A 48376-nucleotide genomic window follows, 5' to 3' on the forward strand; every position below is an offset into this window, starting at 1 on the left:
ATAGGCTTTGGCTTCGCCGCCGAACTTCTGCGACAGCACGGTCGTGATCGCTGCCGTCAGGGTCGTCTTGCCGTGGTCCACGTGGCCGATGGTGCCCACGTTGACGTGCGGCTTGGTCCGCTCGAATTTGCCTTTTGCCATTTTTTTCGACTCCGAAAAAAGTAACGATCACTACCCAAAAAACTGGTGGTGCAGTCACAGAAAACGCACCACGAACCGTGGTGCCCTTGGCGGGAATCGGACCCGCGACCTCTCCCTTACCAAGGGAGTGCTCTACCACTGAGCCACAAGGGCGAATTCTTGTCGCCGTTCGCAGTCGATGCCGTTCGTGGAGCGGGAGACGGGAATCGAACCCGCGTCATTAGCTTGGAAGGCTAAGGTTCTACCATTGAACTACTCCCGCGTCGGGGTGGCTCAACGGCCTTTTCGGCCTCCGACCCGGGCGCCCGTCAGGAACGCCTTGCTGCCACTTACTCATCAACTGCCATTCGCCGAGCTTCCCGACATGGGAAGCCTGGTGGAGGAGGCTGGATTCGAACCAGCGTAGGCGTAAGCCAACAGATTTACAGTCTGCCCCCTTTAGCCACTCGGGCACCCCTCCGGCGAGGAACCTCGGACTATAGCACGGTTCGTACGGCCCACCGGCCTGCCCGCCTACAGGACGGCCCCCAGGCCTGAGGGGACGCTGACGGCTCCAGCTCGGCTGACACACGGCGGGCCATGGATGTTGCTAGCGTGGGGCCATGCGTACTCTCAATCTCGCGCTCCAGGGCGGCGGCTCCCACGGCGCCTTCACCTGGGGCGTGCTCGACGCCCTGCTGGCCGACGGCCACGTGGATATCGAAGGCGTCAGCGGCACCAGCGCCGGCGCCCTCAATGCGGTCGCGCTCGCCAGCGGCTGGGCCAATGCCGAGGCGGCCGGCCGCGACCCGCGCGAAGGCGCCCGCGAGCGGCTGGCGGCCGTCTGGAACCGGGTTTCGGCCTGGGGCAGCCTGGGCACCCTGCCGCAGCAGTTCATGAAGATGATGCTCGGTGGCGCCGTGCTCTCGCCTTACCAGAGCAATCCGCTCGGGATCAACCCGCTGCGCGACCTGCTGGATGCGGAGATCGACTTCGTTGCCATCGCGGAACACCCGCGGCTGAAGGTGTTCGTATCCGCAACACATGTGAACACCGGCCGGGCCGTGGTCTTCAGCGGCCGCAAGCTGGACGCGCGGGCGGTGCTCGCCTCCGCCTGCCTGCCCCAGGTGTTCCACGCGGTGGAGATCGACGGCGAGCCCTACTGGGACGGCGGCTACTCCGTCAACCCGGCGCTGTCGCCGCTGCTCACGGAATGCCGCTGCGCCGACCTGCTGCTGGTGCAGATCAACCCGCTGCGCCGGGAGGAGACGCCGCGCAGCACGGCGGAGATCCAGGACCGCGTCAGCGAGCTCACCTTCAATGCCAGCCTGCTCACGCAGATGCGGGCGATCGACTTCATCAACCGGCTGGTGGCGGAAGGCGCGGTGTCGCATCCGCGCTGCCGGGCCGTGCGGGTGCACCGGGTGGACGGCGGCTCGGCGCTGGAGGCCTACCCGGGGTCTTCGCGCGGATCGCCGGACGCGGTGATGATCCAGCGCCTGTGCGAGGCGGGGCGGGCGGCCGCGCACGACTGGCTGCGCCGGCATTTCGCGGCGATCGGGCAGCACAGCACGGTGGACATCGCGCGGGATTACCTCGACGACACGCGGATGGATTTGCCCTTGCAGCCGGCGCGGCTGCATTTGCGGGCACCGTCGTTCCGGCCCTGGCTGGCGCGGCTGCTGCGCGGCTCTTGATTTCGTAGGCCGGGCTGCCGCAGGCACCCCAGCTTTGCGGCTCCCCAGGCAACCGCCGCGGCCGGTGTGCCTTCGGCATCCCAGGCTACGAGAACACCCCGGTGACCCCGCGCTCCGCCAGCCACTCCCGCGCCTGCCGGAAACACCCGCTGCCCAGGAACGGCACCGGCGGACGGCTCGCCGACAGCGGCGACGGATGGTTCGTCTGCAGCACCAGCACCTCGCGCGCGTATTGCGCCGCATGCTCGCGGATCAGGTCGGCCTTCGCCTGCGCGTGCGCACCCCACAGCAGGTAGACGCAAGGCGAGGCGGTCGCGGCGACCAGCCCGAGCAGCCGGTCGGTCAGCGCCTCCCAGCCCTTCTTCGCGTGGCTGGCCGGCTGGCCCTCCTCCACCGTCAGGCAGGCATTGAGCAGCAGCACGCCGGAGCGGGCCCAGCGCAGGAGCGAGCCGCTGGGCGGCGTCTCGCCCAGCTCCTTGAAGATGTTGCGCAGCGACGGCGGATGCTTCACGCCTTCGGCCACCGAGAACGCCAGCCCCTCGGCCTGCCCCGGCCCGTGGTACGGGTCCTGCCCGAGCACCACCGCGTGCACGCCTGCCAAAGGCGTGAGTTCCAGCGCGCGCAGCGGATGGGGCGGGTAGATCACCGCGCCCGCGGCCAGCCGCTCGCGGATGAACTCCGCCAGGCGCCGTCCCTCCGGGCTGGCGAGGAACTCGTCGACCGCGGGCCGCCAGCCTTCCGCCAGCGGCCACGCCTGCGGCGTCCAGGCCTGCAGCCGCGGCGGCTGCGCGGCGGGCTCCAGGTCGGCCCAGGGCAGTTCGGGCGCGGAAGCCTTGCGCGGGGCCACGTCAGTGGAACAGCGCGGCCAGCGCCTCGCCCGGGTCCGCGGCGCGCATGAACGCCTCGCCGACCAGGAAGGCATGCACGCCGGCGGCACGCATCTTCTGCACGTCCTCGCGCTGCAGGATGCCCGATTCCGTCACCAGCAGCTTGTCGGCGGGGACGTCCTTGAGCATGCCCAGCGTGGTGTCCAGGCTCACCTCGAAGGTGCGCAGGTTGCGGTTGTTCACGCCCACCAGCGGCGTCCTGAGCTTCAGTGCGCGCTGCAGTTCGGCCGCATCGTGCACCTCCACCAGCACCGCCATGTCGAGGCCGCGTGCCACGGCCTCCAGTTCCGCCATCTGCGCATCCGACAGGCAGGCCACGATCAGCAGGATGCAGTCGGCGCCCATCGCCCGCGCCTCGTACACCTGGTAGGCGTCGATCATGAAGTCCTTGCGCAGCACCGGCAGGTCGCAGGAGGCGCGGGCCTGCTTGAGGTAGTCCGGCTGGCCCTGGAAGAACTGGCGGTCCGTCAGCACCGACAGGCAGGCCGCACCGTGTTCGGCATAGCTCTGGGCGATGTCCGCGGGGATGAACTCCTCGCGCAGCACGCCCTTGCTGGGGCTGGCCTTCTTGATCTCCGCGATCACCGCCGCCTGGCCGGCGGCGATCTTGCGCCGCAGCGCGCCCTCGAAATCGCGCGTCAGCACGCGGCCGAGCGCGTCCTCGCGCACCGCCTCCAGCGACTTCTTCTTCCTCGCCGCCGCGACCTCCTCGCGCTTGACCGCGACGATCTTCTCCAGGATGTCGCTCATACGTGCCCCCACGCTCTGCACTTCGTGTCATCGCTGCCCCCCGAGGGGGCGTTCGCGTCTTCGGGCGGCCGTGCGACGCTCATGTGCCCCCACGCTCTGCACTTCGTGTCATCGCTGCCCCCCGAGGGGGCGTTCGCGTCTTCGGGCGGCCGTGCGACGCTCATCTCAGGCACCCAGCGCCTTGGAAACGCGCACCAGTTCCTCCAGCTTGGAGCGCGCCGCGCCGTTTTCGAGGACCGTGCGGGCCTTGGCGATGCCCTCGCGGATGCTGGAGACGACGTCGGCCGCGTACAGTGCGGCGCCCGAGTTGAGCACCACCACGTCGCGCGCGGGGCCGGCCTTGTTGTCCAGCACCTCGCGCATCATCGCCAGCGATTGCTGGGGCGTCTCCACCTTGAACGCGCGGTTGCTCGCCATCGGCACGCCGAAGTCCTCGGGGTGGATCTCGTACTCGCTGATCTCCCCGTTCTTCAGTTCGCCCACCATGGTGGCTGCGCCCAGGCTCACTTCGTCCATGCCGTCGCGGCCGTAGACCACCAGCGCATGCTCGGCGCCCAGCCGCTGCAGGGCGCGCACCTGGATGCCGACGAGGTCGGGGTGGAACACGCCCATCAGGATGTTGGGCGCGCTGGCCGGATTCGTCAGCGGGCCGAGGATGTTGAAGATGGTGCGCACCCCCATCTCCTTGCGCACGGGCGCCACGTTCTTCATCGCCGGATGGTGGTTGGGCGCGAACATGAAGCCGATGCCCGTCTCGGCAATGCACTTGGCGATCGCTTCGGGCGAGAGGTTGATGTTCAGGCCCAGCGCCTCCAGCACGTCGGCGCTGCCGCTCTTGCTCGAGACGCTGCGGCCGCCGTGCTTGCTCACCTTCGCGCCCGCGGCCGCCGCCACGAACATCGAGCAGGTGGAGATGTTGAAGGTGTGCGAGCCGTCGCCACCGGTGCCCACGATGTCGACCAGGTGCGTCTTGTCGGCCACGTGCACCTTGGTGGAGAACTCGCGCATCACCTGCGCCGCCGCCGTGATCTCGCCGATCGTCTCCTTCTTCACCCGCAGGCCCGTGACGAGCGCGGCCGTCATCACCGGCGACAGCTCGCCGCTCATGATCATGCGCATCACCTTGAGCATCTCGTCGTGGAAGATCTCGCGGTGCTCGATCGTGCGCTGCAGCGCTTCCTGGGGGGTGATCATGCGGTGCTCCTGTCTCTCAATGGGTTGGATTCTCGGCCAGGGCCAGCTTCAGCCCGAAGCCCATGAACATGAGGCCGGCCACGCGGTCCAACCACTGCAGGCTGCGCTGCACGGCGTGGGTGCGCGCGATCCAGGCGGCGGCCAGCGCCCAGCCGGCGTTGATGGCGACGCTGTCGACATTGAACAGGGTGCCGAGCGCGAGGAAGGCCAGCGCCTTGTGCTCCGTGTCCGGCGCGATGAACTGCGGCACGAAGGCGAGGAAGAAGATCGCGACCTTGGGATTGAGCGCGTTGGTGAGGAAGCCGCCGCGGAAGATGGCTCCCAGGCGCGCGGGTTGTTCGTAGGCTGGCGGTGAAGCGCCAGCGAAACCCCAGCGCTGCGGCGCCCCCTTCCCCACCAGCAAGCTCACCCCCACGTACAGGAGATAAGCCGCCCCCACCCACTTCAACACCGTGAACGCCGTCGCCGACGCGGCCAGCAAGGCGCTCACCCCCACCGCCGCCGCGAAGATGTGCACGAAGCACCCCGCATTGATCCCCAGCGCCGCCACGACGCCCGCCCTTGCGCCTCGCCGCATCGCGTTGCTCACGATATAGAGCACGTCGGGCCCGGGCGTGAGATTGAGCAGCAGGCCGGCGGCCACGAACAGCAGCAGGTGCGGTGCGTCCGGCATCGCGCTGGTCCTTCAGGCGCGGAAGAACGAGCGGATCGCCGCCACGGCGCGATCGACCCCGGCCTCGTCGACGTCGAGGTGCGTCACGAAGCGCATGCGGTACAGGCCCGTGGCCAGCACGCCCTGTTCCTTCAGGTGCTGCAGCAACTGGGCGGAGCGCTCGCGCGCCGGCCCGACCAGGTCGACGAACAGGATGTTCGTCTGCGGCACCTCGAACGACAGGCCTTCGATCCCCTGAAGCCCTTCGGCCAGGCGGCGGGCATTCGCGTGGTCCTGCGCGAGGCGCTCCACGTGGTGGTCGAGCGCATAGCTCGCCGCGGCGGCGATCAGCCCCGCCTGGCGCATCGCGCCGCCGGCCATCTTGCGGATGCGCCGCGCCTTCGCGATCAGTTCCCGCGATCCGCACAACGCCGAGCCCGCCGGCGTGCCGAGTCCCTTGCTGAAACACACGGAGACGCTGTCGAACAGGGAGGCGATGCGATGCGCCTCGGCGCGCACGTCGGTGCCGTTCTCCTTGGCCTGCGCCACTGCCGCATTGAACAGGCGCGCGCCATCGAGATGCGCCGCCAGTCCGCGCGCGTGCGCCAGCTTCGTCGCCTTCTCGAGATAGGCCTGCGGCAGCACCTGTCCGCCCAGCGTGTTTTCCAGCGCCAGCAGCCGGCTGCGGGCGAAATGGGGGTCGTCGGGCTTGATCGCCGCCTCGATGTCGGCCAGGGCGAGCGAGCCGTCGGGCTGGTGGTCCAGGGGCTGCGGCTGCACGCTGCCGAACACGGCGGCGCCGCCGCCTTCCCAGCGGTAGCAGTGCTGCATCTGGCCGACGATGTACTCGTCGCCACGCTGGCAGTGCGACAGCACGCCGCACAGGTTGCTCTGCGTGCCCGTGGGCACGAACAGGGCCGCCTCGAACCCGAGCAGAGCGGCGATCTTCTCCTGCAGCGCGTTGACGCTGGGGTCGTCGCCGAACACGTCGTCGCCCAGCGGCGCCGCGAACATGGCGGCGCGCATGCCTTCGGTGGGCTGGGTGACGGTATCGCTGCGCAGGTCGACGGGCTTCACTTGGCTTGCTCCAGGAAGTTCTTCAGCATCGCGTGGCCATGTTCCGTCAGGATGGATTCCGGGTGGAACTGCACGCCTTCGATCGGAAGGGTCTTGTGCCGCACCCCCATGATCTCGCCATCCTCGGTCCAGGCCGTCACCTTCAGGTCCGGGGGGCAGCTTTCGCGCTCGATGGCGAGCGAATGGTAGCGATTGACCGTGAACTTCTCCGGCAGGCCGGCGAAGACGCCTTCCTGCGTGGTCGTGATCTCGCTGGTCTTGCCGTGCATCAGTTGCTGCGCCCGGATGATCCTGCCCCCGAGCGCGGCGCCGATGGCCTGGTGCCCGAGGCAGACGCCGAGGATGGGCAGCCTGCCGGCGAAATGCTGGATGGCTGCCACCGAAATCCCCGCTTCCGCGGGCGAGCAGGGGCCCGGCGAAACGACCAGCCAATCGGGCTTCTTCGCCTCGATCTCCTGCAGCGTGATCTCGTCATTGCGATGCACTTCCACCTCCGCGCCCAGCTCACCGAAGTACTGGACGAGGTTGTAGGTGAAGCTGTCGTAGTTGTCGATCATCAGGAGTTTCATGACCGGCTCCCGGGAAAACAAGATACCGAACGCAGAGGGCGCAGAGGGAACGCAGAGGACGCAGAGGAAGAAAAGAGAAAGGTCCTCATAGCTTGTTCACCAGTCGGTGGATGCCCTTGACGACGGGAAAGGAGTGGAAGTTGATCAACAGTCCGAGCTTGTGCCCGGAGACTTTCAGGTAGGAGAGCAGCTGGGCGCGGTGGATGTCGGTCGCGGCGTCGATCGCCTTGAGTTCGACGATGACCGTGTTCTCGACCAGAAAGTCGGCCCGGTAGAGCACGCCGAGGTCTCGTCCCTTGTACTGCCCGGTGATCGGAACCTCCCGGTCGAACTGCAAGCCGCGTTCCGCCAGTTCGATGGCGAAGGCAGCCGAATAGGCACTCTCCAGCAGGCCGGGGCCCAGCAGCCGCTGCACCTCCACGGCGGCCCCGATGATTGCGTGCGAGCAATCATTCTCGATTCTTGGCTGCTCCTTCTGCGTCCTCTGCGCACTCTCTGCGCCCTCTGCGTTCGGTATCTGGTTTTGGAGGCTCATTCCAGCCCCTCTTCCACCAGCTCGCTCGCCCGCAGCAGCGCCCGCGCCTTTGCCTCCGTCTCCCTCCACTCGAGCTCCGGCACCGAATCCGCCACCACCCCCGCCGCGGCCTGCACGTACAGCGTCTGGTCCTTGATGATGCCGGTGCGGATCGCGATGGCCACGTCCATGTCGCCTGCGTAACTGAGATAGCCGCAGGCGCCGCCATAGATGCCGCGCTTGTTCGGCTCCAGCCGGTCGATCAGTTCCATCGCGTGCACCTTCGGCGCCCCCGTCAGCGTGCCCGCGGGGAAGGTCGCCTTGAGCACGTCCATGTTGGTCATGCCTTCGTCCAGGATGCCCTCCACGTTGCTCACGATGTGCATCACGTGGCTGTAACGCTCCACCACGAACGCCTCCGTCACCTTGACCGACCCGGTCTTCGCGATCCGGCCGATGTCGTTGCGCGCCAGGTCGATCAGCATCACGTGCTCGGCCCGCTCCTTCGCGTCGCCGAGCAACTCCTTCTCCACCGCCTTGTCGACCTCCGGCGTGGCGCCGCGCGGGCGCGTGCCCGCCAGCGGGCGGATGGTGATCTTCTCGCCCTCGGGCGTGTGTTCGTGCCGCACCAGGATCTCCGGCGAGGCGCCCACCACGTGGAAGTCCCCGCCCTTGTCGTCCGCACCGGTGAAGTTGTAGTAGTACATGTACGGGCTGGGATTGAGCGAACGCAGTGCGCGGTACAGCGACAGCGGCGACTCCGTGTAGCGCTTCTTGATGCGCTGCCCCACCTGCACCTGCATGAAGTCGCCGGCGGCGATCAGCTCCTTGGCGCGGTCCACGGCCTGGAGGTAATCGGCCTTGGCGAATTCGCGCTCCGCCGGAAAGGTTTCGGTCTGCTTGATGACCGGTGCGCTCACCGAGTACTTCAGCTGGTCCTTCAGTTCGCGCAGGCGCCGCTTGCCGGCGCCATAGGCCTCCGGCTTGCCCGGGTCGACATAGACGATCAGGTACAGCTTGCCCGAGAGGTTGTCGATGACCGCCAGCTCCTCGCATTGCAGCAGCAGGATGTCCGGGCAGTGCAGCGTGTCCGGCGGGCAGCTGCGCTCCAGCTTCTTCTCGATGTAGCGCACCGTGTCGTAGCCGAAGTAGCCGGCCAGCCCGCCGCAGAACCGCGGCAGCCCCGGCCGCAGCGCCACCTTGAAGCGCTTCTGGTAGGCGTCGATGAAGTCCAGCGGGTTGCCGCGCGCCGTCTCGACGACCTGGCCGTCGGTCACCACTTCGGTCTTCGCCTCGGGCCCGAAGCCGCTCGCGCGCAGCAGCGTGCGCGCCGGCAGGCCGATGAAGCTGTAGCGCCCGAACCGCTCTCCGCCCACCACCGACTCCAGCAGGAAACTGAGCTTGCCGCCGCCGCGCGCGTGCGCCAGCTTCAGGTACAGCGACAGCGGGGTCTCGAGGTCGGCGAAGGCCTCCGCAATCAGCGGAATGCGGTTGTAGCCCTGCAGCGCAAGGCTCTTGAATTCGAGTTCGGTGATCAAGGGTGAGCCTCCACAAGCTCGGCGGCGTGGGCGACGGCCGCGGGATCCGGACGATGCCTTCCCGACGGAAGGCGCGGGGGCACGGGCTGCCCCGTGCGAATCAGGTGCGCACTTGGACAGGCGGGCGCCAGGGCCAGGCTCCCCGGTCGCTGCAACCTGTGATGATGGTGCGGTGGATGAACATGCGAAGGCAGTGTAGCAAACGCTTGCGCGCTGCCGTCAACGGGTCGCTACCCCGCGCAGCAGGGCCGCGACCTCGGCCAGGGAGTCGACGAAGCCGTCCGCGTCCACCTGGCGCACCGGCTCGCCGTGGTTGTAGCCGTAGGTCACCAGCACGACCGGGCAGCCCGCCGCGCGCGCCGCCGCGGCGTCGTTGGCCGAGTCGCCGATCATCAGCGTGGCACCGGGCGCGGTCCCCAGCGCCTCGCAGGCCTTGCGCAGCGGCAGCGGGTCGGGCTTCTTGCGCTCGAAGGCGTCACCGCCGAACACCAGGTCGAAGGCCGGCGCCAGGCCCTTGGCCTGCAGGAGCCCGCGCGCGAACTCGCCGGGCTTGTTGGTCAGGCAGGCCAGGCGCAGCCCGGCGGCGCGCAGGGCGGCGATGCCTTCCTCCACGCCCGGATAGACCCTGGACCAATCGCCGTTGAGCGTCCGGTAGGCGTCGAAGTAGCGGTCCCAGGCCTGCTGGTACAGCTCGGCCGGCGCGCCGACGTGGGCCAGCGTGCTGCGCAGCAGGTGCTCGGTGCCCTTGCCGATGAAGCCGGCGATCGCCTCGGCCGGGACGCCAGGCAGGCTCAGTTCGCGCAGCATCTGGTTCAGCGCGGCATGGAAGTCGCCGAGCGTGTCGACCATCGTTCCGTCGAGGTCGATGATGGCGGCGCGCAGCGGCGTGGAGGCGGAAAGAGGCATGGCGCGAGGATACCGGGCGCGGAAACCGAACGGGAGCCCCAGTGCGATGCCGGTGCTTGCTGCACACGGGCGGCCAGGCACCGATGCGGTGGCGTGCCGATCAGCCGCCGGCAGCGCCACGTCCGGGCTTGCGCAGTGCCTTCGCCCACCGCTGTATGGCTGCGCGCAGCCTGCGCTGCTCGTTGACGTCCACGGGCATCGTCGGCAGCAATTCCAGGACCTGTGCCAGCATCACATGGCCGTGTTCGAGCAGTGCCATGCAGAACTCCCGGTCCTTCTCGCGCCCGGCGGCCGCTTTGGACAGGAAGAGATCAACCACGTCCAGGCAGTAGCCGACCCGGTCGTTCGTGTTGGCGTTCTGCACCCTGTGCACGCGGCTTTGCCAGTCGGCGGGAAGGACCGCCGTTTCGGGACCTACGCCTTGTGCGTAGTAGCCATGGGTCTCGTGAAACTGCGAGCCTTCCCCGATGGCCCCGTCGATCTTTTCGGCCAGTTCGGGCGCGTCTTTCGGGTAGATGTCGGCTTCCATCGACACCGTGAACACCGCATCGGGACGCGGAACGGGCCCGAGGATCGACTGGCTGCCGATGATGATGAACTCGTACTGGTCGGTGATCTCCGCGCTGGCGCGGATGATGTGTTCGAGCTCCTCGCGCGTCATGATTCCGGGCCGGAAGAAGGATCATCCTGCGGCTGGTGCGATTCTCCACCGAGCGCGACCCCATTCCGGAGGCTGCTGACCTGTGCCAGGATGGCTTGGCGGACATCTTCGGGCAGCACGGTGACCAGTGGCGACGCTTGTCGAAGTTGCTGGGCGTGGCGGGTGCGGCCAAGGACCTTTCGCCAGGCGCCGGCGTCGAGGATCTGGAGCCACTCGCGCCAGAGGCCGGCTGATCGCGGATCCCCGGTGTCGAGCCAGCGCTGCGCAACGGTCCTGGCCTTCAGGAGCAGTGCGGGGTCGGTCTTGATCCGGCGCAGGGCTTCCTCGTGGAGCGTCAGGCTCTGCAGGTCCTGCAGGCGATGTCGGCCTGACTCCGCAGACACCTGCACGTGGACGATGGGGGGCGGATGACGAGATCTGGCGCCGGCAGAGTCAGCTGGCGGCGGCAACAAGGTATCCCCGGCGAGAAGCGCCAGCTCGCCGCTGACGCCAAGAACCGACATCACCCGCAGGTATGTGCCGATGGCGGTGGCCGGGTCCCCGGCCTCGACATTTCGCAGAGTCGCCCGGTTGATCCCGACACGTTCCGCCATCTCGACCGTGCCCAGTCCCTGTGCTTTGCGGAGCCTTCTCAAGCGGTCCCCGAGCTGCAACAGGAGCTGACGGTCCAGGACAGAGCTGAGTTCCGGGCGAATCATTTGGCCACTATAGCAAGCAAAACCTGATGATTTGGCTAACATAGTGACCAGACTTTTCCCAACCCCCGGGCCCGGTCCAGGGTCAGTTCACGTACTGGCGCCTCGGCAAAACAAAAGCCAGGGCAATGGCCCTGGCTCGGCGGGATCAAGGCGCGTTCAGCGCCAGCGGCCGCTGCTGCTGCCCTCGAAGTTGGGCGATTCGACATCCGGCTGGACGCGCATCCAGCCCCGTTGCGGGGCCTTGGCCGGGGCGGCAGCACGTGGCGCCGCCGTCGTCTGGATGGAGGTCGGGCGCACATAGCCCACGACTTCGCCCTGCCGCTCCGGATCCGCTGACGCGAAGCCGCGGCCCGAACTCCAGTACGGGCGGGCGGTGGGTTGGGTGCTGGACGGCATGCGGGACTCCCTGTCGTGAAACGGCCGGCAGCTCGCCAGCCAGCACGCCATTGGGCCGCCATGGCCTCGATGACACAGTCAGTCCATCCGACATCACGCCGTGGGATTTGTCCTACGCGACCCCGGCGTGAGCGCCCGCCCTCAGGCGGGCACCAGCTCGACCAGCGCGCGGGACCAATGCCGGTGCTTGCCGATCGCGGCAATGAAGTCCTGGCCCAGCTGCTGGCGCGTCGTCGGCTCGTTGGTCCCGAGGATCACGCCGGCGGGGGCGGGAGCGTCGGCCTGCGGGACGCCCGCGGCCCGCAGGAGTTCCACCGACTCCCCGATCAGGCACAGCGGCTTGCAGTGCTTGTACGCCTCCAGCACGAAGTGGACCGCGTCGCCATCCTGCATCAGCGCCTGCGCGGCCGCGGCGCCGCCGGGCACCAGCACGGCGTCGAACATCACCGAAGGCGCGTTGAGGAAGGTGTGGTCGATCGGCACCTGCTGCCCCGAGGACGAGGCGATGAAGCCCAGGTGGGCGGCGACCACCTTGATGGTGGCCCCGGCATCGACGAGCGCCTGCTGGATGACCTTGAAGGCACCGAGTTCGACGCCCGCCGCCATCAGGACGGCGACCTTGCGGGTGGCGATGCTCCCGCCGCTCGTCTCCATGCTGAGCGACGGCGCCATTTCCAGCATCTGCTTGGCGCGCGGCTCGCGATACCCGGCGCGGCCCGCGGCCGCCCGCGCGTCCGGCGGCCCGATGCCCAGCGGCTCGGCCACCTTGCGCGCCAGCCGTGCATCGACGTGCGCCAGGTTGTCCACCACGCGCTGGCGGATCGCCGGCGTGTCGACGCGCGAGAGCTCGAACTGGAAGGCCGCGATGAGGTGCTCCTTCTCCGCCGCGCTCTGGCTGTTCCAGAACAGGGTGGCCTGGCTGAAGTGATCGTCGAAGCTGGGGCTGCGCCGGCGGATCTTCGGCGATTCCATCGCCTCGGCCATGCTCTGGAAGCCCTGCTCGCCGCCGTCGACACGGAACTCGGAGCCGTTGGCCAGCGTGTTCGGTTCGTACGACACGCGCCCGCGCTGAATGGTCATGCGGTGCATGCCGCCGCGCTGCAGGTTGTGCATGGGACACACGCCGCGGTTGATCGGCAGCTCGTGGAAGTTGGGCCCGCCCAGGCGCGACAGCTGCGTGTCGAGGTACGAGAACAGGCGGCCCTGCAGCAGGGGGTCGTTGGTGAAGTCGATCCCCGGCACCACGTGCCCGGGGTGGAAGGCCACCTGCTCCGTCTCGGCGAAGAAGTTCTCGGGGTTGCGGTTCAGGACCATCCTGCCGATCACGGTGACCGGCACGATTTCCTCCGGCACCAGCTTGGTCGGATCGAGCAGGTCGAAGCCCAGCTTGTCGGCGCGGTCCTCCGCGATCAGCTGCACCCCCAGTTCCCACTCGGGGAAGTCGCCGCGGTCGATCGCCTCCCACAGGTCGCGGCGGTGGAAGTCGGGGTCCTTGCCGGCGAGCTTCTGGGCCTCGTCCCAGGCCAGCGCGTGCTTGCCCAGCTTGGGGCGCCAGTGGAACTTGACGAAGTGCGAGGCGCCGCGGGCGTTGACGAAGCGGAAGGTGTGGACGCCGAAGCCTTCCATCATCCGGTAGCTGCGCGGAATGGCCCGGTCCGACATCAGCCACATCAGCATGTGCGAGCTCTCGGGCATCAGCGACACGAAATCCCAGAAGGTGTCGTGCGCGCTCGAGGCCTGGGGCATCTCGTGGTGCGGCTCCGGCTTGATCGCGTGCACCAGGTCGGGAAACTTCATCGCGTCCTGGATGAAGAACACCGGCATGTTGTTGCCCACCAGGTCGTAGTTGCCTTCGCGGGTGTAGAACTTGACGGCGAAGCCGCGCACGTCGCGCACCGTGTCCGCCGAACCCCGCGATCCCACGACGGTGGAAAAGCGCACGAACACCGGCGTGCGGCTGCCGTGCTCCTGCAGGAAGTCCGCCTTGGTGTATTCCACCAGCGGCCTGGTCAGCTCGAAGTACCCGTGCGCCGCGGCGCCGCGAGCATGCACCACGCGCTCGGGGATGCGCTCATGGTCGAAGTGGGTGATCTTCTCCCGCAGGATGAAGTCTTCCAGCAGGCTCGGTCCGCGCAGGCCCGCCTTGAGCGAGTTGTGGTTGTCGGGCAGCACCACGCCGTGGTTGGTCGTGAGCTGGTTTTCGGGCCCCTGCGTGAAGGCTTCGAGCTGCTTCTGGCGATTGGCGACGGGGTCGCCGGCTTTGGATTTGCGCGAGCCCTCCGAGCGGGAAGAGGCCATGTATCACTCCTGTCGGGCCGGGAGAGGAATCGGGACGGCAGGCGCGGCTGGGGCGCCTGCAACGGGGAAGAGCGCCGTCAGTCCGCTTCGAGGTCGAACACGGCTTCGAACATGCGCGCGACGGCTGCAATCGCCAGCACGCCGATGGCGCCGGCGGCAGCCCAGGTGAGCCAGAGGGGCACGACAGGTCCGATCTCCATCCGCTTCTCCCATCTTGCATTGCATTGTTCGGTTCCGCATTGGAGCAAGCCTCAGCTGCTGGGACCGTAGCCCTTCAGCGGGCGAGTTTGTGGGTCGGCATCGCCATGGTCCGTAGGAGCGGTCCGACACGCGCACGCGGGTCCGGCTGGCTCCGCCGCGCAGCGCGCGGCGCCGTCCTACCGGCCGCTGCCGAGCCGCGCGCCACCATGAAAGCCATTCAGGGAGATGCCATGAGCCGCAAGGACGAAGGCCGCGAGCCGGCCGGACGGACGCAGACCGAGGACCGCCAGGAAGCCACGCCGCCGGCACGCGGCGACACCGTCACCGCCCAGGGCGAGAAGCAGCAGCCCAAGGCGCAGCTGCCGCACGAGCGCGACGAGTCCGCCAGCAGCCAGGCGACGGAAAACGCGAGCGCACGGCGCATGGGCGAACTCGCCCACGACGGCGTGATGGAGGGCCAGCAGGACACCAGCAAGTCGCAGGAGATGGACGCGACCTACCACGCGGTGCGCCAGGGCAGCGACCCGGCGCCCGTGGACAAGCCGAACCGCAAGGGGCGGGCCAGCTAGCCCTTCAACTCGGAGCGCATCGCGGCTATCACGCCGCGGTAATCCGGCTTGCCGAAGATCGCGCTGCCGGCCACGAAGGTGTCGGCGCCGGCCGCGGCGGCGCGCGCGATGTTGTCGGTCTTCACCCCGCCATCCACCTCCAGCCGGATGTCGCGGCCGCTCGCATCGATGCGCGCGCGGGCCTGCTCGATCTTGCGCAGCGCCGAGTCGATGAAGCCCTGGCCGCCGAAGCCCGGGTTGACGCTCATGATCAGCACCAGGTCGATCTCCTCGATCACCCAGTCCAGCACGTCCAGCGGCGCCGCCGGATTGAACACGAGTCCCGCCTTGCAGCCCGCCGCCTTGATCGCCTGCACGCTGCGATGCACGTGCGTGGAGGCATCCGGGTGGAAGCTGATGTAGTCGGCGCCCGCCTCGGCGAAGGCCTGTGCCAGCGCATCGACCGGCTGCACCATCAGGTGGACGTCGATCGGCACCGGCGCGCCGGACGGCGTCTTCGCGTGCGGCTTGAGGGCCGAACAGATCATCGGGCCGAAGGTGAGGTTCGGCACGTAGTGATTGTCCATCACGTCGAAGTGGATCCAGTCGGCGCCGGCGGCGATCACGGCGCGGACCTCCTCGCCCAGGCGGGCGAAGTCGGCCGACAGGATCGACGGGGCGATGCGGAAGGTGCGCTTGCTCATGCCCCTATTCTCGCGCAGCGCCCCGGCCGGGCCGGCCGGGGTTTAGCATTGGCCCCCATGCCTCGCTACGCCTTCCGGGTCGACGTCCAGCCCCGCTTCCTGCCGGACCAGTCCGCGCCGGACCAGCACGTGTGGACCTTCGCGTACACCATCACCATCACCAACACCGGCGAAGTGCCCGCGCAGCTCATCTCGCGGCACTGGACCATCACCAACGAGCTCGGCGAGATCGAGGAGGTCAAGGGCCTCGGCGTCGTCGGCCAGCAGCCGCTGCTCAAGCCCGGCGAATCCTTCGAGTACACCAGCGGCTGCCGGCTGCGCACCGCCAGCGGCACCATGCAGGGCAGCTACTTCTGCGTGGCGGAGGACGGCGAGCGCTTCGACGTCGAGATCCCGGCCTTCATGCTGGACGACGGCGACAGCCGGCGCGTGCTGCACTGAGAAGGCCTCCATGGACCAGGTGATGGCCATCTGGGCCGAGTGGATGAAGCCTTCGGCGGGACTGCCCACCGTGCAGTGGTCGCTGCTGCTCGCCATCGCCGCCGCCGCGGGCCACCTGCTGCAACGCTACTCGGGCCTGCCCAAGGTGGTGGGCTACTCGATCGTCGGCACGCTGGCGGGCCTGGCCGGCTTCTCCGGCGCGGCCTGGCCGCTGCAGGGCGTGGCGCTGTTCCTGCTGGAACTGGGTGTGTCGCTCGTGCTGTTCGAGTCGGGCGGACGCATCGCGCTGCGCTGGTTCCGCCACAACCCCATGGTGCTGGTGCAAAGCCTGGCCGAGTCGACGCTCACGGCGATCGCCGTCTACCACGTGCTGCGCTGGCTGGAGGTGCGCGCCAGCGTCGCCGAGGGGCTGGCCCTGATCTCCATGGCGGCCTCGCCCGCGGTGCTCACGCGCATCGTGCTGGATACGCGGGCGGCGGGCGCCGTGACCGAGCGGGCGCTGGCGCTGTCGACCCTGAGCACCTTCTATGCGCTCACGCTGGTGAGCGCGCGCGCCGGCACGCTGCACCGCGAGGAGGCGATGCTGACCGCGACGCTGTACCCGGTGCTCGTGGTGCTGGGCGTGTCCTTCGTCGTCGGCGCCCTGCTGGCGCTGGCGCTGCGGTCCGCGCTGCGCTTCATGAGCCCCACCAGCGAGAACACGTCGATCCTGCTGATCTCGCTGATCGCCGCCGGCACGGCGCTGGCGGCGCACTTCGGCGGCTCGGCGCCGCTGGCCGCGCTGATCGGCGGGCTGATGCTCAAGCAGCTGCACCCGCGGCCCTGGACCTGGACGCGCCAGCTCGGCACCGCCGCCTCGCTGCTCACGATGATGATGTTCGTGCTGGTGTCGGTGGTGGCCGCCAAGGCCGACTGGAACCCCGCCGTCGCGGGGCTGGTCGCCGCCGTCGTCTTCACGCGCTTCTTCGCCAAGGTGGCGGGCGTGACGCTCGCCAACCCGGGCAGCGGCACGACGTGGCGGCAGGCGGTGTGGACCGGCTGCGCGATGGGGCCGATGTCGTCCATCGCGCTGCTGCTCGTGTCGCAGTTCATGTCCACGTCGATGACGCTGGGCTCGCGCATCGCCAGCATCGCCCTGCCGGTGATCCTGATGATGGAGATCCTGGGCGCGATCATCGCCACCTTCGCCATCTACCGCGCGGGCGAAAGCCTCAAGCCCTGGGACCCGCGCGGCGCGCTGGCGGGCGTCGGGGAGCTGCGTGGGTAGGCCGACCGAGCCCGGGCTCGCCGCGCCGGCGCCCACCTTCGCACCGGCACCGGAGCTGGAGCCGTTCCGCGAATCGGCGCCGCTGTCGCTGGGCGTGGAACTCGAGCTGCAGCTCGTGAACACGCACGACTACGACCTGGCGCCCTACTCCGCCGAGATGCTGCGGCTGATCGAGAAGATGCCGCTGCCCGGCTCGGTGGTGCCGGAGATGACGTCCAGCATGATCGAGTGCTCCACCGGCGTGTGCCACTCGGCCAGCGAGGTGCTGGGCGAGCTCACGATCCTGCGCGACGCGCTGGTGCGCTGCGCCGACAAGCTGAACATCGCCTGCGTGGGCGGCGGCACGCACCCGTTCCAGCAGTGGCACGAGCAGCGCATCTACGACCGGCCGCGCTTTCGCCAGCTGTCGGAGCTGTACGGGTACCTGTCCAAGCAGTTCACGATCTTCGGGCAGCACGTGCACGTCGGCTGCCCGGACGCGGACAGCGCGCTGCTGATGCTGCACCGCATGTCGCGCTACATCCCGCACTTCATCGCGCTGTCGGCCAGCTCGCCCTTCGTGCAGGGGCAGGACACGCAGTTCGATTCGGCCCGCCTCAATTCGGTCTTCGCGTTCCCGATGTCGGGCCGCGCGCCCTACACGCTGCACTGGGAGGAGTTCGCGAAGTTCTTCGCCAAGACCACGCGCACCGGCGTGATCAAGAGCATGAAGGACTTCTACTGGGACATCCGGCCGAAGCCGGAGTACGGCACGATCGAGATCCGCGTGTTCGACACGCCGCTGACCATCGAGCGCGCCGCCGCGCTCGCCGGCTTCGTGCAGTCGCTGGCGGGCTGGTTCCTGCACGAGCAGCCCTTCGTGCCGCAGGAGGACGACTACATGGTCTACACGTACAACCGCTTCCAGGCCTGCCGCTTCGGCCTCGACGCGGTGTATGTCGACCCGCCCACGGGCGAGCACCAGCCGCTGCGCGAGCACATCCTGCAGACCCTGCGGCAGGTAGCGCCGCACGCGCAGGCGCTGGGCGCCGGTGCGGCCATCGAGATGCTGGCCGAGTCCGCCGAGCGCGGCACCAACGACGCGCGCTGGCTGCGCGAGACGCACGCGCGCGAGCGCCTGCTGGCGGAGATGGTGCGGCAGGCGGCCGAGCGTTTTCGCGGCCGCGCCTGACGCGCGGCGCGGGCTGCATGCCGCGGCGACGCAGCGGTTAAGCTCTCCGCATGGGTGAGTTCGAGCTGATCGCGCGTTTCTTCGACCGGCCCGTGAGGCGCAGCCCCCTCGGCGTGGGCGACGACTGCGCGCTGCTGCAGCCCGCTGCGGGCATGCAGCTGGCCGTCTCCACCGACCTGCTGGTGGAAGGCCGGCATTTCCTGTCCACCGTGGATCCGCGCCGTCTCGGGCACAAGGCACTGGCCGTGAACCTGAGCGACCTGGCGGCCTGCGGCGCGCAGCCGCTCGCCTTCACGCTGGCCATCGCGCTGCCCCGGGTGGACGAGGCGTGGCTGGCCGCCTTCGCGCAGGGGATGTTCGCGCTGGCCGACGCGCACGGCTGCGAACTGGTGGGCGGCGACACCACGCGTGGGCCGCTGGCCATCGACATCACCGTGTTCGGCGAAGTGCCCGCCGGCCAGGCGCTGCTGCGTTCGGGCGCGCGCGCGGGCGACGAGCTGTGGGTCAGCGGCACGCTCGGCGACGCGCGGCTGGCGCTGGAAGCGTTCCGCGGCAAGGTCTCGCTGCCGCAGGAGGTGTTCGAGGCGGCGAGGCGGCGGCTGGAGTTGCCGCAGCCGCGCGTGGCACTGGGCTGCGCGCTGCGCGGCATCGCCAGCTCCGCGATCGACATCAGCGACGGGCTGGCGGGCGACCTCGGCCACGTGCTGCGCCGCTCGGGCGTGGGCGCGTCGGTCGCGCTCGCGCAGGCGCCGCAACTTCTCGCCGCCGCGCGCGCCGGGCTGAAGCTCGACGCCCGGCTGGTGGAAGACCTCGTCTTTGCCGGCGGCGACGACTACGAGCTCGCCTTCACGGCCCCCGCTTCGCGGCGCGATGCGGTGGAGGCTGCGGCGCAGCGCGCGGCGACGCCCGTCACGCGCATCGGCAGCATCGAGGCCGCGCCCGGCCTGCGGCTGCTGGACGGGGCCGGCCATGTCGCGAGCCGCGACTTCGGCGGCTTCGACCACTTCGGCGACAGTCCGGCGCTCAGCGCGGGCTAACCCGCCCCGGGCTTCCCCGGGGCTCACCCGTTTGGGCGATGGCGCACCGGCGCTTTCTGAACAGACTTGCCCACAACACACAACAACAACGACGCAGGGAATGGCACACAGTGCAGTCACGAACACTGCTGTTCGCGCCTTCGCAGCGGCCCCTTCAGGCCGCTCGACCGCCGTCGTCGCGCGTCCCTCGAGGGCGCCACGACGCGATGCCTGACCGCAACCTCTCCGCCCCGACGGATCCGACGCTGCTGGACGTCATCCACAGCATCCATGCGGCCGCGCGCGATCCCAGCCTGTGGCCGGGCGTGCTGGGCAAGGTGCTCGCAATCGTCGGCAAGTACGCCTGCCGCCCCTCGCCCGAGGTACCCGACGCCCATCTCCTCGTCGAGGCGGTCGAGTGGCGCCTGCAGGAACTGCACGCCGTCACGCACGCGGCGCTGCAGGCGCTGGAACGCCTGAACTACGGCGTGCTCCTGCTCGGGCCGGATGGCGAGCTGCGCCACGCCAACCGCCGCGCCCAGGACATCTCGCGCCGCACGCGCGCCTATTCCGTCAGCGCCACCGGCCGGCTGCAGGCTTCCGCCTCCGCGCTCTCCACCCGGCTGCACAAGGCGGTGCAGGGCGCGGCGCAGGGCAGCGGCACGCGCGACATGGCAGGCACGCCGCTGCGGCTGCGCGGGGTGAGCGGGGCCGACGTGCATGCCTTCGTGGTGCCGGTGCCCGCCGGCACGCAGCACCTGGAGAAGGCGGTGGTGGCGATGATGTTCGTGGCCGACCCGGAATCGACCTTGCCGAACTTCCCGGAGAAGCTCAGGCAGATCTACCACCTGAGCCCGACCGAGGCGCAGCTCGCCGAAGCGCTGGTGAACGGCCGCTCGCTCAAGCAGTTCGCGGTGGAGCGCGGCACCAGCCTCAATACCGTGCGCACGCAGCTGCGCTCGCTGGCGGCCAAGGTGGGCGCCAAGCGCCAGCTCGACGTGGTGCGCTGCATCCTCACCGGCCCCGCGGTGCTGGACCTGTGAGGGCGCTCGTCCTGCTGCTCGCGACGGCGCTGTACGCGGGCGGCGCGCTGGCCGGCCCCGGCTTCCACGGCGTGGTCACGCACGTCACCGACGGCGACACCCTGTGGGTACGCCCGCGCGAAGGCGGCGAGGCGGTGCAGGTGCGGCTGCTGCACCTCGACGCGCCGGAAGGCTGCCAGTCCTTCGGGCCGCAAGCGAAGCAGGCGCTGCGCGAACGCGTCCTGCACCGGCCGGTGCGGGTGCGGCCCGAGGGGGTGGACGACTACGGCCGGCAGCTCGCGCGCGTGCGCCATGGGCGCGAGGACGTCGGCGCCTGGCTCGTGCGCAACGGCTACGCATGGTCCATGACCTTCCGCGGCAAGCGCGGCCCGTACGCGCCGCTGGAGGAGCAGGCGCGCGGCGAGCGCCGCGGACTCTGGGCGCTGCCGGGCGCGCTCGACCCGCGCAGCTTCCGCCAGCGCTTCGGCCGCTGCCCCTAGTGTCCTGTCCCGTAAATATCCAGGCTCTCGCTGCCCCGTATCGGGCCGCAGGCAAGGCGCGGGCCCGTTTCCCCTGCCGCCCTGCGGCTACCATCCGCGGGTGATGCCGCCCGCCACCTGCGCCGCCGACGATCCGCTGCCGCCCCGGCGGCCCGACGCCGCCTTCATGCTGTCGCACCCCGCGCACCTCGTTGCGCTCGGTTTCGGTGCGGGTCTGGCGCCGTTCGCACCGGGCACGTGCGGCACCGTGGGGGCCTGGATCGCCTTCCTGGTGCTGCAGCACTGGCTGGACGCGGGGCAGATCGGCGAGCTGGTCGTGCTGTCGCTGCCGCTGGGCTGGTGGGCCTGCAGCGTGACGGCGCGCAACCTGCGCTCGCCCGACCCGTCGGCCATCGTCTGGGACGAGATCGCCTGCTTCTGGATCGTGCTGTGGGTGCTGATGCCGGCCGGCTGGCTGGCGCAGCTCGCGGCCTTCCTGCTGTTCCGCCTGTTCGACATGGCCAAGCCCGGGCCGATGGGCTGGGCCGACCGGCGCTTCAAGGGCGTCGGCTGGCGGGGCGGCTTCGGCATCATGGTCGACGACCTCGTCGCGGCCTTCTGCACCCTGCTGGTCCTGGCCCTGTGGAGGACGCTCTGGTGAACGAGCCTTCGACGCTGGTGCTGTGCGAGCGGCTCGCGCAGGCGCTGCTGGCCCGCGGCTGGATGCTGGCCAGCGCCGAGAGCTGCACCGGCGGGATGATCGCCGCGGCCTGCACCGACCTGGCGGGATCGAGCCAGTGGTTCGAACGCGGCTTCGTGACCTACTCGAACGAGGCCAAGCAGGAGATGCTGGGGGTGGAGGCGGCGCTCATCGCGCAGCACGGGGCCGTCAGCGAAGCGGTCGCGCGCGCCATGGCCTCCGGCGCGGTGCGCCATTCCCGCGCCCGGGTGGGGGTGGCGGTGACGGGGATTGCGGGGCCGACTGGGGGAAATCCCCAAAAACCGGTGGGGACTGTGTGGTTCGGATTCCAGGTGGACGGGCGCCTGACCAGCGAAATGCGGCGCTTCGACGGCGACCGGGCCGCGATCCGTGCAGCCACGGTGCGGCACGCGCTGGAGCGGCTGCTGGAACGGGTGGGCTGAGGCGCCCGCTCAGCTGGGCGAACCGGCCCGGACCGCCGCTCGGTGGTTGGTGCGCACGCGGCGCTGCTTGACCAGGCGCGGCAGCAGGACGCTGCGGCGCAGGCCCTCGGCGGCACTGGCCGTCGTGGACTTCATGTCGTGCCCGAGGTTGGCGAGTTCCTCGTCGATTTCCTCGATCCGGTCGCTCCACCGCCCCGTCTGCATCTGGTCCATGGCCAGGACCATGCGCAGCGCGAGGAGGTTGCGCACCAGCCGGGCGTTGCGTTCTTCGTTGGAGGGGGGGTTTGCGGGCGTCACGTTGTTACTCTCTGGGGTACTACTAGCATGACACGTGCCCGCATCGGGGACTGTCGGAACGAAGCGGTTGCGACATGGGCCTGGGCCTACCGGTGGCGTAGTACTCAGTCCCTGGGCAAAGCCAGCCGGCCGCTTCCGCAGCACTGGAGGCAGGACAGGTACAGCAGGCCCGGGCCCGGATCGAGCGCCGGCTCGTAGCGGTACCAGCCGCCGGTGCCCATGCATTCCTCGCAGGAAGGCTGCGCCGCCGCGGCAGCGGCCGCCGCCTCGGCCCGGGTGTCGGCATAAGGGGAGAAGGTGGTCAGCTCGGTCATGGTGGTCGCCTGGGTTGGTCGCTCGGGTTGTGCCTTGTACTGCGCGCAAGTTACCCATTGATGAAGGCGGGCGCCGTGGCCCGGAACCGAACCCGGGCGTAGGAAACATGCGCTACCTCCGGTTACTGCGCGAACCGGGCAGCGGCCTTCACCTGGAGGCGTTCGAGGCGCTTCCTCATCCGCAGGACCTCGCGGTCCTTGGACAGGAGCGTGCAGCGGTGCGCCACGGCCAGGTCGATGAACTTCTGGTCGTCGGGGTCGCCGCAGGTGACGCCGGCCCGGGGCGGCACCTCCACCACGTTCGCATGGCGGTCGAAGTCGGCGAGCACGGCGTGCTCCGTGCCGCGGTGGAAGGCCACGCGCTCGGCGAGCTTGGGGTAGCGCAGCACGCGCGCCAGTTCCTCGCGCATCGCGGCGGTCGCGAGCCAGCGCAGCTCGCCGGCGGCAAGGGCCGCGGACAAGGGCTGCGCGTGCGGGTCGCCGAAGACCAGCAGGTCCAGCACGATGTTGGTGTCAAGAACCAGCTGCATCGCGCGTGCGGGCGGACCCCGCGACCATGTCGAAGCGGAACAGGCGGCATTCGATCGGCCCGTTCCACATCGGGATGCGGCGCGTTTCCTTCAGGCGCATGCGCCCGGGCAGCCTGGCGTCCGGCGACAGCACCCAGGCCGTCCAGCCGGCGTAGTTGCGCTTCCAGTGCGTGGCCAGCTGCGCGAAGAAATCGCCGGCCTGCTCCATCTGCGCCTGCTCGCGGCCGCCGCGGCCGGGGCCCGCGATGCCGCCGGCTTCGATGCGCTCGCCGTAGGGAGGATTGAGCAGCAGGATGCCGGGCGTCTCGCTCGGGGGCATGCGCTGCAGGGCGTCGCCGCCGCGCAGCTGCACGACGTCCGCCACGCCCGCGCGCTGCGCGTTGCGCTGCGCGAAATCGACCATGCGGAACGCGACGTCGCTGCCGAAGATCGGCGCCGCCGGCGCGCGCCGCGCGGCCTGCGCCTGCGCCTTCAGCGCGGCCCATTCGCCGGCGGCATGCGTGCGCAGCCGCTCGAAGCCGAAGCGCCGCAGCAGGCCGGGCGCGATATTGCAGGCGAGCTGCGCCGCCTCGATCACGATGGTGCCGCTGCCGCAGCAGGGGTCGTACAGCGGCACCGTCGCGTCCCAGCCGCTGGCGGCGAGCATCGCCGCCGCGAGGGTTTCCTTCAGCGGCGCCTCGCCCTTGTCCTCGCGCCAGCCGCGCTTGAACAGCGGCTCGCCGGAGGTGTCGATGTACAGCGTGAAGGCCTCGGCCGCGAGGTGGCCGAAGATGCGCACCGCCGGCCGCTGCGTGTCGACGTCGGGCCGCACGCCGCCGCGGTTGCGGAAGCGGTCGGCCACGGCGTCCTTGATGCGCAGCGCCGCGAAGTTCAGGCTCTTGAGCGGGCTGTGCTGCGAGGTCAGTTCGATCTTGAAGCTCTCGCGCGGGGTGAACCAGTCTTCCCAGGGGATGGCGGAAGCGGCCTCGTAGAGGTCCTGCTCGGCGCGGTAGGGCAGGTGGGCGAGCTGCACCAGCACGCGCTGGGTGAGGCGGCTGTGCAGGTTCAGGCGCATCACGTCGGGCCAGGCGGCGGTCACCTGGATGCCGCCGCGGGAGACGCGCAGGTCGGAGCGCCCCCACCCCTGCCCTCCCTCGGAGGGGGAGGGAGGAATGCCCAGGATGCGCGCCACTTCTTCGGCCAGCCAGGTTTCGACTCCGGCCGCGCAGGGCAGGAACAGCGAGAAGGTATCGGTCACAGGGCCTTGCGCAGGTTGGCGGGCGCGATGCGCAGCGCCTCGCGGTACTTGGCCACCGTGCGGCGGGCGCACTCGATGCCCTGCTCCTTGAGCATCTCGGAGATCTGGCTGTCCGACAGCGGCTTCTTCGTGCTCTCCGCCGCCACGAACTGCTTGATCAGCGCGCGCACCGCGGTGCTCGAGGCATTGCCGCCGGTCTCGGTGCCGAGCGCCGAGCCGAAGAAGTACTTCAGCTCGAAGGTGCCGAAGGGCGTGGACATGTACTTGGCCGTGGTCACGCGCGAGATGGTGGATTCGTGCAGGCCCAGTTCGTCCGCGATCTCGCGCAGCACCAGCGGCCGCATGGCGAGCTCGCCGTGGATGAAGAAATTGCGCTGGCGCTCCACGATGGCGGTGGACACGCGCAGGATCGTGTCGAAGCGCTGCTGGATGTTCTTGATGAACCAGCGCGCCTCCTGCAGCCGCTGCTGCAGCGCCTGGTGGCCCTCGCCCTTGTGCGCCTTGAGCGCGCCGGCATACACGTCGTGCACGCGCAGGCGCGGCATCACGTCGGGATTGAGCTGCACCCGGAAGTTGGCGCGCGAGCCCTTGCCGATCTGGGTGACGAGCACGTCCGGGATGACGATGTTGCGCTCGACGTCGATGAAGCGCCGGCCCGGCTTGGGCTCCAGCCGCGTGATGAGGCCGATGGCCGAACGCACGTTGGCTTCCGACTCGCCGCACATCTGCGCCAGCCGCTTGATGTCGCGCTTGGCCAGCAGGTCGATCGACTGCTGGCAGATCTTGATGGCGGCGGCGCAGGCCGCGATGTCGTCGTCTTCCTCGTTCTGCTGCATCGCCTTGAGCTGCAGCGTGAGGCATTCGGCGAGGTTGCGCGCACCCACGCCCGCCGGGTCGAGCGTCTGCAGCAGGCGCAGCGCCACCGTGAAGCGGTGCACCAGTTCTTCCTGCTGCTCCAGGTCGTCGGGCGCCAGCCCCGCGGCCAGTTCCTCCAGCGGCTCCTCGAGGTAGCCGTCGTCGTTGAGCGATTCGATCAGGAAGCGCAGCGCCATGCGGTCTTCCTCGCCCAGGCGCAGCGACAGCGCCTGCCGGTGCAGCCAGGACTGCAGCGATTCGACGCCGCGCGCCAGGTCGGTGGCGTCGACTTCGTCGTCCTCGCCGCCGTTGTTGCGCTTGGCCGCCGGCGCCTCGCCGCCCCATTCGCCGTCGTCCGGCACGGTTTCGGTGCTGCCGTCGCCTTCCCAGTTCGGCTCGCTTTCGGCGCCGGCGAACTCGGCGGCCTCCGGCTCCGCCTCCGAGGCGGTGGAAGTCGACGAAGTGGTCGCGATCTCCTGCGGCCCGACATTGCCCTCGAAGCCGGTCTCGGGTTCGTCCGCCGCCGGCCGCTGGTCGGCCGCGGCAATGCCGAAGTCCTCCGCGGCATCCTCGCCCTGCACGTCCAGGAAGGGGTTCTCGTCCAGCATCTGCTGGATTTCCTGCCCCAACTCCAGGGTGGACAGCTGCAGCAGCCGGATCGACTGCTGCAGCTGCGGTGTCAACGCCAGATGCTGGGAGACACGAAGTGCCAGTCCCTGCTTCATTTTTAGCCCCGCTCCCTCACATGCGGAAGTGTTCGCCCAGGTACACCCGGCGCACGTCCGCGTTGTTCACGATATCAGCCGGCGTGCCCTGGGCGAGCACCCGTCCCTCGCTGATGATGTAGGCGTGGTCGCAAATGCCCAGGGTTTCCCGCACGTTGTGGTCGGTGATCAGGACACCGATCCCGCGTGACTTCAGGAAACTGATGATGCGCTGGATCTCGATCACCGCGATCGGGTCGATCCCGGCGAAGGGTTCGTCCAGCAGGATGAACCTCGGTTGCGTCGCCAGCGCGCGCGCGATCTCGACCCGCCGCCGCTCGCCGCCCGACAGGGCCGGCGCCGGCGAGTCGCGCAGGTGGTCCACCCGCAGGTCCTGCAGCAGGCTTGTCAGGCGCCGCTCGATCTCCGCCGAGGGCAGCGCCTTGCCGTCCGGGCCGCGCTGCAGTTCCAGCACCGCGCGCACGTTTTCGGCGACGCTGAGCTTGCGGAAGATCGAGGCCTCCTGCGGCAGGTACGACAGGCCCAGGCGCGAGCGGCGGTGGATCGGCATGTGCTCCACCGACTTTCCGTCGATCGAGATCTCGCCGCCGTCGGCGCGCACCAACCCCACGATCATGTAGAAGGAGGTCGTCTTGCCGGCGCCGTTGGGCCCGAGCAGTCCGACCACCTCGCCGTTGTCGACCGCCAGCGAGACGTCCTGCACCACGGTGCGGCCGCCGTAGGACTTGCGCAGGTGGCGCACTTCCAGCCGGCTGGCGACCTCCACCGGCGCCTCGATCTCGACCGTCTCGGCGTCGCCCATCAACGGGTCTCCGGCGGCAGGGCCGTGGAAGAGCGCAGGCGCGCGGATGCGGCCGGCTGCGGCGCCGGCAACGTGGGCGTGGCCCGGGCGCCTCCAGCGGCCGGGCCCGAGGCCGCGGCCCGCGGCGCCAGCGTGGCGCGCACGCGGCCGCCCGGGTTGGACGGCGTCCCGCCTGCCGAGGCGCCGCCTTCCACCGTGAACTGGTCGTTGGTGTTGTCGTAGGTGATCACGGAGCCGCTGGTCTCGTCGTTGATGGTGGCGCCGCGCAGGCGCCGCATCTCGGCGCGGCCGATGAACTTCACCTTGTCGGCCTTGCCGTCGTATTCGATGGTCTCCGCCTCGCCCTCGATGTACTCGTCGACGCCGTCGCGCTTCTGCTTGAAGTAGGCCTGCTTGCCTGCCTCGGCCGTGACGGTGCCGAACTGGAAGCCCTCGGGGTCCTGCTTCACGACCATCTTGGCGCCGCGGATGATGATGGTGCCCTTGGTCACCACCACCTTGCCCGTGAAGATGCTCGTCTGCTGGAGGTCGTCGTAGCGCAGCGAATCCGCCTCGACGTTCATGGGCTTGTTGCGGTCCGCGCGCTCGGCACCGGCCGGCGCCATGCCGGCGAGGCCGAGGAGGAGTGCAAGCGTGAGGCTGGCGGTCTTGTTCTTCATAGAGGCACGAATCTTGCTGCGATTGTATCCATCCGAGACGAAAAAGCCCGCATGCGCGGGCTCTTTCGACGACCGGCAACACCCGCCGGGGCGGGCTGGCGTGTCTTTTTACTTGGACTTGCGGGCTTCGGCCACGAGATAGTCCACGACCTGCAGGACGCGGTCCATGTTGCCGGCCATGTCGCCGTCGGTGATGTAGCGGCCGGCCACGCCCATGGAGGGCACGCCCTGCACTTCGTACTGGTCCTGCAGCTGCTTGGCGCGGCGCGCCTTGGCCTGCACCGAGAAGGAGTTGTAGATCTCCTGGAACCTGGCGCGGTCGACGCCGTTCTTCTCGACGAAGGCCAGGATCAGGTCTTCCCGGTTGGTCGGCTGGCGCTTGTTGTGGATCTCGTCGAAGACCTTGGCGTGCACCTCGTCGACCTTGCCCATGGTTTCCAGCGCGTAGTACAGGCGCTGCTGCGGCACGAAGTCGTCGCGGAAGGCCACCGGGACGCGGTGGAAGTAGACGTCCGGCGGGAGCTTCTTCGTCCAGGCCGTGAGCTTCGGCTCGAAGGCGTTGCAGTGCGGGCAGCTGTACCAGAAGAACTCGATCACCTCGATCCTGCCGGCCGGCGCATCGCTCGGCACGCGCTTGTCGAGGCTGCGGTACTGCTTGCCGTCCTCCGGCTTGGACTGCGCCAGCGCGAGGCCCGGCAGGCCCAGGGCGGCGGCGCCGAGCGTGACGCCGGTGGCGACCGTGAATTCCCGTCGATTCATTGCGTTGTGACTCCTTGAACACCCTCTGAGCCGGGCCCGGCGGGCTTGGTTCCGCAGGCTACGCCCGGTTAACGCTGCACCCGCACCAGCGCGGTCTCGAAGCCGCCCTGGTCCAGCTTTTCCTTCTGCCGGTCGGCGTCGTCCTTGCTGTTGAAGGGGCCGATGCGCACCCGGTACACCTGCCGGCCGGACTGCTCGCGCTCGGTCACCTTGGCTTCCACGCCCATGAGGGACAGCTTGGCGCGCTGCGCCTCGGCGTCCTCGGGGGTGCGGAAGGCGCCGGCCTGCACGAAATAGAAGAACGGGTCGCTGCCGGGGCCGGCCTTGGCCGTGGCCAGCTCGCCCAGCGGGTCGGCGGGGGCCGGACGCCCCGCCACCGCCGGCGGCAGGGGCTCCTTGTCCCTGGGCTTTTCCGCTTCCCTGGCCGACGCGGGCGCCTTGGGCGCCTCCGCCGACGGCGTGCCGGGCGCGGGGGCCGCGACGCCCGGCGCCGGCGGCAGCGGCTTGGCCGGGTTCTTGCCGTACAGGGGCGCGTTGGGATCCCAGTTCTGGTTCTTGCGGGACTCCGCCGCGTCCTGCTCCGCGGAGCGGCTGGGGCCCTTGTTCAGGAACGGGACGGGGACCTTGGTGACGTAGACGGCCACCGCCAGGGCGGCGGCGAGGCCGAGGACCACGCCGATGATGACGCCGACGAAGGTGTTGCCGCTTTGCTTTGGTTTCATGCTCACATCTTGTGGGGGGCACTCACCCCCAGCACAGCCAGTCCATTGTGCAATACCTGCGCACAGGCGGCCACGAGGGCCAGCCGTGCCTTCTTCAGGTGCTCGTCGTCCACCAGGATCCGTTCGCTGTCGTAATAGGAGTGGTACGCCGCCGCCAGCTCGCGCAGGTAGAAGGTGATGTCGTGCGGGGCGAAATCGGCCGCCGCCGCGGTGAGCACCTCCGGATAGCGCGCCAGCTGCAGCATCAGGTTCAACGCGGCGGGGTGCTCCAGCGACGACAGGTCGGCCCCGGAGAGCGTCGCCACGGCGCCGCCCCAGGCGGCCAGCACCGAGCAGATGCGCGCGTGCGCATACTGGACGTAATACACGGGGTTGTCGTTGTTCTGCGCCAGTGCCAGGTCGACGTCGAAAACGTATTCGGTGTCCGGCTTGCGCGACAGCAGGAAGAAGCGCACCGCGTCCTTGCTGGTCCACTCGATCAGGTCGCGCAGCGTCACGTAGCTGCCGGCCCGCTTGGAGATCTTCACCTCCTGGCCGCCGCGCATCACGCGCACCATGGTGTGCAGCACGTAGTCCGGGTAGCCCGCGGGGATGCCGACGCCCGCGGCCTGCAGGCCGGCGCGCACGCGCGCGATGGTGCCGTGGTGGTCGGTGCCCTGGATGTTCACGACCTTGGTGAAGCCGCGCTCCCACTTGGTGATGTGGTACGCGACGTCCGGCACGAAGTAGGTGTAGCTGCCGTCGCCCTTGCGCATCACGCGGTCCTTGTCGTCGCCGTACTCGGTCGACTTCAGCCACAGCGCGCCCTCGTGCTCGTAGGTCTTGCCGTTGTCGCGCAGGCGCTGCACCACCGTGTCGACCTTGCCGCTCGTGTACAGGCTCGATTCGAGGTAGTACTGGTCGAAGCGCACCGCGAAGGCCTGCAGGTCCAGGTCCTGCTCGTGGCGCAGGTAGGCCACGGCGAACTGGCGGATGCCGTCGAGGTCGTCCACGTCGCCGCTGGCGGTGAACGCGCGGTCGTCCGACTTGACCGTCTTCTTCGCCAGGAAGTCGTTGGCGATGTCCTGGATGTAGTCGCCGTTGTAGGCCGCCTCGGGCCACTGGGGGTCGCCGGGCTTGAAGCCCCTGGCGCGCAGCTGCACGCTGGTGGCCAGCGTCTGGATCTGGACGCCGGCGTCGTTGTAATAGAACTCGCGGTGGACGTTCCAGCCCTGGGTGGCGTACAGGTTGCACAGGGCGTCGCCGAGCGCCGCCTGGCGGCCGTGGCCCACGTGCAGCGGGCCGGTGGGGTTGGCCGAGACGAATTCGACCAGCACGCGCTGGCCGTGCAGCGGCTGCTGGCCGAAGCCGGCGCCGGCGGCGAGCGCTTCGCGCACGATCTCCTGCTTGGCGGCGGCCTTCAGGCGGATGTTGAGGAAGCCGGGGCCGGCGATCTCGACGGCGTCCACCCATTTCTGGAAGGCGGGAGTGGCCAGCAGCGCCTCGCGCAGGGCTTCGGCCACCTGGCGCGGGTTGCGCTTGAGCGGCTTGGCCAACTGCATCGCCGCCGTGCAGGCGAGGTCGCCGTGGGCGGCGACCTTGGGGCTTTCGAAGGCCGCCTTCTCACCGGCACCCGGCGACAGGCCTTCCAGCCCGGCCGCCAGCGCGGCGAGCAGATCTTGTTTCGCTTGGAGCATCGGGGGATTTTACGGGGCGCCCCCGATCAGGCACCTGCTGCGGGAAGGGGAGCCAAAACAAGATACCGAACGCAGAGGGCGCAAAGGTACGCAGAGGACGCAGAAAACACCTTTGAAGGATTTTCTTCTGCGTCCTCTGCGCGTCCTCTGCGCCCTCTGCGTTCGGCTGTCTGGTTTTTCCTCTGGTTTTTCCCTGAGCTCACTTGCCCCCGAAACCGCGCGCCAGGAACACCGCCGCCAGCGGGATCAGCGGCACGATGTGCGTGCTGACCATCACCATGCGCCGGACCTGCGTGACCTCCTCGGCGCCCGGCAGCGAACCGTCGGCGCGCAGTGCGGCCACCCAGCGCTTGAAGCGCAGCGTCGGCCGCAGCGACAGCGCCAGCACGATCACCGTCATCGTGAGCTTCACGTGCAGCAGCCAGTTGCTCCAGTACCAGCCGGCGCCCTTGATCCCCCACAGGACGCGCGCCAGCCCGGTCAGCACCACGCTGACCAGCGCGATCCAGTAGATGCGGTCGACGCGCACCAGCCGCTCGATCACCTGCGCGTTGATCCATTCGGCGCGGCACAGCGCGGCCTCGCTGGTGGCGAAGACGACCAGGGCCAGGATGGCGGAGATGTGCAGGAAGGCAAGGATGGACTCGAGGATCATGGGGTCGCGCCCGCCATCCAGAAGCGGGGCTGGGCGTAGTGGTGCTTGAGGAAATCGATCCACAGCCGCACCCGCAGGGGCAGGTGCTTGCGCTGCGGGAAGACGGCGTAGATGCCGTTGGGCGGCGCGGCGAACTGCGCCAGCACTTCGGCCAGGCGCCCTTCGGCGATCTCCTGCTCCACCTCCCAGGTGCTGCGCCAGGCGATGCCGAAGCCCTGCGCGCACCAGTCGTGCAGCACCTGGCCGTCGGAACAATCCAGCGGCCCCTGCGGCTTGATGTGCAGGATCTCGTCCTCGCCGTTGCGCCCCGGGATCACGAAGGCCCAGCCGCGGGTCTGCGAGGCATCGCTGGAAAGCGTGAGGCAGTCGAAGCGCACGAGGTCGTTGGGATGCTCGGGCGTGCCGTGCCGGCGCAGGTACTCCGGCGTGGCGACGCACAGGCGGCGGTTGTCCGCCAGCCGTACGCTCACCAGCGAGGAATCGGGGAAATCGCCCACGCGCACGGCACAGTCGAAGCCCTCGCCGGCCAGGTCGACCACCCGGTCGCTCAGGTTCAGCGAGATCGTCACGTCGTTGTGCAGTTCGCGAAAGCGCGGCACCAGCGGCGCCACGTGGCGACGCCCGAAGCCGGCCGGCGCGGTGATGCGCAGGTGGCCGCTGGCCTTCACGCCGCCGGCGCTGACGCTCGCCTCCGCATTGGCCAGGTCAGCGAGCAGGCGCTGGCAGTCTTCGAGGAAGGCGCTGCCCTCGTGCGTCAGCGTGATGCGGCGCGTGGTGCGCACCAGCAGCTTGACGCCCAGGCGCTCCTCCAGCGCGTCGAGCCGGCGGCCCATGATGGCGGGCGCCACGCCTTCGGCGCGCGCCGCGGCCGTGAGGCTGCCACGCGTCGCGACCGACACGAAGGACTCGAGCTGCTTCAACTTGTCCATGCAACGCGATTATCGCGGTGCAGGTCACGAATCGGGCGGCCGCCCTGGCGGATTCCTTACTTGCCGCTCCCCATGAGCCGCGCGATCTCTTCCTCGCCATAGCCCAGCTCGCGCAGCAGCCCCGGCCCGTGCTCGTTGAGCCTGGGCGGTTGCAGGCGCAGGCCCGGGCGGTGGCCGTCGACCGTGAAGGGCAGCAGCGGGACCCGGGTCTGGCGGCCGTCCGGCAGTTCGATCGGCGCCAGGCCGCCGGTGGCATTGAGGTGCGGATCGTCGAACAGGTCCTGCGGCCTGGTGATCGGCGCGAAGGGCAGGCCGTGCTGCTCGAAGGTGGCGCTCAGTTCGGCCGCGCTGTGCGAAGCGAGCCGCTCGCGCAGGACCGGGATCAGCCATTCGCGCGCGCGCACCCGGTCGTTGTTGGTCTTCAGGCGCTCGTCCGCGAGCAGGTCGGCATAGCCGAAAGCCTCGCAGAAGATCTTCCACTGCGTGTCGCTGACCGCCGCCAGGAAGATCTGGTCGCCGTCCCTGACGGTGAACACGTCGTACACGGCCCAGGCGGAGATGCGCCCGGGCATCGGCGCAGCGGGCTTGCCCGTGACGGCGAACTGCATCATGTGCTGCGCCACCAGGAACACGTTGTTCTCGAACAGGGCGCTCTGCACTTCCTGGCCGCGGCCGGTCTTCTCGCGCTGGGCCAGCGCCGCCATCGCGCCGATGGCGCCGAACATGCCGCCCATGATGTCGTTGACGCTGGTGCCGGCGCGCAGCGGATCGCCGGGGCGGCCCGTCATGTACGCGAGGCCGCCCATCATCTGCACCACCTCGTCGAGCGCGGTCCGGTGGTCGTAGGGACCGGGCAGGAAGCCCTTGTGGCTCACACTGATGATGCGCGGGTTCAGCTTCGACAGCGTCGCGTGGTCGAGGCCCAGCTTCTTCATCGTGCCGGGCCTGAAGTTCTCGCTCACGATGTCCGCCGTGGCGATCAGGCGCAGCGCGGCCTCGCGGCCCTCGGGCGTCTGCAGGTCCAGCGCAATGCTCTTCTTGTTGCGGTTGAACAGCGGGTAGAAGCCCGCGCCGGAACCGAGCAGGCGGCGGGTGTTGTCGCCCTGCGGCGGCTCCACCTTGATCACCTCGGCACCGAGGTCCGCCAGCACCATGCCGCAAGTGGGCCCCATCACCATGTGGGTGAATTCGACGACGCGGATGCCTTCGTAGGGCAGCGTGGGCTCAGGCATGCGCGGCCTCCGCTGGCGTGAAGTTCTTCGGCAGGCCCGATTCCGGCGTCATGCCGTGGAGCGGCTCGCCGGGCAGGCCCGCAGCGAGCGGGCCGCGCGCGGCGATCAGCTTGCCCAGGTCCACGCCGGTGCGCACGCCCATCGCCTCGAACATGAAGACGAGGTCCTCGGTCACGACGTTGCCCGACGCGCCCGGCGCATAGGGGCAGCCGCCCAGGCCGGCCAGCGAGCTGTCGAAGGTGCGCACGCCCACGTCGTAAGCAGCCAGGCAGTTCGCTAGGCCGAGTCCGCGCGTGTTGTGCATGTGGGCAGCGCCGGCCTTGTCCCCGATCTCGGCGGCCAGCCGCCTGAACAGGCGCCGCACCTGCGCCGGGTTGGCCATGCCGGTGGTGTCCGAAAGGCCCACGTCGTCGACGCCGGCCTCGGCCAGCGCCACGGCCAGGCGCAGCACGTCGTCTTCGGGCACGACGCCCTGCAGCGTGCAGCCGAAGGCGGTGGAGATGCCGGCCTCCACCTTGGCGCGCGGGGCCAGTTCGTCGCGCAGCGCCAGCACGGCGCGCACTTCGTCCACCATTTCGAGCGGCGACTTGCGCACGTTGGCCTGCGAGTGCGCCGCACTGGCGGAGACGGGCAGCGTGAGCTTGTGGGCGCCGGCCTTCAGCGCGGCCTCGGCGCCCTTGCGGTTCGGCACCAGCGCCATCACGGTCCATCCGGGCAGCGACAGGGCATGGGCGACGACTTCGGCCGCGTCGGCCATCTGCGGCAGCAGTTTCGCGGGGACGAAGGAGGCGACTTCGATCTCGCGCAGTCCGGCGGCGTGCAGCGCAGCGATCCAGCGCTTCTTGTGCTCCGTGGGCATCGTCGCCGCCACGGACTGCAGGCCGTCACGCGGACCGACCTCGCTGATCAGGACTTCGGGGGACATGCGGGGATTGTCCCGCAAGTGCAGAAACCCAATTGCCGGGCGCAGAGGGCGCAAAGGGTACGCAGAGGACGCAAAAAAGACAAAGAAAACTTCAGATGGTTTTCTTTTGCGTCCTCTGCGTACCCTTCGCGTCCTCTGCGTCCGGAAGTCCGGTCTTGGTTCTTGGTATTACTCCGCCTTGTACCCCGACGCCTTGATCGGACCTTCCCAGCGCTTCAGGTGGGCCAGTTGCGTGGCGGCCAGGTCCGCTGCGGACGCATGGTTGGGGACCAGGCCGAAGCCGTAGATCTTTTCCTGGATCACCGGATCCTTCAGGGCTTCGGCCACGGCGCGGTCGATGCGGTTGACCGCGTCGGCCGGCGTGCCGGCGGGGGCGTAGAGGCCGAAGAAGGCGTCCGCCGAGGTGTTGATGCCGAGCTCCTTGAGCGTCGGCACGTCCGGCAGCGCGCGATTGCGCTGCTCGCCGGTCACCGCGAGGATGCGCACCTTGCCCGCCTTGTGGTGCTCGATGGTCTCGGAGGCGGTGTCCACCATCAGCGGGATCTGGCCGCCGATCAGGTCCTGCGCCGCCGGCGCGCCGCCGCGGTAGGCCACGTGCGTGATCGCCACGCCCGCCACCTGCGACAGCAGCAGGCCCGCGAAGTGCGGCACCGTGCCCGCGCCCGAGGTGCCGTAGCTCGCCTTGGCCGGATTGGCCTTCATCCACGCCAGCACGGAGCGCAGGTCGCCCTGCGGCGCGCCCGGGCCGGCCGTGACCGCGAAGTCGAAGGTGACGATGCGCGAAACCGGCGTGAAGTCCTTGATCGGGTCGTATGGCAGGGTGCTGTACAGCCAGGGGGCGATCACCATCGCGCCGCTGGGGGACAGCACCAGCGTCTGGCCGTCCGGCGCGGCGCGCTTCAACTCGCCCAGCACCAGGCGGCCGGCGGCGCCGGGCTTGTTGTCGACGATCACGTTCTGGTTCAGCGACACGCGCAGCTTTTCCGCCAGCAGGCGCGCGATCACGTCGGCGGAGCCCCCGGGCGGGAAACCGACCAGGATGCGGGTGGTGCGCTCCTGCGCGAAGCCGGCGGGCGCGGCGAGCGTGGCAGCCGCGAGGGCGGCGAAATGGCGGCGTTTCATGGGCGATGTCTCCTCGGGATCCGAATCATTTAACATGTTAAACGTAGCGCATTCGCGCCCCGCCGCCCATCCGGTCGCACCCGGAGCGTGCCACCCGCATCCCGCAGACGAGGAGAAGTACCGATGACCGTCATCGACGTCCACACCCACATGTTCACGCACAAGTGGCTGCAGCTGCTGCAGGAAAAGAGCGGCATCTACAACGTGCAGACCCGTCCCGACGGCCAGCGCGAGGTGTTCCGCGGCAACACCCCGGTGGTGATCCCGCAGAAGGGCCACTTCGACTGGGAGCTGCGGATCGAACACATGAACGCCGCGAAGATCGACGTCTCCGTGGTGTCACTCACCTGTCCCAACGTGTACTGGGGCGGCGAGGAGATCAGCGTGCTGGCGGCGCGCGAGGCGAACGACAACGTCGCCGATGCGCAATCGCGCTACCCGGACCGCATCCGCTGGTTCGCCTCGCTGCCCTGGGAGTACCCGCAGCGCGCCGTGGAGGAACTGGAGCGCTCCTGCGCGAAGGGCGCCGTCGGCGTGATGGTGCTGGCCAACGTGGCCGGCAAGAGCCTCACCGACCCCATGTTCGCGCCGGTCTGGCAGGCGATCGACGACCGCCAGCTGCCGGTGCTGGTGCACCCCACCGACCCGCCCGGCGTGGACTTCATGGACATGACCAAGTTCGACCTGTCGTGGTCGGTCGGCTTCATGTTCGACACCACGCTGGCGATCACGCGGATGATCTTCGAAGGCTTCTTCGACCAGTACCCGAACCTGAAGATCATCGCCTCGCACGGCGGCGGCACCCTGCCCTACCTGGTGGGCCGGTTCGAGAAGGGCGACGAGGTGGAGCTGCCCGCGCGCCGCCAGATGAAGCGCAAGCCCACCGACTACCTGCGCCACATCTACTACGACAGCATCACCTACGACCTGCGGCCGCTGAAGTACCTGATCGAGGTCGTCGGCCACGAGCACGTCATGTTCGGCACCGACTGGCCGCACTGGGTGCACGACACCAGGGGCGCCTTCGCGAACACGGCGGCGCTGCCGGAGGCGCAGACGCGCGCGATCCGCGGCAGCAACGCGCAGCGCGTGTTCGGCTTCTAGCGCAGGCGCGTCGCCCAGGCGACGCGCCGTGGCCGCGGGAACTTGCGCTGCATCAGGGACACGTCGGGTAAACGTTTCCCCCGCCGGCGCGCAGGGGAAGAATGGGGTCGACGAGAGGCCCCATGACCAAGGAAAAGGCACTGGCCTCGCTCGGCCAGGCGTCGCTGCTGCGGCCCGCCATGGTGCGGGAAGCGCTGCACGCCAACGAGCGCCTGAAGCTGCTGCTCACCCTGCTGCAGGCCGCCGCGCGCCATGCGCATCCCGGGTCGGCGGCGGTGGACCTCTCGCGCGAGATCGCCGCCACCGACATCGGCCAGTACGAGGACGTGCGCTGGCTGCGCGAACTCCCCAACCTCGCGGAGCCCGATGCCGCCGGCATCCACCTGCCGGGCCTGGAGCGGCTGCGCGCGCGGCTGAAGGCGGACCTCGCGCAGATGGCGGCGCCGCTGCGCACCGAGGGCCCGGGCGAGTTCGATGCGCGCCTGGCGCACTGGCAGGAGCGCCTGGCCACCGGCGGCGACCACCTCGCTGGCACCGAGCTGGAGGAGCTGACGCAGGCCACCCGCGCGCACGGCGACAGCCTGCACCTGCTGGTGATGGACCTGCACAAGGCGGTCAACGCGCTGGCCGCGCGCCTGAGCGAGCAGGAGATCGCCGGCGCCCAGACCTGGCAGCTCTCCGCCGACGGCGGCGACGTGGGCCGCATCGAGGCCTTCATGCGCGGCCTGCGCCGCACCGCCGCGGCCAAGCTGGACCACCCGGGGCTGGAAACCTCCGCCACCCGCGACGGCGACACGCTCCTGATCCAGAACGACATCGGCACCAACGACGCGCACGTGCTCGTGATCCAGGTGCGGGGCCTGGCCACCACGCTGACCTATTCGGACCTGCATGCCACGCGTTTCGCGTCGTTCCAGCGCGCGCTGGCCGAAGCGGGCGCCTCGTGGGGCGCAAGCGAGGCCCGCACTTCCGCCGGCCTGAACGCGGGCGACGCCTTCCATGTCGGCGTGGCGACCTTCACGGCCGCCGACGAGGCCGCGCTGTGCGCGCAGCTGGAGGCCATGGCCGCGCGCATCGTGTTCCTGATCGACTGGAACCGCGCGCGCAAGCAGCTCGCGGCGGTGGCCGGCAAGAAGCTCGCGGTGCAGGTGCTGGAGGCGGCCGCCGCGCAGGGCTGCGGCCACATGGGCTGGCTGCGCGCCGGCGGCGCGCAGCTGGTGTGGGATGCGATGGCCAGCCTCGGCGACGCCGCGTTCCGCCTGGGCGAACGCCTCGACGACGTGCTCACGCCGGAGGCCGCGCGCGACTACCTGGTGCAGCTGCTCGATCGCGCCTGGCATGCGGCACAGGCGCGCCAGCCCTCGCAACTCGTGGCCGACGAAGCGCGGGTGCTGCTCGCGCGCACGCTGGCCGGGCGTCACCGCGGCTTCGAGCTGCTGCAGGAACACGCGGCCTTCTGCCACGCGATCGCCTCCGCGCTGCACGAAGGGATCCTGCACGGCGCGCTGGTGGATGCCGCGGCGGCCCAGCGGCTGGCGCGGCGCGCGCGCGACTGGGAACACCAGGCCGACGTGCTGGTGAACCGCTGCCGCGACCAGGCGCAGCGGCAACCGCGCTGGCAGGCCTTCGCGCGCCTGCTCGAAGGCGCCGACGAGATCGCCGACGCGCTGGAGGAAGCCGCCTTCACCGTCTCCGCGCTGGCGCAGTGCGGCCAGGGCGACTGGCAGCGCCCCGTGCTGCAAGCCCTCGAAGCGCTGGCGCGCACCGTCGCCGAGGCGATCCAGGATCACGTGCGCGGGGTCGAGATCGCCGCCGGCCTGGAGCCCTCCAGCGACGCGCGCGACCACCAGGAATACCTCGATGCGCTCTGGCGCGTGCAGCAGGCCGAGCGCAGCTGCGACCAGCTGCACCGCGCGTTCCGGCTGGAGGCCGCGCGCGGCCTGGCGCACGCCGGCGCGCTGCAACTGGGCAACGAACTGGCCGGTGCGCTCGAGGCGGCGTCCGACGCGGTGCTCGCGTTCGGCTGGCGCCTGCGCGAGCACGCGCTGCATCGCGCGGCCGGGGAAGTGCGGTGAGCCGGGGCGGCCGCGAGGTCGTCCTCATAGGCTGCGGCGAGCCTTCGGGCCGCATCGCGCCCGCGCAGCAGATCGGCTTCAAGGCGCACAACCTGGCCCGCATGGCGGCGCTGGGCCTGCCGGTGCCTCCGGCCTTCGTGCTCGGCACCGGCTGGTGCGCCTGCCCGCAGGACCTGCGGCGCGAGCACTGGCAGCCGGGGCTGCGGGCACTGGAGGCGCAGTCGGGCCTGGGCTTCGGCGATGCGCGGCGGCCGCTGCTGCTGTCGGTGCGCTCGGGCGCGCCCGTGTCCATGCCCGGCATGCTGCAGACGCTGCTGGACGTCGGGCTCACGGAGCACACGCTGCCCGGGCTGGTGCGCGTCACCGGCAATCCGCGGCTGGCGTGGGATGCGTACCGGCGGCTCATCGCCGGCTATGGCGAAGTCGTGCTCGGTGTGCCGCCGGAAGCCTTCGAGGCCGACCTGCGGCAGGTGGCCGCCGGCGACGACGAGCACCAGCTCGATTTCGCGCGGCTGCGCGAGCTGGCGCGCCTGCACCGCGAGACGGTGGAGCGCGAGGCGCACGTTCCCTTCCCGCAGGACCCGGTGGCGCAGCTCGAAGGCGCGATCGGCGCCGTATTCGCTTCGTGGTGGAGCGACAAGGCGCGCGCCTGGCGCGCCCTGCGCGCGCTGCCGGACGGCATGGGCACCGCCGTCACGGTGCAGCGCATGGTGTTCGGCAACGCCGGCGGCACTTCGGGCGCGGGCGTCGGGTTCACGCGCCATCCCGCCACCGGCGAGCCGGTGCCGTGGGTCGACTTCCTGTTCAACGCCCAGGGGGAGGACGTCGTCTCCGGCCGGCGCAGCGCCGCCGGCCACGAGGAACTGGCGGCGGTGCTGCCGGACGTCTGGGCAGCGCTGGTGGAGGGCGGCCGCAAGCTCGAACGGGCGCTGGGCGACATGCAGGACCTGGAATTCACGGTGCAGGAGGGGCGCCTGTTCATGCTGCAGACCCGCACCGGCAAGCGCACGCCGCAGGCCGCCGCGCGCATCGCGCTGGACCTGCGCGACGAACACGTGATCGGCCGGCGCGAGGCGCTCGAGCGCACCAAGGGCCTGGACGCCGCGGCGCTGTCGCAGCTCGAACTCGCCGGCGAAGACGGCGCGGCACCGCTCGCGAGCGGACTGAGCGCCTCGGCCGGCGTGGTGAGCGGCCCGATCGCGCTGGACGAGCCGGCGGCTCGCGCGTGCGCCGGGCGCGGCTCGCCGGCGGTGCTGGTGCGAGCGCAGGCCGAGACGGCGGACATCGTCGCGCTCGACTGCGCGGCCGGCCTGCTCACGCGCCGGGGCGCCCGCACCTCGCATGCGGCCGTGGTTGCGCGCCAGCTCGGCAAGGTGTGCGTGGTCGGCTGCGAGGCGCTGGAGATCGACCTGCAGGCGCGCCGCATCCGCATCGGCGCGCGGGAGTTCGGCGAATTCGAGCTGCTGTCGCTGGACGGCCATACCGGCGCCGTATTCGCCGGGGCGGTGCGCACGGTGCGGCGGGAGCCGGTGGACCTGCTGCAACGACTGGAGGCGCTGCGCCAGATGTCATGATGCGAAACTAGGTTCCGCTTACTGGAGTTGATTACCAGCACGCAAGTTACCGGTTAAAAGCCTTTGCATACATAAATGATGCAAAGGGTTCCGAATACAGTAGCGCCATGGATCATCCCAAAGCGGTGCTGTTCGATGCCTACGGCACGCTCTTCGACGTTTACAGCGTGGCGCTGCTCGCGGAACAACTGTTTCCCGGCCGCGGCGAGGCGCTGTCCGTGCTGTGGCGCGACAAGCAGATCGAATACACGCGCCTGGTCACCACCAGCAACGACGGCGCGCACTACCAGCCGTTCTGGGATTTGACCCGCGCCGGACTCCGCTACGCCTGCAAGCGGCTCGGCCTCGATCTCACGCCGGAGCGCGAGCAGCAGTTGATGAACGAATACCGGCACCTCTCGGCCTTCCCCGAGAACCGCGAGGTGCTGCAGGCGCTGCGCACGCGCGGTATCGTGACCGGCATCCTGAGCAACGGCGACCCGCAGATGCTGGGCGTGGCGGTGCGCAGCGCCGGCCTCGAAGGCCTGCTCGATCACGTGATCAGCGTCGATGCGGTGCGCAAGTACAAGACGCATCCCGATGCCTATCGCCTCGGCACCCAGGCCGTCAAGAAGCCCGCCAGCCAGATCCTCTTCGTCAGCTGCAACGCCTGGGACGCGCTCGCCGCGACCTGGTTCGGCTATCGCACCCTGTGGGTCAACCGCTACCGGCTCCCGTTCGAGGAGCTGGGGACCGAGCCGACGCGCACCGGCGCCTCGCTCGACGACGTGCTTTCCTTTTTCGATTCGCAATCTTCCGGAGACCAGACATGACCGATCGCACGACCATCCACGGCCTCGAGGTGGACAACCAGCTGCTGCGCTTCATCGACGACGAGATGCTGCCTGCCATCGGCGTGGACCGCACGCAGTTCTGGCTCGGCTTCGATTCCATCGTGCAGGGCCTGTCGCCGCGCAACAAGGCGCTGCTCAACGAACGCGATCGCCAGCACGCGCAGATCGACGCCTGGCACCAGGCCCACCCGGGCCCGATCCGCGACATGGCGGCCTACCGCGGCTTCCTCGAGAAGATCGGCTACCTGGCGCCGCCGGCGCGGGGCGCCCGGGCCCATACGGAGCACGTGGACGACGAACTCGCGCTGCAGGCGGGCCCGCAACTCGTGGTGCCTATCCTCAACGCCCGCTACGCGCTCAACGCCGCCAACGCGCGCTGGGGCTCGCTGTACGACGCCTTCTACGGCACCGACGTGATCCCGGAGACCGGCGGCGCCGAGAAGGGGCCCGGCTACAACGAGGTGCGCGGTGCCAAGGTGATCGCGCGGGCCCGCGAAGTGCTGGACATGGCGGCGCCGCTGGCGAGCGGCTCGCATGCGGACTCCACCGGCTACAAGGTCGAAGGCGGCCAGCTGGTCGTCTCGCTCAAGGGCGGCCAGACCACGGGCCTGAAGGATCCGGCGAAGTTCGCGGGCTTCAAGGGCGAGCCGGCGGCGCCGTCTGCCGTGCTGCTGAAGAACAACCGGCTGCACCTGGAGGTCGTGATCGACCGCAAGCACGCGATCGGCAGCACCGACGCCGCCGGCGTGGCGGACGTGATCGTCGAAGCCGCCCTGTCCACCATCATGGACCTGGAGGATTCGATCGCCGCGGTGGACGCGGCCGACAAGGTGCACGGCTACCGCAACTGGCTGCGCATCCTGCAGGGCACGCTCACCGAGCAGGTCGCCAAGGGCGGGCGCACCTTCACGCGCGGGCTGAACCCCGACCGCATCTACCGCAGCCCCGACGGCGCAGGCGAAGTGCGCCTGCACGGCCGCTCGCTGCTGTTCGTGCGCAACGTGGGCCACCTCATGACCAACCCGGCGATCCTGTGGCGGGGCGAGGAGGTGTACGAGGGGATCATGGACGCGGTGATCACCACGGCGATCTCCCTGGTGGACCTGCAGGGGAAAGCCGCCAACGGCCTGCGCAACTCGCGCCAGGGCTCGGTCTACATCGTCAAGCCCAAGATGCACGGGCCCACCGAAGTGTCCTTCGCCTGCGACCTCTTCGGCCGCGTGGAGCAGTTGCTCGGGCTGCCCGAGTACACGGTGAAGCTGGGCATCATGGACGAGGAACGCCGCACCAGCCTGAACCTGCGCGCCTGCATCGCGGCGGCCTCGGAGCGGGTGGCCTTCATCAACACCGGCTTCCTCGATCGCACCGGCGACGAGATGTACACCGGCACCTATGCCGGGCCCATGATCCGCAAGGGCGACATGAAGTCCACCGCCTGGATCCGCGCCTACGAGCGCCACAACGTGCTGGTGGGGCTGACCTGCCGCCTCGGCGGACGCGCGCAGATCGGCAAGGGGATGTGGGCCATGCCCGACCTGATGGCGGCGATGCTGGAACAGAAGATCGCGCACCCCAAGGCCGGCGCCAACACCGCCTGGGTGCCCTCGCCCACCGCCGCCACGCTGCACGCGCTGCACTACCACATGGTCGACGTGGCCGCGGTGCAGCGGGAGATGGAGAAGATCGACTACGAGGCCGAACGCGAGCAGCTGATGACGGACCTGCTCACGGTGCCGGTCGCGGCCAACCCGAACTGGAGCGCCGAGGAGCGCCAGCAGGAACTGGACAACAACGCGCAGGGCATCCTGGGCTACGTGGTGCGCTGGGTGGAACAGGGCGTGGGCTGCTCCAAGGTGCCCGACATCAACCACGTCGGCCTGATGGAAGACCGCGCGACGCTGCGCATCTCCAGCCAGCACATCTGCAACTGGCTGCTGCACGGCGTCGTGACCGAGCAGCAGGTGCACGACACCTTCCGCCGCATGGCGGCGGTGGTGGACCAGCAGAACGCCGGCGACCCGAACTACCGGCCCATGGCCGGCAACTGGGAAACCTCCTTCGCCTACCGCGCCGCGCTCGACCTGGTGTTCAAGGCCAAGGAGCAGCCGAGCGGGTACACGGAGCCGCTGCTGCATGCATGGCGGCGCAAGGCGAAGGCAGCCGGTTTCTGATCTGACTCGCTCCCTCCCCCTCCGGGGGGTCGGGCGCGCGCGCAGCGTGCCCTTCGTGCCCTCGCGCGTGCTGGCGGCCCTGGCCACCGCACCCAAGGTGTAGGGAAAGGGCCACCATCCGGCGCGCCAGGGTGCGCGCCGGGCGGGGCGCGGTTGCCCGGCCCGGCCGGGCCGGGTCTAATCGAACGGTCCCTGGGAGCCGTTGGGCCGTCATGTCCGTTGTGAACCAAACCGTCTCGCGCAGCATGGGCGAGGCCGTCAGCGCCGCCGCGCGGCTGATCGAGAAATGCGTCGACCACGCGGTCACGGCCCTGCAGGAGGCGGAGTCGGCGCACAGCGGCGAGCAGCGGCAGCGCATCGCGGACGCGTGGCGCGAGCTGCTCACGCGCCGCAAGGCCTGGAGCTCGCGCTTCCCGCAGATTCTCGGCGCGGCCTTCGAGGCCGAGGCCAGCGACAAGCCCCGCATGGCGGCCATCCAGCGCGACGAGGGGCCGGCGCTCTCCCTGGTGGACGACAAGGAGATCTCCCGCACCGTCGAGACCTCGCGCCTCGCGCAGGTGCTCACGGCGACACTGGAGCGGCCGCTGGCCGAACTCGACGCCCTCATGAGCAGCGCGCTGGGCCTGCCGGTGGTGCAGCCCGAACGCAATCCGCTGCGGCCCGCCGTGTACGCGCAGGCGCTGCGCGACATGATGGCCGAGGGCCAGCCCGATCCCGCCTGGCCCGCCTTGTGGCTGCGGCACATGGCGGCGCCGCTGGCGCAGGGCCTGGAGCAGGTCTACAAGGCGCAGACGCACTTCCTGACGCTGCAGCGGGTGAGCGCCGCGAATTACCGCCTGCGCGCCTCGCGGCCCGCTCCGCTGGGCGGCATGTCGCGCCCCGCGCCCCTCGGTGGAGCGTCGCGGCCGGCGCCGCTCGGTGGCATGTCGCAACCCGCGCCCCTGGGCGGGATGTCGCAGCCCGCGCCGCTGGGCCGCATGTCGCAGCCCGCCCCCCTGGGCGGCATGTCGCAACCCGCGCCGCTGGGTGGATCGTCGCGTTTCGGCTCCGCACCGGCCGATCCCTTCGGAGCCTCCGGCTTCTCGGGCTTCTCCGGCTTCGCCGACCTGCCGGTGCACAACGTCGACGGCGAGCGGCTGCAGCAGTTCCTGCTGCGCGGCGAGGCGCAGGCGCACCGCCCGCTGGCCCCGAGCTACTACGCGCAGGTCGACTCCGAGCTGCGCGCGCTGGAAGCGGGGGACGACGAGGCCGAACCCTACGACGAGCGCGCCGTGCGCCAGCACATGCACGTGCCGCCGGTGGACCGGCCGGCGCGGCCGGTGGACGTCGAAAGCCCGCTGCCGCAGGAATGGGGCCGCTTCAGCGCCCCGCGCGAGCGCGCGCTGGTGCACGGGCGGCTGAAGAAGCAGGCCCGCGAGGTCGGCCAGGTCTACGGCCTGGAAGTGGTGCGGCGGCTGGTGAACCGCGTCGCCGACGATCCGCGCCTGCTCGCCCCGGTGCGCGAGGCGATCGTCGGCCTGGAGCCCTCCCTGCTGCGGCTGGCGATGGTCGCGCCGCGTTTCTTCAGCGACGAGGACCACCCCGGCCGCCTGCTGGTGGAGAAGGTGGCGGAGCGGAGCTTCCGCCACAACGACGAATTCAGCGTCGAATTCCAGGGCTTCTTCGGGCCGGTGGCGCGCAGCTTCCAGCGCCTCAACGAGATCGACCCGCTGGAGAACGCGGACCCGTTCCGCGCCGCGCTCACCGACCTGCAGGCCACGTGGGCGGCGCAGGACGCGCTCGACGACGAGCCGCAGCGCAAGGTGCTCGACGCGGTGCAGTTCGCCGAGCGCCGCCAGCACGAGGCCGACCGCATCGCCGGCGAATTCCGCCAGCGCTCCGACCTCGAGGGCGTGGACGAGGCGGTGCGCGATTTCGTGCTGGGGACCTGGTCGCTCGTCGTGGCGCATGCACGGCTGGCGCAGCCCGGGCGCGGCATCGACCCCGGCGGCTATGTCGCCGTGGTCGCCGACCTGCTGTGGAGCGTCAAGCGCGACCTCACTCTGCACGATCCCGCCCGCGCTTTCGAATCGATCCCGCGCGTGCTGATGAAGCTGCGCTCCGGGCTCACCATGCTCGGACAGCAGCCGGCCGAAAGCGAAGCCTTCTTCCTGCGGCTGGAGGCGCTGCACCGGCCGGTGCTCAAGCTGCGGGCGCGCCAGCGCCACCGCGAGGTCGCGCCGCCCGAGCCGCCCGTCACGGTGCCGGCGCCCGCGCCCGAGCGCGCCCCCGGCGAACCATGGATGGCGCAGCAGGAACTGCATGAAGTGGGCTTCGAGGAAGCGCCGCGCGCGGAGGCTCCCGCGGCGCCCGCACGCGCCGCCCAGGCCGCCGCCGAACCGGCGCTGCTGTCCGACGAGGAAGCCGAAAGCCTGCTGGCCCGCCTGTCGCCCGGCTGCTGGGTGGACCTGCAGGCGCGCCACCACTGGCGGCGCGCGCACCTGAAATGGGCCTCCGACAAGCGCACGCTGTTCCTGTTCGTGAGCCACGGCGGCCAGCCGCATTCGATGACGCGGCGCAGCCTGCACAAGCTGGTGAAGGACCGTCTCGTGCGCCTGGTCGACAGCGAGGCCGTGGTGCCGCGCGCCCTGGCGCAGCTGGGCGCCCCGCCCGCGCCGGCCGCAGCCTGAGCGCCGCGCCGCGCCGGGCGCGCGCCGAACCCGCTACGATGCGCGCGTGGATGCCCCCGCCTTCGCTGCAACCCTCTGCCCGCTGTGCGGCCGGCCGAACCGCTGCGCCATGGAGCTCGAACGCGAGACGGGCGTGAAGCAACAGGCGTGCTGGTGCACGCAGGTCGCCTTCGGCGCCGAGCTGCTCGCGCGCGTGCCGGCCGAGGCGCAGCGCCGCGCCTGCATCTGCCCCGCCTGCGCGCGCGGCGGCCCCACCGCGTGACCGACCCCGGATCGGCCGCCGCCCTGCGCGCGCGGCACGGCCCGCGCTACCGCTGGCTGCTGATGATCGCGCTGATGGTCGGCGTGATGGCCTCGATCATGTCGTCCACCGTGGTGAACGTCGCCATCCCCGGCATGAGCCACTACTTCACGCTGAACCAGGAACGCGCGCAGTGGGTCAGCTCCGGCTTCATGGTGGCGATGACCATCTCGATGCTGACCACGCCGTGGCTGCTGGCGCGCTTCGGCTACCGCCGCACCTACGTCGGCACGATGATCCTGCTGATGGCCGGCGGCATCGGCGGCGGCTTCGCCATGCACTTTCCGCTGGTGCTGGGCGCGCGCGTGGCGGAGGGCCTCGCGGCCGGCGTCGTGCAGCCGATCCCCGCTATCATCATGCTGCGTGCCTTCGAGCCGCACGAGCAGGGCCGCGCCAGCGGCCTGTTCGGCATGGGCGTGGTGCTGGCGCCGGCGCTCGGCCCCAGCATTGGCGGCCTGCTGGTGGACGCCTTCGGCTGGCGCTCGATCTTCTTCATGGTGGTGCCGTTCTGCCTGGTGTCGATCTGGCTCGCCTACCGCTACGTGCCCACGTCGGCGCCGGGCGGAGGCAGCGCCGCGGGCGGCGGCCCACGCCTGGACTGGCGCGGCCTGGTCCTCGGCAGCGTCGGCACGCTGTGCCTGCTCAATGGCCTGCTCGAAGTGCGCGGCGGCGATCCGCTGCTGGCGGGCGGGCTGCTGCTCGGGGCGCTGCTGGCCCTGGCGGTGCTGATCGCGTGGCTGCGGCATGCCCGCCGCACCGGGCGTGAGGCGCTGATCAACCTGGACCTGTTCGGCTATCGCACCTACACCATGGGCACGCTGGTGGCCTTCATCTACGGCATCGCCCTGTTCGGCTCGACCTACCTGCTGCCGGTCTACATGCTGATGGGCCTGCAGCTGCCGGCTTCGCACGTGGGCACCATCCTGCTGCCCTCGGGCATCGTGCTGGCGATCACCATCGGCTTCGCGGGCCGGCTCACGACGCGGCTGCCCACGCGCGTGCTGGTGGGCGGCGGGCTGGTGCTGCTGGCGCTGTCGTTCGCGCTCATGCCCACGGTGGGCCTGCACACGGGCCTGTGGGTGCTGGTGCTGTGGGCGACCCTGGGGCGCATCGGCCTGGGCTTCATCCTGCCCTCGCTGAACCTGGGCGCCATGCGGCCGCTGGCCAAGGCGCTGATCCCGCAGGGTGCCAGCGCGATCAACTTCCTGCGGATGCTGGGCGGCGCGGCGGGCGTGAGCCTGTGCGCGATCGTGCTGGAGTGGCGGCTGGCGGCGCACGGCGACGCCCTGACGCGCGCCGGCACCAGCCCGGCCCGGCTGGCGGCCTTCAACGAGTCCTTCCTGATGCTGGCGGCGATCTGCGCGCTGGCGCTGGTGGCGGCCTGGCAGCTGCGGGATCCCCCCGGCCACGTGCCCGTTGACCAATAATCGAAGCCATGTGCCAGCTGCTGGGGATGAACTGCAACACGCCGACCGACGTGACGTTCAGCTTCGCCGGCTTCGCGCAGCGCGGCGGCCGCACCGACGAGCACGTGGACGGCTGGGGCATCGCCTTCTTCGAAGGCCTGGGGCTGCGCCATTTCGTCGACCACCTGCCGGCGTGCGAGTCGCCGGTGGCGGAGCTGATCCGCCGCTACCCGATCAAGAGCCGCAACGTCATCGCCCACATCCGCAAGGCCACGCAGGGGCAGGTGGCGCTGGAGAACTGCCACCCGTTCGTGCGCGAGCTGTGGGGGCGCTACTGGGTGTTCGCGCACAACGGCGACCTGCAGGACTTCCATCCGCGCCTGCACGCGAGCTTCCGCCCGGTGGGCAGCACCGACAGCGAGCGCGCCTTCTGCTGGCTGATGCAGGAGATGGCGAAGTCGCACGCGGGCGTGCCGAGCGTGGCGGAACTGACGCTGACGCTGCGCGAGCTGACGCCCTCGATCGCCAGGCACGGGCGCTTCAACTACCTGCTGTCCAACGGCGACGCGCTGTGGGCGCACTGCTCGACGAACCTCTGGTACGTGGAGCGCAAGCATCCCTTCGCGCACGCCCACCTGGCGGACGAGGACCTGAGCGTCGACTTCGCGCAGCACACGACGCCGGACGACCGCGTCGCCGTGATCGTCACCGCACCGCTGACCGTCAATGAACCCTGGGTGCAGTTCGCGCCGGGGGAGTTGAGGGTGTTCGTGGACGGGCAAGCCGTCTGAAAACCGGACAGCCGGACGCAGAGGGCGCAAAGGGTACGCAGAGGACGCAAAAGGACATCCTTTA

50 protein-coding genes and 3 tRNA genes are annotated in these 48376 nt (G+C 70.1%); 19 read left to right on the top strand and 34 right to left on the bottom strand.

The window, feature by feature from the left end; genetic code table 11:
• The 4 genes from WG923_RS28530 to WG923_RS28545 form a co-directional block, all read right to left on the bottom strand.
• On the bottom strand, window positions 1-141 hold a 141-nt coding region (locus WG923_RS28530), incomplete at its 3' end, for a GTP-binding protein (RefSeq protein ID WP_340352762.1).
• 78 nt (window positions 142-219) lie between these two features.
• Window positions 220-294: transfer RNA gene (locus WG923_RS28535), tRNA-Thr, on the bottom strand.
• A 35-nt stretch (window positions 295-329) separates the two neighbouring features.
• Window positions 330-403: transfer RNA gene (locus WG923_RS28540), tRNA-Gly, on the bottom strand.
• Between the two features lie 112 nt (window positions 404-515).
• Window positions 516-601: transfer RNA gene (locus WG923_RS28545), tRNA-Tyr, on the bottom strand.
• A 142-nt stretch (window positions 602-743) separates the two neighbouring features.
• Between WG923_RS28545 and WG923_RS28550 the strand changes: the two genes are divergently transcribed.
• The gene (locus WG923_RS28550; protein WP_340354424.1) at window positions 744-1817 is read left to right on the top strand and encodes a patatin-like phospholipase family protein; all 1074 of its coding nucleotides are present in this window, start codon (window positions 744-746) and stop codon (window positions 1815-1817) included.
• Between the two features lie 85 nt (window positions 1818-1902).
• Here the strand turns inward: WG923_RS28550 and WG923_RS28555 are convergent, their stop codons facing one another.
• From WG923_RS28555 to WG923_RS28620, 14 genes are all read right to left on the bottom strand, one after another.
• Window positions 1903-2664 (bottom strand): uracil-DNA glycosylase, encoded by a 762-nt coding sequence (locus WG923_RS28555; protein ID WP_340354425.1) that lies wholly within the window; start codon window positions 2662-2664, stop codon window positions 1903-1905.
• Between the two features lies 1 nt (window position 2665).
• Window positions 2666-3454: an indole-3-glycerol phosphate synthase TrpC gene (gene trpC / locus WG923_RS28560; protein WP_340354426.1), complete on the bottom strand. Its 789-nt coding sequence runs from the start codon at window positions 3452-3454 to the stop codon at window positions 2666-2668.
• Between the two features lie 165 nt (window positions 3455-3619).
• Window positions 3620-4648 carry an anthranilate phosphoribosyltransferase gene (trpD, locus tag WG923_RS28565; protein WP_340354427.1) on the bottom strand — a complete coding sequence of 343 codons (1029 nt, stop codon included), beginning with the start codon at window positions 4646-4648 and terminating at the stop codon, window positions 3620-3622.
• 16 nt (window positions 4649-4664) lie between these two features.
• Window positions 4665-5321 (bottom strand): LysE family translocator, encoded by a 657-nt coding sequence (locus WG923_RS28570; RefSeq protein WP_340354428.1) that lies wholly within the window; start codon window positions 5319-5321, stop codon window positions 4665-4667.
• A 12-nt stretch (window positions 5322-5333) separates the two neighbouring features.
• Window positions 5334-6377: a low-specificity L-threonine aldolase gene (ltaE, locus tag WG923_RS28575; RefSeq protein ID WP_340354429.1), complete on the bottom strand. Its 1044-nt coding sequence runs from the start codon at window positions 6375-6377 to the stop codon at window positions 5334-5336.
• Window positions 6374-6946, bottom strand: a complete 573-nt coding sequence (locus tag WG923_RS28580; RefSeq protein WP_340354430.1) for an anthranilate synthase component II — start codon at window positions 6944-6946, stop codon at window positions 6374-6376. Before WG923_RS28580 ends, ltaE begins: the two co-directional genes overlap by 4 nt.
• Before the next feature lie 85 nt (window positions 6947-7031).
• On the bottom strand, window positions 7032-7481 hold the full coding sequence (locus WG923_RS28585) for a GxxExxY protein (protein ID WP_340354431.1): 450 nt from the start codon (window positions 7479-7481) through the stop codon (window positions 7032-7034).
• Window positions 7478-8998: an anthranilate synthase component I gene (gene trpE, locus WG923_RS28590; protein ID WP_340354432.1), complete on the bottom strand. Its 1521-nt coding sequence runs from the start codon at window positions 8996-8998 to the stop codon at window positions 7478-7480. The genes WG923_RS28585 and trpE overlap by 4 nt, the downstream gene beginning before the upstream one ends.
• A 219-nt stretch (window positions 8999-9217) precedes the next feature.
• On the bottom strand, window positions 9218-9904 hold the full coding sequence (locus WG923_RS28595; RefSeq protein WP_340354433.1) for a phosphoglycolate phosphatase: 687 nt from the start codon (window positions 9902-9904) through the stop codon (window positions 9218-9220).
• 100 nt (window positions 9905-10004) lie between these two features.
• Entirely contained in the window at window positions 10005-10565 is a 561-nt protein-coding gene (locus WG923_RS28600; RefSeq protein ID WP_340354434.1) for a DUF6036 family nucleotidyltransferase, read from the bottom strand.
• Window positions 10562-11263 carry a helix-turn-helix transcriptional regulator gene (locus WG923_RS28605; protein WP_340354435.1) on the bottom strand — a complete coding sequence of 234 codons (702 nt, stop codon included), beginning with the start codon at window positions 11261-11263 and terminating at the stop codon, window positions 10562-10564. The genes WG923_RS28600 and WG923_RS28605 overlap by 4 nt, the downstream gene beginning before the upstream one ends.
• Window positions 11264-11419: 156 nt before the next feature.
• Entirely contained in the window at window positions 11420-11659 is a 240-nt protein-coding gene (locus tag WG923_RS28610; RefSeq protein WP_340354436.1) for a hypothetical protein, read from the bottom strand.
• Between the two features lie 141 nt (window positions 11660-11800).
• A complete protein-coding gene (locus WG923_RS28615; RefSeq protein WP_340354437.1) occupies window positions 11801-13957 on the bottom strand; it encodes a catalase in 2157 nt (718 codons plus the stop codon).
• A 77-nt stretch (window positions 13958-14034) separates the two neighbouring features.
• On the bottom strand, window positions 14035-14157 hold the full coding sequence (locus WG923_RS28620; RefSeq protein WP_340354438.1) for a hypothetical protein: 123 nt from the start codon (window positions 14155-14157) through the stop codon (window positions 14035-14037).
• Window positions 14158-14388: 231 nt separating this feature from the next.
• On the opposite strand from WG923_RS28620, the gene WG923_RS28625 reads away from it, so the two are divergent.
• Window positions 14389-14727 (top strand): hypothetical protein, encoded by a 339-nt coding sequence (locus WG923_RS28625; protein ID WP_340354439.1) that lies wholly within the window; start codon window positions 14389-14391, stop codon window positions 14725-14727.
• On the opposite strand, the gene rpe is transcribed toward WG923_RS28625, so the two are convergent.
• Window positions 14724-15410 carry a ribulose-phosphate 3-epimerase gene (rpe, locus tag WG923_RS28630; protein ID WP_340354440.1) on the bottom strand — a complete coding sequence of 229 codons (687 nt, stop codon included), beginning with the start codon at window positions 15408-15410 and terminating at the stop codon, window positions 14724-14726. The two genes, WG923_RS28625 and rpe, sit on opposite strands and share 4 nt — an antisense overlap.
• Window positions 15411-15467: 57 nt before the next feature.
• On the opposite strand from rpe, the gene apaG reads away from it, so the two are divergent.
• The 8 genes from apaG to WG923_RS28670 all read left to right on the top strand — a co-directional run bounded on the left by apaG (window position 15468) and on the right by WG923_RS28670 (window position 21949).
• Window positions 15468-15851: a Co2+/Mg2+ efflux protein ApaG gene (apaG, locus tag WG923_RS28635; RefSeq protein WP_340354441.1), complete on the top strand. Its 384-nt coding sequence runs from the start codon at window positions 15468-15470 to the stop codon at window positions 15849-15851.
• A 10-nt stretch (window positions 15852-15861) separates the two neighbouring features.
• The gene (locus WG923_RS28640; RefSeq protein ID WP_340354442.1) at window positions 15862-17118 is read left to right on the top strand and encodes a cation:proton antiporter; all 1257 of its coding nucleotides are present in this window, start codon (window positions 15862-15864) and stop codon (window positions 17116-17118) included.
• 55 nt (window positions 17119-17173) lie between these two features.
• Window positions 17174-18289: a YbdK family carboxylate-amine ligase gene (locus WG923_RS28645; RefSeq protein WP_340354471.1), complete on the top strand. Its 1116-nt coding sequence runs from the start codon at window positions 17174-17176 to the stop codon at window positions 18287-18289.
• 50 nt (window positions 18290-18339) lie between these two features.
• Window positions 18340-19326: a thiamine-phosphate kinase gene (thiL, locus tag WG923_RS28650; RefSeq protein WP_340354443.1), complete on the top strand. Its 987-nt coding sequence runs from the start codon at window positions 18340-18342 to the stop codon at window positions 19324-19326.
• 206 nt (window positions 19327-19532) lie between these two features.
• Window positions 19533-20348, top strand: a complete 816-nt coding sequence (locus WG923_RS28655) for a helix-turn-helix transcriptional regulator (protein ID WP_340354444.1) — start codon at window positions 19533-19535, stop codon at window positions 20346-20348.
• The gene (locus tag WG923_RS28660) at window positions 20345-20827 is read left to right on the top strand and encodes a thermonuclease family protein (protein WP_340354445.1); all 483 of its coding nucleotides are present in this window, start codon (window positions 20345-20347) and stop codon (window positions 20825-20827) included. The genes WG923_RS28655 and WG923_RS28660 overlap by 4 nt, the downstream gene beginning before the upstream one ends.
• Window positions 20828-20930: 103 nt before the next feature.
• Window positions 20931-21467, top strand: a complete 537-nt coding sequence (locus tag WG923_RS28665; RefSeq protein ID WP_340354446.1) for a phosphatidylglycerophosphatase A family protein — start codon at window positions 20931-20933, stop codon at window positions 21465-21467.
• Window positions 21464-21949, top strand: coding sequence for a CinA family protein (locus WG923_RS28670; RefSeq protein ID WP_340354447.1), 486 nt, complete (start codon window positions 21464-21466; stop codon window positions 21947-21949). The genes WG923_RS28665 and WG923_RS28670 overlap by 4 nt, the downstream gene beginning before the upstream one ends.
• A gap of 9 nt (window positions 21950-21958) precedes the next feature.
• Here the strand turns inward: WG923_RS28670 and WG923_RS28675 are convergent, their stop codons facing one another.
• The 15 genes from WG923_RS28675 to WG923_RS28745 form a co-directional block, all read right to left on the bottom strand.
• Window positions 21959-22246 (bottom strand): hypothetical protein, encoded by a 288-nt coding sequence (locus WG923_RS28675; protein WP_340354448.1) that lies wholly within the window; start codon window positions 22244-22246, stop codon window positions 21959-21961.
• Window positions 22247-22350: 104 nt separating this feature from the next.
• Window positions 22351-22560, bottom strand: coding sequence for a hypothetical protein (locus WG923_RS28680; RefSeq protein ID WP_340354449.1), 210 nt, complete (start codon window positions 22558-22560; stop codon window positions 22351-22353).
• A 122-nt stretch (window positions 22561-22682) separates the two neighbouring features.
• The gene (locus WG923_RS28685) at window positions 22683-23090 is read right to left on the bottom strand and encodes a putative toxin-antitoxin system toxin component, PIN family (RefSeq protein WP_340354450.1); all 408 of its coding nucleotides are present in this window, start codon (window positions 23088-23090) and stop codon (window positions 22683-22685) included.
• Window positions 23074-24327, bottom strand: a complete 1254-nt coding sequence (locus WG923_RS28690) for a THUMP domain-containing class I SAM-dependent RNA methyltransferase (RefSeq protein WP_340354451.1) — start codon at window positions 24325-24327, stop codon at window positions 23074-23076. The genes WG923_RS28685 and WG923_RS28690 overlap by 17 nt, the downstream gene beginning before the upstream one ends.
• The gene (locus tag WG923_RS28695; RefSeq protein ID WP_340354452.1) at window positions 24324-25907 is read right to left on the bottom strand and encodes an RNA polymerase factor sigma-54; all 1584 of its coding nucleotides are present in this window, start codon (window positions 25905-25907) and stop codon (window positions 24324-24326) included. The genes WG923_RS28690 and WG923_RS28695 overlap by 4 nt, the downstream gene beginning before the upstream one ends.
• Before the next feature lie 16 nt (window positions 25908-25923).
• Complete coding sequence (gene lptB, locus WG923_RS28700; protein WP_340354453.1) at window positions 25924-26709, bottom strand: LPS export ABC transporter ATP-binding protein; 786 nt, start codon at window positions 26707-26709, stop codon at window positions 25924-25926.
• Window positions 26709-27368: a lipopolysaccharide transport periplasmic protein LptA gene (gene lptA / locus WG923_RS28705; protein ID WP_340354454.1), complete on the bottom strand. Its 660-nt coding sequence runs from the start codon at window positions 27366-27368 to the stop codon at window positions 26709-26711. The genes lptB and lptA overlap by 1 nt, the downstream gene beginning before the upstream one ends.
• Before the next feature lie 108 nt (window positions 27369-27476).
• Window positions 27477-28127 carry a thiol:disulfide interchange protein DsbA/DsbL gene (locus WG923_RS28710; RefSeq protein ID WP_340354455.1) on the bottom strand — a complete coding sequence of 217 codons (651 nt, stop codon included), beginning with the start codon at window positions 28125-28127 and terminating at the stop codon, window positions 27477-27479.
• Between the two features lie 68 nt (window positions 28128-28195).
• Window positions 28196-28849 (bottom strand): SPOR domain-containing protein, encoded by a 654-nt coding sequence (locus WG923_RS28715; protein ID WP_340354456.1) that lies wholly within the window; start codon window positions 28847-28849, stop codon window positions 28196-28198.
• Window positions 28850-28851: 2 nt separating this feature from the next.
• Entirely contained in the window at window positions 28852-30525 is a 1674-nt protein-coding gene (gene argS, locus WG923_RS28720; RefSeq protein WP_340354457.1) for an arginine--tRNA ligase, read from the bottom strand.
• Between the two features lie 199 nt (window positions 30526-30724).
• A complete protein-coding gene (locus tag WG923_RS28725; protein WP_340354458.1) occupies window positions 30725-31180 on the bottom strand; it encodes a DUF2214 family protein in 456 nt (151 codons plus the stop codon).
• Window positions 31177-32109: a LysR family transcriptional regulator gene (locus WG923_RS28730; protein ID WP_340354459.1), complete on the bottom strand. Its 933-nt coding sequence runs from the start codon at window positions 32107-32109 to the stop codon at window positions 31177-31179. The genes WG923_RS28725 and WG923_RS28730 overlap by 4 nt, the downstream gene beginning before the upstream one ends.
• 56 nt (window positions 32110-32165) lie before the next feature.
• A complete protein-coding gene (locus tag WG923_RS28735; RefSeq protein ID WP_340354460.1) occupies window positions 32166-33341 on the bottom strand; it encodes a CaiB/BaiF CoA transferase family protein in 1176 nt (391 codons plus the stop codon).
• Complete coding sequence (locus WG923_RS28740) at window positions 33334-34266, bottom strand: hydroxymethylglutaryl-CoA lyase (protein ID WP_340354461.1); 933 nt, start codon at window positions 34264-34266, stop codon at window positions 33334-33336. Before WG923_RS28740 ends, WG923_RS28735 begins: the two co-directional genes overlap by 8 nt.
• Before the next feature lie 168 nt (window positions 34267-34434).
• Window positions 34435-35388 carry a Bug family tripartite tricarboxylate transporter substrate binding protein gene (locus tag WG923_RS28745; protein ID WP_340354462.1) on the bottom strand — a complete coding sequence of 318 codons (954 nt, stop codon included), beginning with the start codon at window positions 35386-35388 and terminating at the stop codon, window positions 34435-34437.
• Between the two features lie 123 nt (window positions 35389-35511).
• On the opposite strand from WG923_RS28745, the gene WG923_RS28750 reads away from it, so the two are divergent.
• From WG923_RS28750 to WG923_RS28790, 9 genes are all read left to right on the top strand, one after another.
• The gene (locus WG923_RS28750) at window positions 35512-36492 is read left to right on the top strand and encodes an amidohydrolase family protein (protein WP_340354463.1); all 981 of its coding nucleotides are present in this window, start codon (window positions 35512-35514) and stop codon (window positions 36490-36492) included.
• A gap of 122 nt (window positions 36493-36614) precedes the next feature.
• A complete protein-coding gene (locus WG923_RS28755; protein ID WP_340354464.1) occupies window positions 36615-38567 on the top strand; it encodes a phosphate transport regulator in 1953 nt (650 codons plus the stop codon).
• Window positions 38564-40141 carry a PEP/pyruvate-binding domain-containing protein gene (locus WG923_RS28760; RefSeq protein WP_340354465.1) on the top strand — a complete coding sequence of 526 codons (1578 nt, stop codon included), beginning with the start codon at window positions 38564-38566 and terminating at the stop codon, window positions 40139-40141. The genes WG923_RS28755 and WG923_RS28760 overlap by 4 nt, the downstream gene beginning before the upstream one ends.
• 107 nt (window positions 40142-40248) lie before the next feature.
• Window positions 40249-40953, top strand: coding sequence for a haloacid dehalogenase type II (locus WG923_RS28765; protein ID WP_340354466.1), 705 nt, complete (start codon window positions 40249-40251; stop codon window positions 40951-40953).
• A complete protein-coding gene (locus WG923_RS28770; RefSeq protein ID WP_340354467.1) occupies window positions 40950-43145 on the top strand; it encodes a malate synthase G in 2196 nt (731 codons plus the stop codon). Before WG923_RS28765 ends, WG923_RS28770 begins: the two co-directional genes overlap by 4 nt.
• A 212-nt stretch (window positions 43146-43357) precedes the next feature.
• Window positions 43358-45814 (top strand): DUF1631 family protein, encoded by a 2457-nt coding sequence (locus WG923_RS28775; RefSeq protein WP_340354468.1) that lies wholly within the window; start codon window positions 43358-43360, stop codon window positions 45812-45814.
• A 46-nt stretch (window positions 45815-45860) separates the two neighbouring features.
• On the top strand, window positions 45861-46076 hold the full coding sequence (locus WG923_RS28780) for a cysteine-rich CWC family protein (protein WP_340354469.1): 216 nt from the start codon (window positions 45861-45863) through the stop codon (window positions 46074-46076).
• A 62-nt stretch (window positions 46077-46138) separates the two neighbouring features.
• Window positions 46139-47542 carry an MFS transporter gene (locus tag WG923_RS28785; RefSeq protein WP_340354472.1) on the top strand — a complete coding sequence of 468 codons (1404 nt, stop codon included), beginning with the start codon at window positions 46139-46141 and terminating at the stop codon, window positions 47540-47542.
• Window positions 47543-47550: 8 nt separating this feature from the next.
• On the top strand, window positions 47551-48312 hold the full coding sequence (locus tag WG923_RS28790) for a class II glutamine amidotransferase (RefSeq protein ID WP_340354470.1): 762 nt from the start codon (window positions 47551-47553) through the stop codon (window positions 48310-48312).
• Window positions 48313-48376 lie beyond the last annotated feature (64 nt).

The sequence above is a fragment of the Ramlibacter sp. AN1133 genome (assembly GCF_037890035.1).
GTDB lineage: Bacteria > Pseudomonadota > Gammaproteobacteria > Burkholderiales > Burkholderiaceae_C > Ramlibacter.

Excerpts from the sequence above, each read along its gene's own strand:
- WG923_RS28550 (WP_340354424.1), top strand. The coding sequence starts at position 744 with ATGCGTACTCTCAATCTCGCGCTCCAGGGCGGCGGCTCCCACGGCGCC.
- trpC (WP_340354426.1), bottom strand. The coding sequence starts at position 3,454 with ATGAGCGACATCCTGGAGAAGATCGTCGCGGTCAAGCGCGAGGAGGTC.
- trpD (WP_340354427.1), bottom strand. The coding sequence starts at position 4,648 with ATGATCACCCCCCAGGAAGCGCTGCAGCGCACGATCGAGCACCGCGAG.
- WG923_RS28570 (WP_340354428.1), bottom strand. The coding sequence starts at position 5,321 with ATGCCGGACGCACCGCACCTGCTGCTGTTCGTGGCCGCCGGCCTGCTG.
- WG923_RS28580 (WP_340354430.1), bottom strand. The coding sequence starts at position 6,946 with ATGAAACTCCTGATGATCGACAACTACGACAGCTTCACCTACAACCTC.
- WG923_RS28585 (WP_340354431.1), bottom strand. The coding sequence starts at position 7,481 with ATGAGCCTCCAAAACCAGATACCGAACGCAGAGGGCGCAGAGAGTGCG.
- WG923_RS28595 (WP_340354433.1), bottom strand. The coding sequence starts at position 9,904 with ATGCCTCTTTCCGCCTCCACGCCGCTGCGCGCCGCCATCATCGACCTC.
- WG923_RS28600 (WP_340354434.1), bottom strand. The coding sequence starts at position 10,565 with ATGACGCGCGAGGAGCTCGAACACATCATCCGCGCCAGCGCGGAGATC.
- WG923_RS28605 (WP_340354435.1), bottom strand. The coding sequence starts at position 11,263 with ATGATTCGCCCGGAACTCAGCTCTGTCCTGGACCGTCAGCTCCTGTTG.
- WG923_RS28610 (WP_340354436.1), bottom strand. The coding sequence starts at position 11,659 with ATGCCGTCCAGCACCCAACCCACCGCCCGCCCGTACTGGAGTTCGGGC.
- WG923_RS28615 (WP_340354437.1), bottom strand. The coding sequence starts at position 13,957 with ATGGCCTCTTCCCGCTCGGAGGGCTCGCGCAAATCCAAAGCCGGCGAC.
- WG923_RS28620 (WP_340354438.1), bottom strand. The coding sequence starts at position 14,157 with ATGGAGATCGGACCTGTCGTGCCCCTCTGGCTCACCTGGGCTGCCGCC.
- WG923_RS28625 (WP_340354439.1), top strand. The coding sequence starts at position 14,389 with ATGAGCCGCAAGGACGAAGGCCGCGAGCCGGCCGGACGGACGCAGACC.
- rpe (WP_340354440.1), bottom strand. The coding sequence starts at position 15,410 with ATGAGCAAGCGCACCTTCCGCATCGCCCCGTCGATCCTGTCGGCCGAC.
- apaG (WP_340354441.1), top strand. The coding sequence starts at position 15,468 with ATGCCTCGCTACGCCTTCCGGGTCGACGTCCAGCCCCGCTTCCTGCCG.
- WG923_RS28640 (WP_340354442.1), top strand. The coding sequence starts at position 15,862 with ATGGACCAGGTGATGGCCATCTGGGCCGAGTGGATGAAGCCTTCGGCG.
- thiL (WP_340354443.1), top strand. The coding sequence starts at position 18,340 with ATGGGTGAGTTCGAGCTGATCGCGCGTTTCTTCGACCGGCCCGTGAGG.
- WG923_RS28655 (WP_340354444.1), top strand. The coding sequence starts at position 19,533 with ATGCCTGACCGCAACCTCTCCGCCCCGACGGATCCGACGCTGCTGGAC.
- WG923_RS28665 (WP_340354446.1), top strand. The coding sequence starts at position 20,931 with ATGCCGCCCGCCACCTGCGCCGCCGACGATCCGCTGCCGCCCCGGCGG.
- WG923_RS28680 (WP_340354449.1), bottom strand. The coding sequence starts at position 22,560 with ATGACCGAGCTGACCACCTTCTCCCCTTATGCCGACACCCGGGCCGAG.
- WG923_RS28685 (WP_340354450.1), bottom strand. The coding sequence starts at position 23,090 with ATGCAGCTGGTTCTTGACACCAACATCGTGCTGGACCTGCTGGTCTTC.
- WG923_RS28695 (WP_340354452.1), bottom strand. The coding sequence starts at position 25,907 with ATGAAGCAGGGACTGGCACTTCGTGTCTCCCAGCATCTGGCGTTGACA.
- lptB (WP_340354453.1), bottom strand. The coding sequence starts at position 26,709 with ATGGGCGACGCCGAGACGGTCGAGATCGAGGCGCCGGTGGAGGTCGCC.
- lptA (WP_340354454.1), bottom strand. The coding sequence starts at position 27,368 with ATGAAGAACAAGACCGCCAGCCTCACGCTTGCACTCCTCCTCGGCCTC.
- WG923_RS28710 (WP_340354455.1), bottom strand. The coding sequence starts at position 28,127 with ATGAATCGACGGGAATTCACGGTCGCCACCGGCGTCACGCTCGGCGCC.
- WG923_RS28715 (WP_340354456.1), bottom strand. The coding sequence starts at position 28,849 with ATGAAACCAAAGCAAAGCGGCAACACCTTCGTCGGCGTCATCATCGGC.
- argS (WP_340354457.1), bottom strand. The coding sequence starts at position 30,525 with ATGCTCCAAGCGAAACAAGATCTGCTCGCCGCGCTGGCGGCCGGGCTG.
- WG923_RS28725 (WP_340354458.1), bottom strand. The coding sequence starts at position 31,180 with ATGATCCTCGAGTCCATCCTTGCCTTCCTGCACATCTCCGCCATCCTG.
- WG923_RS28730 (WP_340354459.1), bottom strand. The coding sequence starts at position 32,109 with ATGGACAAGTTGAAGCAGCTCGAGTCCTTCGTGTCGGTCGCGACGCGT.
- WG923_RS28735 (WP_340354460.1), bottom strand. The coding sequence starts at position 33,341 with ATGCCTGAGCCCACGCTGCCCTACGAAGGCATCCGCGTCGTCGAATTC.
- WG923_RS28740 (WP_340354461.1), bottom strand. The coding sequence starts at position 34,266 with ATGTCCCCCGAAGTCCTGATCAGCGAGGTCGGTCCGCGTGACGGCCTG.
- WG923_RS28745 (WP_340354462.1), bottom strand. The coding sequence starts at position 35,388 with ATGAAACGCCGCCATTTCGCCGCCCTCGCGGCTGCCACGCTCGCCGCG.
- WG923_RS28750 (WP_340354463.1), top strand. The coding sequence starts at position 35,512 with ATGACCGTCATCGACGTCCACACCCACATGTTCACGCACAAGTGGCTG.
- WG923_RS28755 (WP_340354464.1), top strand. The coding sequence starts at position 36,615 with ATGACCAAGGAAAAGGCACTGGCCTCGCTCGGCCAGGCGTCGCTGCTG.
- WG923_RS28765 (WP_340354466.1), top strand. The coding sequence starts at position 40,249 with ATGGATCATCCCAAAGCGGTGCTGTTCGATGCCTACGGCACGCTCTTC.
- WG923_RS28770 (WP_340354467.1), top strand. The coding sequence starts at position 40,950 with ATGACCGATCGCACGACCATCCACGGCCTCGAGGTGGACAACCAGCTG.
- WG923_RS28775 (WP_340354468.1), top strand. The coding sequence starts at position 43,358 with ATGTCCGTTGTGAACCAAACCGTCTCGCGCAGCATGGGCGAGGCCGTC.
- WG923_RS28785 (WP_340354472.1), top strand. The coding sequence starts at position 46,139 with ATGATCGCGCTGATGGTCGGCGTGATGGCCTCGATCATGTCGTCCACC.
- WG923_RS28790 (WP_340354470.1), top strand. The coding sequence starts at position 47,551 with ATGTGCCAGCTGCTGGGGATGAACTGCAACACGCCGACCGACGTGACG.